Source organism: Dictyobacter alpinus (assembly GCF_003967575.1).
Classification (GTDB): domain Bacteria; phylum Chloroflexota; class Ktedonobacteria; order Ktedonobacterales; family Ktedonobacteraceae; genus Dictyobacter; species Dictyobacter alpinus.
This window is the reverse complement of record NZ_BIFT01000001.1, coordinates 1,614,798-1,672,468: the sequence shown is the minus strand read 5'-3', so window position 1 is coordinate 1,672,468 and position 57,671 is coordinate 1,614,798. Positions and strand designations below refer to the sequence as shown.

General features: G+C 48.3%; 48 protein-coding genes, 4 tRNA genes and 2 rRNA genes (1 of these 54 only partly in view). 24 read left to right on the top strand and 30 right to left on the bottom strand.

The window, feature by feature from the left end:
- A protein-coding gene (locus EL633_RS06570) for a S1 family peptidase (protein WP_126626415.1) crosses the window boundary here: on the bottom strand, positions 1-1,319 show its 5' portion. Its footprint begins 790 nt before the window's first position; 1,319 of the gene's 2,109 nt are visible here — the first part of the coding sequence; its start codon is at positions 1,317-1,319; its stop codon lies off the left edge, out of view.
- Positions 1,320-1,954: 635 nt separating this feature from the next.
- Between EL633_RS06570 and EL633_RS06565 the strand changes: the two genes are divergently transcribed.
- From EL633_RS06565 to EL633_RS06540, 6 genes are all read left to right on the top strand, one after another.
- Positions 1,955-2,995: a hypothetical protein gene (locus EL633_RS06565; RefSeq protein ID WP_126626414.1), complete on the top strand. Its 1,041-nt coding sequence runs from the start codon at positions 1,955-1,957 to the stop codon at positions 2,993-2,995.
- Complete coding sequence (locus EL633_RS06560) at positions 2,961-4,244, top strand: DUF2851 family protein (RefSeq protein ID WP_161981997.1); 1,284 nt, start codon at positions 2,961-2,963, stop codon at positions 4,242-4,244. The genes EL633_RS06565 and EL633_RS06560 overlap by 35 nt, the downstream gene beginning before the upstream one ends.
- A gap of 87 nt (positions 4,245-4,331) precedes the next feature.
- Positions 4,332-4,547 carry a hypothetical protein gene (locus EL633_RS06555; protein ID WP_126626412.1) on the top strand — a complete coding sequence of 72 codons (216 nt, stop codon included), beginning with the start codon at positions 4,332-4,334 and terminating at the stop codon, positions 4,545-4,547.
- A 182-nt stretch (positions 4,548-4,729) separates the two neighbouring features.
- Entirely contained in the window at positions 4,730-5,527 is a 798-nt protein-coding gene (locus EL633_RS06550) for a pseudouridine synthase (protein WP_126626411.1), read from the top strand.
- A 170-nt stretch (positions 5,528-5,697) separates the two neighbouring features.
- Complete coding sequence (gene cmk / locus EL633_RS06545; RefSeq protein WP_126626410.1) at positions 5,698-6,384, top strand: (d)CMP kinase; 687 nt, start codon at positions 5,698-5,700, stop codon at positions 6,382-6,384.
- Positions 6,381-7,148, top strand: a complete 768-nt coding sequence (locus EL633_RS06540) for a lysophospholipid acyltransferase family protein (RefSeq protein ID WP_126626409.1) — start codon at positions 6,381-6,383, stop codon at positions 7,146-7,148. Before cmk ends, EL633_RS06540 begins: the two co-directional genes overlap by 4 nt.
- An 87-nt stretch (positions 7,149-7,235) precedes the next feature.
- Here the strand turns inward: EL633_RS06540 and EL633_RS06535 are convergent, their stop codons facing one another.
- The 8 genes from EL633_RS06535 to EL633_RS06500 form a co-directional block, all read right to left on the bottom strand.
- Positions 7,236-7,745 (bottom strand): cupin domain-containing protein, encoded by a 510-nt coding sequence (locus EL633_RS06535; protein WP_161981996.1) that lies wholly within the window; start codon positions 7,743-7,745, stop codon positions 7,236-7,238.
- Between the two features lie 122 nt (positions 7,746-7,867).
- Complete coding sequence (locus EL633_RS06530; RefSeq protein WP_126626407.1) at positions 7,868-8,251, bottom strand: VOC family protein; 384 nt, start codon at positions 8,249-8,251, stop codon at positions 7,868-7,870.
- Positions 8,252-8,410: 159 nt separating this feature from the next.
- A complete protein-coding gene (locus EL633_RS38095) occupies positions 8,411-8,647 on the bottom strand; it encodes a helix-turn-helix domain-containing protein (protein WP_126626406.1) in 237 nt (78 codons plus the stop codon).
- Positions 8,610-9,290 carry a transposase gene (locus EL633_RS06520; protein WP_246039092.1) on the bottom strand — a complete coding sequence of 227 codons (681 nt, stop codon included), beginning with the start codon at positions 9,288-9,290 and terminating at the stop codon, positions 8,610-8,612. The genes EL633_RS38095 and EL633_RS06520 overlap by 38 nt, the downstream gene beginning before the upstream one ends.
- Positions 9,230-9,754 carry a helix-turn-helix domain-containing protein gene (locus EL633_RS06515; RefSeq protein WP_126626405.1) on the bottom strand — a complete coding sequence of 175 codons (525 nt, stop codon included), beginning with the start codon at positions 9,752-9,754 and terminating at the stop codon, positions 9,230-9,232. Before EL633_RS06515 ends, EL633_RS06520 begins: the two co-directional genes overlap by 61 nt.
- 31 nt (positions 9,755-9,785) lie before the next feature.
- Entirely contained in the window at positions 9,786-10,448 is a 663-nt protein-coding gene (locus EL633_RS06510) for an AraC family ligand binding domain-containing protein (RefSeq protein WP_126626404.1), read from the bottom strand.
- 177 nt (positions 10,449-10,625) lie between these two features.
- The gene (locus tag EL633_RS06505) at positions 10,626-10,868 is read right to left on the bottom strand and encodes a DUF2630 family protein (protein ID WP_126626403.1); all 243 of its coding nucleotides are present in this window, start codon (positions 10,866-10,868) and stop codon (positions 10,626-10,628) included.
- A gap of 84 nt (positions 10,869-10,952) precedes the next feature.
- Positions 10,953-14,639 carry a UvrD-helicase domain-containing protein gene (locus EL633_RS06500; RefSeq protein WP_126626402.1) on the bottom strand — a complete coding sequence of 1,229 codons (3,687 nt, stop codon included), beginning with the start codon at positions 14,637-14,639 and terminating at the stop codon, positions 10,953-10,955.
- A gap of 361 nt (positions 14,640-15,000) precedes the next feature.
- Here EL633_RS06500 and EL633_RS06495 point away from each other — a divergent pair, with 361 nt between their 5' ends.
- Together EL633_RS06495 and EL633_RS06490 are read left to right on the top strand one after the other, a co-directional pair.
- On the top strand, positions 15,001-15,696 hold the full coding sequence (locus EL633_RS06495) for a hypothetical protein (RefSeq protein WP_126626401.1): 696 nt from the start codon (positions 15,001-15,003) through the stop codon (positions 15,694-15,696).
- Between the two features lie 33 nt (positions 15,697-15,729).
- Positions 15,730-16,530 (top strand): type III pantothenate kinase, encoded by an 801-nt coding sequence (locus EL633_RS06490; protein ID WP_126626400.1) that lies wholly within the window; start codon positions 15,730-15,732, stop codon positions 16,528-16,530.
- A gap of 202 nt (positions 16,531-16,732) precedes the next feature.
- Here the strand turns inward: EL633_RS06490 and EL633_RS06485 are convergent.
- From EL633_RS06485 to EL633_RS06460, 6 genes are all read right to left on the bottom strand, one after another.
- Positions 16,733-16,806 (bottom strand) — tRNA-Ile (locus tag EL633_RS06485).
- A gap of 33 nt (positions 16,807-16,839) precedes the next feature.
- Positions 16,840-16,956: ribosomal RNA gene (gene rrf, locus EL633_RS06480) — 5S ribosomal RNA — on the bottom strand.
- A 38-nt stretch (positions 16,957-16,994) separates the two neighbouring features.
- Positions 16,995-17,067, bottom strand: a tRNA-Ala gene (locus tag EL633_RS06475).
- 3 nt (positions 17,068-17,070) lie between these two features.
- Positions 17,071-17,144, bottom strand: a tRNA-Ile gene (locus EL633_RS06470).
- Between the two features lie 203 nt (positions 17,145-17,347).
- Positions 17,348-18,834, bottom strand: a 16S ribosomal RNA gene (locus tag EL633_RS06465).
- A gap of 241 nt (positions 18,835-19,075) precedes the next feature.
- Positions 19,076-19,531: a DUF6249 domain-containing protein gene (locus EL633_RS06460; RefSeq protein ID WP_126626399.1), complete on the bottom strand. Its 456-nt coding sequence runs from the start codon at positions 19,529-19,531 to the stop codon at positions 19,076-19,078.
- A 132-nt stretch (positions 19,532-19,663) separates the two neighbouring features.
- On the opposite strand from EL633_RS06460, the gene EL633_RS06455 reads away from it, so the two are divergent.
- The 4 genes from EL633_RS06455 to EL633_RS06440 all read left to right on the top strand — a co-directional run bounded on the left by EL633_RS06455 (position 19,664) and on the right by EL633_RS06440 (position 22,963).
- Positions 19,664-20,281, top strand: a complete 618-nt coding sequence (locus tag EL633_RS06455; protein WP_161981995.1) for an RNA polymerase sigma factor — start codon at positions 19,664-19,666, stop codon at positions 20,279-20,281.
- A 3-nt stretch (positions 20,282-20,284) separates the two neighbouring features.
- Positions 20,285-20,845, top strand: a complete 561-nt coding sequence (locus EL633_RS06450; RefSeq protein WP_126626397.1) for an anti-sigma factor family protein — start codon at positions 20,285-20,287, stop codon at positions 20,843-20,845.
- A 48-nt stretch (positions 20,846-20,893) separates the two neighbouring features.
- Positions 20,894-21,772 (top strand): UbiA family prenyltransferase, encoded by an 879-nt coding sequence (locus EL633_RS06445; protein WP_126626396.1) that lies wholly within the window; start codon positions 20,894-20,896, stop codon positions 21,770-21,772.
- A gap of 120 nt (positions 21,773-21,892) precedes the next feature.
- On the top strand, positions 21,893-22,963 hold the full coding sequence (locus tag EL633_RS06440) for a class I SAM-dependent methyltransferase (protein WP_126626395.1): 1,071 nt from the start codon (positions 21,893-21,895) through the stop codon (positions 22,961-22,963).
- A 692-nt stretch (positions 22,964-23,655) separates the two neighbouring features.
- Here the strand turns inward: EL633_RS06440 and EL633_RS06435 are convergent.
- The 6 genes from EL633_RS06435 to EL633_RS06410 all read right to left on the bottom strand — a co-directional run bounded on the left by EL633_RS06435 (position 23,656) and on the right by EL633_RS06410 (position 28,264).
- Positions 23,656-24,513: an alpha/beta fold hydrolase gene (locus EL633_RS06435; RefSeq protein WP_126626394.1), complete on the bottom strand. Its 858-nt coding sequence runs from the start codon at positions 24,511-24,513 to the stop codon at positions 23,656-23,658.
- An 824-nt stretch (positions 24,514-25,337) separates the two neighbouring features.
- Complete coding sequence (locus EL633_RS38090; protein ID WP_126629360.1) at positions 25,338-25,496, bottom strand: type II toxin-antitoxin system HicB family antitoxin; 159 nt, start codon at positions 25,494-25,496, stop codon at positions 25,338-25,340.
- A gap of 153 nt (positions 25,497-25,649) precedes the next feature.
- Positions 25,650-25,940 carry a hypothetical protein gene (locus EL633_RS06425; protein ID WP_126626393.1) on the bottom strand — a complete coding sequence of 97 codons (291 nt, stop codon included), beginning with the start codon at positions 25,938-25,940 and terminating at the stop codon, positions 25,650-25,652.
- 21 nt (positions 25,941-25,961) lie between these two features.
- Positions 25,962-26,876 carry a restriction endonuclease gene (locus EL633_RS06420; RefSeq protein ID WP_126626392.1) on the bottom strand — a complete coding sequence of 305 codons (915 nt, stop codon included), beginning with the start codon at positions 26,874-26,876 and terminating at the stop codon, positions 25,962-25,964.
- Positions 26,877-27,370: 494 nt separating this feature from the next.
- Positions 27,371-27,976, bottom strand: coding sequence for a hypothetical protein (locus tag EL633_RS06415; RefSeq protein ID WP_126626391.1), 606 nt, complete (start codon positions 27,974-27,976; stop codon positions 27,371-27,373).
- Positions 27,977-28,187: 211 nt separating this feature from the next.
- Positions 28,188-28,264, bottom strand: a tRNA-Pro gene (locus EL633_RS06410).
- A gap of 35 nt (positions 28,265-28,299) precedes the next feature.
- On the opposite strand from EL633_RS06410, the gene EL633_RS06405 reads away from it, so the two are divergent.
- From EL633_RS06405 to EL633_RS06380, 6 genes are all read left to right on the top strand, one after another.
- Positions 28,300-29,703 (top strand): ISNCY family transposase, encoded by a 1,404-nt coding sequence (locus EL633_RS06405; protein ID WP_126626390.1) that lies wholly within the window; start codon positions 28,300-28,302, stop codon positions 29,701-29,703.
- A gap of 489 nt (positions 29,704-30,192) precedes the next feature.
- On the top strand, positions 30,193-31,239 hold the full coding sequence (pheS, locus tag EL633_RS06400; RefSeq protein WP_126626389.1) for a phenylalanine--tRNA ligase subunit alpha: 1,047 nt from the start codon (positions 30,193-30,195) through the stop codon (positions 31,237-31,239).
- A gap of 65 nt (positions 31,240-31,304) precedes the next feature.
- Positions 31,305-33,839: a phenylalanine--tRNA ligase subunit beta gene (gene pheT / locus EL633_RS06395; RefSeq protein WP_126626388.1), complete on the top strand. Its 2,535-nt coding sequence runs from the start codon at positions 31,305-31,307 to the stop codon at positions 33,837-33,839.
- 625 nt (positions 33,840-34,464) lie between these two features.
- The gene (locus EL633_RS06390) at positions 34,465-37,905 is read left to right on the top strand and encodes a BACON domain-containing protein (protein ID WP_126626387.1); all 3,441 of its coding nucleotides are present in this window, start codon (positions 34,465-34,467) and stop codon (positions 37,903-37,905) included.
- A gap of 419 nt (positions 37,906-38,324) precedes the next feature.
- Positions 38,325-40,436 (top strand): BACON domain-containing protein, encoded by a 2,112-nt coding sequence (locus tag EL633_RS06385; RefSeq protein WP_126626386.1) that lies wholly within the window; start codon positions 38,325-38,327, stop codon positions 40,434-40,436.
- Between the two features lie 114 nt (positions 40,437-40,550).
- Complete coding sequence (locus tag EL633_RS06380; protein WP_161981994.1) at positions 40,551-40,856, top strand: 2Fe-2S iron-sulfur cluster-binding protein; 306 nt, start codon at positions 40,551-40,553, stop codon at positions 40,854-40,856.
- Positions 40,857-41,273: 417 nt separating this feature from the next.
- Here EL633_RS06380 and EL633_RS06375 read toward each other — a convergent pair whose 3' ends face one another.
- Entirely contained in the window at positions 41,274-42,362 is a 1,089-nt protein-coding gene (locus EL633_RS06375; protein WP_126626384.1) for a hypothetical protein, read from the bottom strand.
- Between the two features lie 993 nt (positions 42,363-43,355).
- Between EL633_RS06375 and EL633_RS06370 the strand changes: the two genes are divergently transcribed.
- From EL633_RS06370 to EL633_RS06355, 4 genes are all read left to right on the top strand, one after another.
- Positions 43,356-43,589 carry a hypothetical protein gene (locus tag EL633_RS06370; protein ID WP_126626383.1) on the top strand — a complete coding sequence of 78 codons (234 nt, stop codon included), beginning with the start codon at positions 43,356-43,358 and terminating at the stop codon, positions 43,587-43,589.
- Positions 43,586-44,464: an SDR family NAD(P)-dependent oxidoreductase gene (locus EL633_RS06365; RefSeq protein WP_161981993.1), complete on the top strand. Its 879-nt coding sequence runs from the start codon at positions 43,586-43,588 to the stop codon at positions 44,462-44,464. The genes EL633_RS06370 and EL633_RS06365 overlap by 4 nt, the downstream gene beginning before the upstream one ends.
- Before the next feature lie 141 nt (positions 44,465-44,605).
- Positions 44,606-45,517, top strand: coding sequence for a proline dehydrogenase family protein (locus tag EL633_RS06360; protein ID WP_246039091.1), 912 nt, complete (start codon positions 44,606-44,608; stop codon positions 45,515-45,517).
- 29 nt (positions 45,518-45,546) lie between these two features.
- A complete protein-coding gene (locus tag EL633_RS06355; RefSeq protein ID WP_126626381.1) occupies positions 45,547-46,062 on the top strand; it encodes a gamma carbonic anhydrase family protein in 516 nt (171 codons plus the stop codon).
- A 63-nt stretch (positions 46,063-46,125) separates the two neighbouring features.
- Here the strand turns inward: EL633_RS06355 and EL633_RS06350 are convergent, their stop codons facing one another.
- Positions 46,126-48,108 (bottom strand): copper resistance CopC/CopD family protein, encoded by a 1,983-nt coding sequence (locus EL633_RS06350; protein WP_126626380.1) that lies wholly within the window; start codon positions 48,106-48,108, stop codon positions 46,126-46,128.
- 289 nt (positions 48,109-48,397) lie between these two features.
- Here EL633_RS06350 and EL633_RS06345 point away from each other — a divergent pair, with 289 nt between their 5' ends.
- Positions 48,398-49,690, top strand: coding sequence for a glycosyltransferase (locus tag EL633_RS06345; RefSeq protein WP_161981992.1), 1,293 nt, complete (start codon positions 48,398-48,400; stop codon positions 49,688-49,690).
- Between the two features lie 332 nt (positions 49,691-50,022).
- Here the strand turns inward: EL633_RS06345 and EL633_RS06340 are convergent, their stop codons facing one another.
- From EL633_RS06340 to EL633_RS06315, 6 genes are all read right to left on the bottom strand, one after another.
- Positions 50,023-50,484 carry a nuclear transport factor 2 family protein gene (locus tag EL633_RS06340; protein WP_126626378.1) on the bottom strand — a complete coding sequence of 154 codons (462 nt, stop codon included), beginning with the start codon at positions 50,482-50,484 and terminating at the stop codon, positions 50,023-50,025.
- 103 nt (positions 50,485-50,587) lie between these two features.
- Complete coding sequence (locus tag EL633_RS06335) at positions 50,588-51,082, bottom strand: DUF427 domain-containing protein (RefSeq protein ID WP_126626377.1); 495 nt, start codon at positions 51,080-51,082, stop codon at positions 50,588-50,590.
- A gap of 135 nt (positions 51,083-51,217) precedes the next feature.
- Positions 51,218-52,330, bottom strand: a complete 1,113-nt coding sequence (locus tag EL633_RS06330) for a class I SAM-dependent methyltransferase (RefSeq protein WP_126626376.1) — start codon at positions 52,328-52,330, stop codon at positions 51,218-51,220.
- A gap of 134 nt (positions 52,331-52,464) precedes the next feature.
- Positions 52,465-53,487, bottom strand: a complete 1,023-nt coding sequence (holA, locus tag EL633_RS06325; protein WP_126626375.1) for a DNA polymerase III subunit delta — start codon at positions 53,485-53,487, stop codon at positions 52,465-52,467.
- A 12-nt stretch (positions 53,488-53,499) separates the two neighbouring features.
- A complete protein-coding gene (locus EL633_RS06320; RefSeq protein ID WP_126626374.1) occupies positions 53,500-53,850 on the bottom strand; it encodes a PTS sucrose transporter subunit IIBC in 351 nt (116 codons plus the stop codon).
- A 372-nt stretch (positions 53,851-54,222) separates the two neighbouring features.
- A complete protein-coding gene (locus EL633_RS06315) occupies positions 54,223-55,956 on the bottom strand; it encodes a bifunctional lysylphosphatidylglycerol flippase/synthetase MprF (protein WP_161981991.1) in 1,734 nt (577 codons plus the stop codon).
- A gap of 633 nt (positions 55,957-56,589) precedes the next feature.
- Here EL633_RS06315 and EL633_RS06310 point away from each other — a divergent pair.
- Positions 56,590-56,958 (top strand): DUF4870 domain-containing protein, encoded by a 369-nt coding sequence (locus tag EL633_RS06310; protein ID WP_136624404.1) that lies wholly within the window; start codon positions 56,590-56,592, stop codon positions 56,956-56,958.
- A 73-nt stretch (positions 56,959-57,031) separates the two neighbouring features.
- Here the strand turns inward: EL633_RS06310 and EL633_RS06305 are convergent, their stop codons facing one another.
- On the bottom strand, positions 57,032-57,511 hold the full coding sequence (locus EL633_RS06305; protein WP_126626371.1) for a DUF6789 family protein: 480 nt from the start codon (positions 57,509-57,511) through the stop codon (positions 57,032-57,034).
- Positions 57,512-57,671: the final 160 nt, after the last annotated feature.

Genomic DNA, 57,671 nt, shown 5'->3' with positions numbered 1-57,671 from the left:
TCATGTAAGGATTGGCTGGAGGTATAATCCATAAATGGAGAAACTGCCTGGAAGTCAGGATAAGCCTGTTGTAGCTTACGGAAATCGGCATAGGCGCGATGCCAGTGATTGCTTCCAGTTGCAGTATAGCTTTTGAAGGCCTCTTCCCATGATTGCTGGAATTTGCCTGGTTTGAGATCCAGGTTAAGACCTGTCAACAACTGATTGGCACTATTGCTGGCCTGTAAGAAACTGGTGCCAATCGGTGCCTGCGCGAATTGATTATAAAAGCTCACCACACCAACAATATTTCCCTGGCCATCGAGGGCAGGACCACCGCTATCACCATGTTCTACATTGCCACCTACCTGAATAACCTGGCCACCGCCAGAGGCAGTTTTGATCGAGCTAACATAGATCTTGTTCACTGAAGAGGTCAGATAGGCATTGGGATCAGGTGTGAGTGGATCTCCCAGATCGCCATTGCCGGGAAAGCCAATGACGGTCAATTCGTCCTGCTGTGATACATTCGAGGAATCACCAAGGTGAACTGAGGGGGTATCCTCCATGTCAACATGAATGATCGCCACATCCCGCTCATCAACCCCGCTCTCCTTCTTGATTTGATTCACAGGAGCATGGAAGTTCTGTGGAACCTCAGAGAGTTTTGTGGCGTTGATGACACCAGCATAGTCTTTACTGAGATAAACCTCGCTAGCTGGCTTATTATAAGTTGATGTTGTGCGGAAGACGCCATAATACATATTTGTATACGCGTCCTCTTCAGTGTAGGGGGTATCCGGATGGAATGTCTGATTGATATAGTTGGCAACATCCTTGGCCGCGGTCATCTGTAGAACGTCATCCATCGATTTATCGTGCGGAGGCTGGATGACATGGTCGGCAGTCAGAATATCGCCATGTGAGCTAATAAATGTGCCACTTCCGGAAAGCTTTAGATCATAATAGCCACCATTGAGAGGGAAGGTTGCACTTTGATCATTGGTGAAATTAACGTTTAAGCGTCCACCGAGCGTGGTAATAATGCGTACAACCGCTGGTTTCGCGATATCTACCGCACGCACCACTGGATTTGTGATATTGCCACCAGGCGTCGCCTCCGCGAAGGCCTGACCTGGAGCTACAAAAATGCTAAAAATCGAAAGAAGTACTAACGCAGAGAAAAGAAACAGCTTTTTGCTCTTTGCAGAAAGAAATAGTGCTATAAAACGGGTGTTACACATTATGACCTCTTGCTCTCCATTGATATAGAGAAGGCGTAGCATACCAATTTGCACATACATTTCAATAAATAAGATGATTAGTTTGTAACGTTGCACAATCCTGAATATGCTTCTCTGGAAGATGTGGAAATAGCTACTCGTGTAATTCTTTATTTTATCTATTCTTCATGGATTGTGCCTGTTTGTCTGCAAGTTATCATACCGTACTTTATCTCGCTTGTCTATATTTAAGACCGAATTTCTCAGTGCGTGGTTGACTTCTATCCTAATGGGAATAGTGAGCCTCACGCCAGCCTGGGGAGCGCAGGCGCCCCAATCTCTTTTTAGTTTGGTGCAACAGGCGCGCAATGCGCGCCTGTTGCACCAAACTAAAAGGTTGTGCTTTGGCCGCATGTCAGCTTCCATTCATGTTTTATTGGTTGGTGCAGCCATGGCGCGAAAGCGCCATGGCTGCACCAACCAATAAAACATGAATGGGGGCGCCTGCGCTCCCCAGGCTGGCTTAAAACTCACCACTCCCATTGGGATGGAAGTCTAACACTATTTCAGTCTTTATAGGAAATAAGGGGCAGCGTTTTTAGGGGTATGTTAACAGGATTCAGAATAAGTATGATATGCTGGAATGCGTCTACTTTCTGGTGGTTTTTATGTGGTAATGAGTGAGGATGATGGCTAGCGCATTGGTCTGTATGATGTAGAGTTTGTACACATCGCCTGGAGGATGCCCTATTATGAGCAGTTCCCACTCCCCACAAGATAAGTTAATCCTCAGTAAGAAGAAATTTAATAAGCGCAAGCATCGCCTGGAAGAGCGCTTGCAGAAGGCCCGTGAAGCGCAGCAAAGAAGCGAGGAGCGTTTACGTCTGGCCCAGGAGCGGCTACAGATTAAGTCTGCGCGTGTGCAGCTGTTGGAGCGTCGCTTGCTGGCATTACAAGCTAGCCGGACCAGAGATTCTTCTGCCATTGATGAAAGCGACTCGGCTGGATCTTCTGTATTTGACGACGAGGAGGAGGTGGTGGTCGCGGTCGAACTGGAGAGTTCGCCTGAGCATGATTTACTGGTACAGAAACATAATGAGCGGGCATCCCGCGTCATGGAGGAAGCCCACGCGCTGGCACGGGATGCACGTGAGATTGCGCTGGTGGCGGAAGAAGCTGCTCGTGTAGCTGTTGAGCGTGCTGAATATGCCGATTTGCGCCTCGAACAATCCAGTATGGGACGCCATCTAGAGGGTGAATATGAGCGCATGCAAGTTGAGGTCGAACGCGCGCAAATCCTGGCTACTGAGATGGCCCAGGCCGCAGATGAGGCGGAGCACCTGCTTTTAACATTTGTACCCGAAGAAGATAATACTTTTGTAGACGTTGAAGTCGAAGACCTGGCTATTGCCACGGATATTATCGATGATGAAGCATTGGAGACCAACAGTATGTTTGATGAGATTGATAAAGATGAAGATGCCTTTGCCGCTGTCGCTTCATTGATCCTTGCGGATGCCGCTGCTGATCAGGCTGCGGAGTCTGAGGCTTTGATCGAGGCCAGTAGCGAGCATACGCAGGATATCCATGAACTGCTCAAGCAGGCACAGCATACATTAGCCCTGGTTCGCCAGGCGGTGGAGGAAGGGACGCTAAGCGGACAGGATGCGATACGAGCCCTGTGCGCGGCCGAGTTGGAGGTAACGCACACGCGTGCCTTGCTTAAGGATGTGGAAGAGGGGTTGGAGGAAGATCAACATGCTACCAGTGAAAGAGGGCCAGAGGCTCGATAATTGTCCTGTTGCGCGACACAATACCACATGGATTACGCTGGCCCACGAGCAGATCTGTGAACGCACAACTCCATATGAGCGCGAGGTAGTTGAGCGTTGGTGGGCCCTCCCACGTTTTGTCTGCCTGCCACTCGTGCAAGGTGGTTGGTGCCAGCTCCTCTTTGCTGGCCGTCCCGGTGGATCAGCGGGACCTGATGTGCGCGATGCTATCTTGCGCTTCCTGCCACATCGCTGTAGTCCTGCCGACGTAAAAAACTTTGGTTCTGCCGCTAGTGAGCAGGTCGTTGGGGACGTAGAGTTTCATGTCCATATCAGTGATTGGCGCGTCCACCAACACGAGCATGATGCCCGCTATAACAGTGTCTTGCTCCATGTGGTCCTGTTATGTGATGATACCAGACCTACACGTCGCCAGGATGGGGGAGTTGTTCCAGTCTGTTCGCTGGCCGATGTCGCGACAGGTCGCCACAAACGGCGTGATCTCCCGGCCATTACTATCCAGGCCAACACCTGGCCCTGCCAGCGTCAATTAAGCGGCTTGAATATTCAAGCGCAAGAGCGGTTGCTACAGCGGGCAGGACTGTTGCGTTTTGAGGAAAAAAGCCATAAATTCCTTGAAGACCTGCATCAGGGACAACCAGTGCCTCCGGACATAGATGCCTATGATGTCTGTCTTTTTTTGGCCCTGGCTGAAGGGCTGGGTTATGGTCGTGATCGGGAGATCTTTCGAGCATTGGGTGCCCATCTACTATGGAAGCAAGTCGCATTGCCTGAGCCGCTCGGACACAAGCCTCTGCCCGCCCCGCTGGACCGTGCGCGCCTGCAGGTCCTGTCCAGGCTATTCGCACGCTGGCGCATTCCTGGTATCTGGCACACCCTGCGTGCTTGTTTGCTACCAGTGGTAGCTAAAAGTGATAAACAACTATTGGCCGATCTGCGTACATGTTTTGGTGAGTTAGGCCTGAGTATAGCGCGTACCGACATTGTACTGTGCAATGTCGTCCTGCCATTTGCCTATGCCATTGCCCTGCTAGAGCAGCACACCCTCCTCGCCGAGCGTGCGCAATCCCTCTACCTTCAACATCCTGGACTCCCCTCCAACCGTATTACTCGTAGCATGTGTCTCCAACTAGGATTAGACAGGGAGCCACATGGAAGCTGTCTCCAACAGGGGTTGCACTATATCTATCAGCACACCTGCCGCGAGAAGCTCTGTAGCAACTGTATGCTGGGTATTCAGCGCATCTAGCCCACTTTATCTATAGCATTCTTATGCGTATATCTATATTGTTATTGTAAAAACTACTTCAGGTTGAATTGGAGATAAAAACAACGTATGAACGATCAAAAGCTGCCATTGCCACCCTGTCCTTTATGTAGTGTAGATGGCCGTTATCGACAATGGCGAAATCTCTATGGTCATGGTTCCCACCATTTAAAAGTGGTCAGCGATGCACATACTATGTTCGGCTCAGAGGTTATGACTCTGGTTTGTACTAATTGTGGCAATATCCAATTTTTTGTTGATCCGAATGACTTTAATCGGGGATAGTTAATGTTTATAGACAAATAGTGGCTCACTTGCCGAATCTTCTGAGATGGTGTAGTTTAAAGAGCGCTCCATCGCTGACTATGGTTGTGCGTTGGAATGTGTGTCGTATCTATCTTTAAGCTATCAACAGATCTACCGTGAACAGCGCGGTGTGCACCTGCATGATAGGGAAAGCGGAGTCTATGAGCGAACAGAAATCAGAGCGAAAAACCGAGTCCGAAAGTACCTTGGAGGGTGAACGGCTATCCCGTTTTTTAGCCCATGCGGGGGTCGCATCGCGCCGGCATGCGGAAGAATTAATTACTGCCGGCCGTGTACAGGTCAATGGACAGACAATTACCACCCAGGGCGTACGTATCGATCCTGAGCGGGACCAGATCAGTGTCGATGGCAAAGCCATTCAGGCGGCCACACAGAAAGTCTATCTTCTGGTCCATAAGCCAGCCGGTTATGTAAGTACGGCCCATGATCCTCAACATCGTCCAACCGTGCTGGCCCTGGTAACTCCTGAGATCCGTCGCTTACGTGTCTATCCAGTGGGACGCCTGGATATTGATACCAGTGGCCTCCTGTTACTGACCAATGATGGCGACTTCGCCTTACAACTGACCCATCCCCGCTATTCAACCGAGAAGCACTATGAGGCGCTGGTCCAGGGTAATCCCTCGCCCGAGGCATTGGACGCTTTACGCCAGGGAGTCACAATCTACGAAGACGATGGCAGCCCCTATCAGACATCTTCTGCGCAGGTGCGCGTATTGCGACAGAGTGCAGCCGGCACCAGCCTGGTTTTAACCCTGCACGAAGGCCATAAACGCCAGGTACGGCGCATGTTACGGGCCATAGGACATCCAGTACGTCAATTAACGCGCATCGGTGTAGGAAATCTCACCCTTAAAGGTTTGGCAGCAGGACAATGGCGCCACCTCACCGATGCAGAAATCCGCCAGCTAACCAAAGACCATACCACCGGCTCTTAAATCCAATCAGCAACGCGCTTCAGGCTATTTTTGTTAGCACCATAAACTGAAGCGTCAGCAGTCAAATTTTTTGTGCTGCGCCAATCTTTTCTCGATTTTGAACCGTCCCAACAGGTCCACATATGATATAATCGGTTCAGTTATGAATATCATCAATACGCGGAGGATTCATGTCTGGGCCACAATGTATAGCAATAGACGGACCGGCAGGCTCGGGAAAAAGTACTGTAGGTGAACAACTCGCCCGGCAATTGGGCTATCTTTATGTTGATACAGGGGCTATGTATCGTGCAGTGGCCTGGTTAGCACTTCATGAGGATGTAGATATTAATGATGGGCCCGCTCTGGGAGAACTGGTACAGCGGGCCGATATTGTGATTAACCATCCACATGTCGAAGATGGACGCCAGTATACCGTGCTGGTGAATGGACGCGACGTTACATGGGATATCCGCGAGGCGGATGTTACACGTTCCGTTTCAGCGGTCTCTTCCCATCCTGAAGTGCGCAAAGTGCTGATTGCTCAGCAGCAAGAAATGGCCAGGCAGGGAAAGGTGGTCATGGTCGGCCGAGATATCGGGGCCGTTGTTCTACCTGATGCTGAACTCAAAATTTATTTAACCGCCAGCCTGGCTGAACGGGCACGACGCCGTCATGCGGAGTTAGTTGAGCGGGCAGGTGGCAATGAGAAGAATGTATCCTCTGTTGAAGAGTTAACATCTGATATTGAGCGTCGGGATGCCATTGATCACGATAACATGCAGCCTGCGATCGATGCTATTGTGATTGAGACCGATTATTTGACTGTGCCGCAGGTATTATCTACCATTGCCCCATATGTGGAGGATACAGTATGAAGCAGGATATAAATGCTGCCGATTCTTCAAAAAACGCAGCCGCTACTGCCAAAAGCCAGCCAACGAAGAAGCCAGAAAAAAACTTATATGAGCCTTACTCGACCCCACGTGTACTGTATGAAGTGATTCGCTTCATCGCCAAAGCCGCCTTCTTTCTCTTTGCGCGTGTCCATTTGCGTGGACGCTACAATGTACCGAAAAAAGGTCCCTATATCATTGCCTCGAACCACATTTCCTGGACAGATGTACCGCTGGTGCCTTCCTATATTCCTGGCAAAGTGGTTTATATGGCCAAGGAAGAGTCATTCCATAGCAAAGTGGGCTGGTTGGTGCGTTTTCTAGGAGCCTTTCCGGTTAAGCGTGGTGAGGGCGATCGCCAGGCCATTCGCGCCGCACAGGAACAACTGAAGCAGAAAAAGGTGTTCATTATTTTCCCCGAGGGAACGCGTAGCAAAACCCACACGTTGGGCAAAGCACATGCGGGCCTGGGTATGATTGCCCTGCGTTCAGGTGTACCAGTGATCCCTGTCGCCATCTGGGGTAGTGAGAACGCCCTGAAAAAATTTGGTGCCCACGTGACCATCTCCTATGGAGAGCCCATGCTGCTAAAACCCAAAGGTAGCAAGATCACCCGTGAGGATATTGCTGAGGCGACCGACGAAGTCATGAAACGTATCGCTGAGATGTTGCCCGAGCGCTATCGCGGTGTGTATGGTGATAATGCGACAACGCCTCCAGCCGTCGATACGACATCGGTGAACTAAGTCAATTCAATTCTATCTGATACGTATCTATGATAAATCCCAATATTCTGCATATAGAATATTGGGATTTATCATGAACTGCCAATCTTATGAGTGCTGCCGCAGGACATCCGGTTCTTGTGTGCTGTGCATCCCATATTGTTGGAACAGTTGCATCATGGTGGGGCCATCAAGTGGCGGTTCTTTGAACTCCTCTGGTGGGATGGTGCGTGTTTGTGCGGGCACACCCTGGCGCATCACGATCTGTTCAAATCCCGCCGGCGTATAGAAATTCAGAATATGAGCCGTGTCGCTATCAACACGAAAGCTATGCACAGTTCCGCCGGGAATAAAGACAAAGGCTCCTGTAGATGCTTGCATTGTCTGCCCATTGGTCAGAAACGTAATGGTGCCATCAATCAGATAGAAGGCCTCATCCTGATCGTGATAATGTGGCGGTGGTCCTGAATCTTTAGGACACCATTCTTCCATCAGCGAGAAATGCCCTCCTGTTTGGTCTCCGGTCGCCAGCATTGCCCAGAGAATCCCTACATGCCAGTAAGCAGGTGCGTCGCTATTCTGTGCAATATAGGGTTGATTGTTGGTGGGTGCACTCATCCTCATCTCCTTTTTCATTGCTTATAGAGTATCCGATGTATAACCCCTGGATGATGACTAACTCTATGAGTGGGTAAAGGAACCGACAGGTGGTCAGTTCCTTTACATTGGGCATTGTTTAGCTATTCGCTGTCAGGAACATTGTGTCCGCGCCGGCCCTGGGCGATTTCGAGGTGGTAACCATCAGGATCGGAGGTCGCCATCGCTCGTTCCCATGGCTCATCGTGAGGAGGTTCGAGAAATACGACTCCTTTTTGTTTCAGTTCCTTATATAATTCATCCAGGTTATCCGTACTCAGTTCAATGTGGATGCGTTTACGCAACGTGTGCGTCTCTTCTGTGATCTTTGACTTTAGCAGGCCCAGTGTTCCTTCGCCCAGGCGCAACAATGCAAACTGAGGCCCGGACTGTTCGACCTGAAATCCAAATTGCTGATAAAATGCGACCGAGCGCGCGACATCACTAACAGGTACACTCAGTCCTTCAAATCGGATTGTCTGTGTCATCTCTTTACCTTGTTTCCTATTTGATTATGCGATAGAAGTTGATGTGAGCAAGGTTATACCTCTATGCTGGAGCGTGTTACTCAGCACTTGAACCTTGCCTCTATCTACTTTATAGCGTGCGGAGGATATGCGTCTATCAAGTTCTTGCTCTTCAATTATCTATGAGCGACAGTCCAGCGCATACTCGCCGGGGGTGATGCCAACAAGACGTTTAAAGTGCCATCCGAGGTGACTCTGACTATGAAAGCCTGTGCGCAACGCAACTTCTGTCAGGGGGAGATTATCTGCGAGCAGCTTTTTAGCATGGATGATGCGTATCTGTGTCTGATAGGCGTGTGGAGGGAAGCCTAGTGCATTCTCAAGAGACCTTTGCCGGGAGTGATAAATGAGCTTCATACGAGCAGTGATAATAGGCGCAAATGCGCTCAGCCAGTTGCTTGGCCGAGAGCAGCCCGTTGGGTTCCACAACGGCACGCTTGCCATGGACCCATTTGGGTTCAATGGGATTGAGCCAGGGACTCTGTTTGGGCAGAAACAGTGGCAGGATACGCACGCCCTGGCCCTTGCTCTTGACTTTCTGGTTCTGCTCTCTGATCCATGTGCGCACGATCTTACTGGAGTGCCAGGGAGCATTATCCCAGATCAACAACCACGCCGTTTTGCCCAGGCGCTCCAATTCAGTGCAGCAAGAGGCCAAAAACTGCGTCGTGATGTCACTGACTGGACGTCCATCGACGAAGCGCAAGGACATCTGGTCGCGGATGGGGGCTTGGGCAGGACCTCGTTGCCACAGGACCCCATAACAGGCCAGAGCTTTGGCATCGGAATCGGCCTTTTGCCAGGTTTGTTCCACCAGGTGAACAGGGTCATCGCTCGTCTGCCAGGCACGAGTGCGAGGCAACGCAAAACGAGACCACCACACCTCGTCCAAAAAACCGATGGCCCAGTTGGCGGCTTGTTTCTCTTGCGAGACCCAGCTCAACAATCGGTCGCGAGCCGTTTTTTTTCCTGGTACAACGGATCGGGGCTGGTGATCCAATGCTTCGCTCGCTTCCAGTTGATGCCCAGACGCAAGAGCGTTTGGCGCATCGTCTCGATGGAGACTTCCCGTGCCATCCAGCCAAGGCGCACACCCTGCTGGACGAGCAAATCGAGCGTCCATAGGCTCGTCTCGAAGCCAAAATCGCGAGGCGGACGATGCAACACCGTTTTGAACATCTCGGCCGTGACATCTTCTCGCAGAACAGTTGGCAAATGGTGGGGACGACTCGATCCAGCTTGCAGGGAGGAACGCCCCTGCTGATTGAACGCGTGGATAGCACGGCGAACTGTTTGTTCGTCGCAGGAGAGCGCCTTTGCGATGCCGGGAGCGGTTTCCCCACGAGCTGAGGCCAACAAGACCTGGCTGCGACGAAGCACAAAGGCATCCGAGGAACGCAGCCCGCTGGTGAGCGACCTCTGTTCCTGTTCGGACAGATCACGGACAAAAATGTGTGCTTTCATGGCTCTGAGTATACCATATCCCGGATCACCTTTATTGAGAATGCACTAGTGCAGCGTGAAAGATGCGGCTAAAGTAGAACGGGCTCAGATTGACCTGCTGCGCTAATTGCTGGAGTGAAATGTTTTCCTGGTAATGCTCCTGTATATACATCTTCGCAATTTTAATGGCTCCTGGTTCCTGTCCAGAAGAGTGCAAGAAGATGTGACTGGAACTTACTCGAATAAGATGGAGCATAATATGCTGTAGCAATGCATCCTGTTCTAAGCGCGAGTTCTGCCCTGTCTCTAGCATACTATGCAAAGCTAAAAGATGCTGCGAGAATATTGTCTCATTAATAAGCAATTCAGGAAAGAACAGCATTGTTTGTGGACGCTCTGTCATCTCTGAAAGCATATCGGTAAGAGAAGCGGGATGAATACGCAGTCCAAGATAATATGTGGAGCCCTGTTCGGGAGAGAATGCTATATGTGGCTCTTCTGGTGGCGTGAGTAGAATAGCATTGGGTGATATATGGTGTGTTTTTCCACGGCAGACCGTGTGCCAGATTCGGCCAGGATTAAGAGAGATTTCTAGCTCTTCATGCAGATGGCGTGCACTTCTATATGGCGATGGCGGGCCAACGATACGTTGCAGGAAAGGGTAATTTTTCGCCTGGTGTATGTGCATGCGTTGAGATGAAGTGCTGATGTTCATAGACCAAATCTCCGGTAACCGTTCTTGTAAAAACAAACAAGAAACTGGCCAGAATCTCACAATGGCCCTGTGGATAAGCTATTTCCACAGGAATCGTCGCGATTCCAGCCGTCTCATATTAGTTTGAAGATCCAGTTCAGGTTCGAGGCAGCATATGTTTTAGTTGCAGGCCTTTTTTTATTGCTTATAGTTCTCTACAATGCTGGCATCGCGTACTTTGGCCTCATCGGGATTCTGGCCGGCGTTGCGGCGGGCGCGTCTCTGCCTGAGGAGATCCCAGCACTGGTCGAGGCCCACTTCTAACTCTTTGGCGCGTTCACGCTGATCCCCCTGGATTTTTCCCTCTTCTTCTAGTTTGAGTAGATGATGCTCTTCGTCGACGAGCTTTTGAATCTGTTGCATAATTTCTTGATCGTTCATGGTACTCCCCTATATTTGGAATGTCTATGTGCTGTACAGTATACACACGCCTGTACAACATAAATAGTTACGCTTTCAACACGGTTAAGCTGGACAAATAAAGAAAAATGGACACCTGGGACAGCCCTGTGGATCTTCAGGCCTGGCCGGATATTCATTGTTCTCAAGTCCTTTGACGGCCTGCTCTATCTTCTGATAGAGGTTTTTTTCTTTCCGACTACCTATGGTGATCGGGAGACTTTCGCCGGTACTCATGTTATGACTGTGTAGCTCTACATTCTGGCCCGGATACTGCTGGCGATAGGCCAGGGCATAGAAAAGATCTTTCATCCTGGCATCAGGCTTCTTCTTCGAGCTGCCATAGCTGGTGCGGACAAATCTGGCTGGCTGTGCAGATTGTTCGTTTGCCGACTCCACACGATCTACTCGTACATGGATATTGGTACCAGCGACTTCTACATTATAGCCCGGACGTAGATTCCAATCTAGTTCTTCTAGCGTGGTAAGTTTCTTTCGTAGCGATTCTACGACCTCATGGCCATGTTCTTCATACATGGTCGCGAAAGGCTCCGTATCTCCACCCAATTCTTGCCAGTGTTGGGTATAGAGTTCCTGGATCTCTTGCTGGGTGGGAAGCTGGGTGAGATCTTGCGCGCCACCTAGCTGCCGGTGTAATATCTCTTCAGTTTTCTGGGTGGCCTGGCGAAAAAGCCGATAGCCGTTTGGTTCATCCGCAAAATGATAGATCGAGCCATAGGCGTATTGTCTGGGACAGCGTGTATAGTTTTCGACGGCGCTGGCACTCAGGACTGGTGAGCGCATGGAGGCAATAAAATCCTGGCCTGGTTGTGATCCCGCTATGGCCACCGTATCCTGCTCATCTTCAGCTTCAATGCTGTTATGGGTCTGCCAGGAACGTTGAATAATGCGCTCCGCTGGTAGGCCGGCCTCCAATGCATCCAGATATAACGAGCGTTTATAGGCCTGGGTCTTGTAGCGTTCACTGTAGCTTAAGATCAATTGATCGCGTGCACGGGTGACGCCAACATAGAATAAGCAGGACTCGGCAACTTCATGGCTATTTACATCGGCTGCCAGCATACCTTCTGGCGGGGTTACCGGTGAGAACTGGCGTTGCGCTGGAAAGCGGCGCTGCATCAATTCTGGCATATAGACGACTGGAAACTCAAGTCCTTTGCTGGCATGGATCGTCATCACACTTATGATATCGATCGGCTCTTCGTCGCTTTCCGTATTCTCCTGACGATTGCCACTATCCTGACGCAAAAGGGCAAGCAAGCGAATATATTGTAGGAAGCCTCTAGCTTGCTCTTCAATTGAGGTGACGCCGTTGTCCTTTTCTTTATCCGCTGTTTCCTCGTTAGCTTCTTCATCCCGTTGAGCAAGCTGTTGATGACGTAGTTGTTGTTGGTCATAGTGGCGGGCTAATTGAAGCAACTGCTGATAATCTGCTAGCTGGACACTATTTTGTTTATGTTCGGGATATGCCAGCAGATCGCGGATCAGCGGGGTCTCAATGAGCAAATATTGTGCCAGGAGCGACCAGATGTTTGTGGTTCTGAGCAAGGATTGCAGGATCTGTGAAAGATGCAGCAAGGCGCGGCGTCCCTCGACACTCATCGTCAATGGTGCCTCGCCCGTCATGAGAAGGAGGCGCGCGCTACTATCGGGCTTGCGAGCAGCCAGCAACAGCGCTTCTATATCAGACTGGCTAAGAGCATATTTTGATTGACGCGTGGCCCTCATGAGTCCCATGCCGCTAGGATCAATTATTAAGAGTAGCACGGCCAGCACATCTTTAACATAATCGCGATCCAGCATGCCGCCCTGTTCAATGACCGGAATATTTGCCTGACTGAGAGCATTGGTAATCTTCTTGACCAGGTTACGCCGGCGACAGAGAATTGCCATATCTTTATAAGCATAACCCTGTGCATGCTTGTGATGGATGTCCGCGATCAAGCCCGCGATCTCACTGGCACCATCGGGCGCGCTGGCAATCGTGACATAGCTATCCTCATGATCTGGCCGTACCGGTTCATTTTTGCCTGCCTCTTGTCCCTGCTCTAAATGTTGATAGCGAAAAGCCTCTGCCAGAGCCACCAGATCAGGACGTGAACGATAATTACGGCTCAATGGCAGCACACGGGCTCCTGGAAAATCATGCTCGAACTGACTGATATTGGCGGGTGAGGCGCCACGAAAGCCATAGATAGCCTGATTGGCATCGCCAACCACCCATACCCGGCGCTCCTCCCCTGCCAGTACCCGTAGCAGGACACCGCTGGCGCGATTGACATCCTGGAACTCATCGACCAGAACCTGCTCAAACGTCTGCTGTAAATCCTGTAGGACCTCCTCATGTTCCTGGAGGAGTTTGATCGCTGCGATCAATAAGCCGCCAAAATCACTATCACCGCGCCGTTGCAATTCGTGTTGGTAGAGAGCATAGGCTTGAGCCACCTCCATATCCTGCTGGGCTTTAAGCAAGGACTCTTCGTCGGTGGCCTGCGCCAGCGCATTTTGTGCCAGGCGCGCATAGTCCTCTGGCGTGGTCAGTTCATCTTTAGCTCGTGATATCGCCCTGAGTATATCGGGAAAATAAAGGGTTGGTGCGCTTAATGGACCATAATGGCGTAGGCGTAGGGCGTTAGCCTGACGTAATAAGATGTCGTAGCCCTCAGCATCATCAATCAAGGTAAAATCTGAGCGCAATCCAACCAGAGAACCATGGCGGCGCAGGAGTTCCGCGCAGAACGCATGGAATGTGCTGACCTTTGGCATTGCATACTGACTATTAGAGAGTAACTGTTGTAGCCGCTCCTCCATTTCGGTTGTGGCTTTACGCGAAAAAGTTAAGGCCAGGATATGTTCAGGAGCAATGTTTTGGACGCGAACAAGATAATCCACCCGTCCAATCAACGTACTCGTCTTGCCACTGCCGGGTCCTGCCACAATTAAAGCAGGCGTAGACGTCTCGATAGCGGCCTGTTGAAACTCATCATACGCTTTTTTGGCTGGTGTTGCTGTCGGTTGTTCAGCCACCTTTCCAGTCATCTCCTCCTCAACGGCAACTTTTGCTATCGTAGGCGGTAACTCTAAAAAGCTGGCCAGCCGATTTAGCAAGGCGGTAGAGGAGACCGCGAAACGTGTTGCTAGTAGATGGGCGGGTACACCTTCATGTACATAGAGGGTATAAAGACGTTCCCCCGGCATCAACAACTCTGCCGCAAAGATATTGGCCGCCAATTCACGTTCACTGCGCGGATCATAGCCATGCGTCCCGCCAAGCTTTTCCTGCACCTGTTCCTGCTCAAGCAGACTGGCCATATCCTCCTGAATATCATCATCATGACAGGGATGGGTAGGGGAGGGAGCAGGAACAGAAGCATAATAAATATCTTGAAAGGCGGGCAGTGGCTCCTGCTGTGCGGTTAGTGCATGGAAGCGGCTACCACCACGGCAATGCAATAAGGCATGTCCTATTTCATGAGCCAGCGTAAAACGGCGAAACGTCTCCGCCAGGCGCCGACAGATCCAAACCAGATCTTCTTCCTCATCGGGATCCATAAAACCATATGTGCCGTGTGCATAATCTTTTACATCAAAGGTAGCGATATTAAGACCGAGCCAGGAGGCTAGATCATCGATAGGAGTCTCATCATCAGTCCATAAGGGATGAGCCTGACGATATTTGGAAAGAACAAGGCGTGCGGCCGCCTCAACGGTCAGGCGTAGTGCGTTATCCACATTGCGCTCCCGGGGTCTAGAGCGAAGACGAGGCGATTTCAGCTCATCTGCTTACATATTTACAACATGTCTTACTCTATTATACCGCATCGAACGTCTGTTTGCGACTTGAAGACCGGCAGCACAAGGCTTTTTAATGCGCGGGAAGCGATGAGATAGACAATGTTTCAGACGTGATGTATGTAGATGTGCGATCGCACATCTACATACATCACACCTCACACCTGGCGGCGCAAGCGCCAAATCGGTAGTAAATTTCTGATAGCCGTGATTTTGCTGGCCTTTTTTCAAATAGACCAATGTCTGGTATAATAAGCCGAATGTGAGATGGTGTCATATATTTTTACGAGGAAATACAAAAATGGACGCAGAAGAGATCCTTGCACAAGCAAACACGGGCGCTAAACTTCCCGAGGGCTGGACCACTTTCCCTTTATTGAAAGGCAAAGTAATCTGGGGCATAATCGGCTGGATTTTTGGCGTAGTGATGGGACTGGGTTTACTTGTCTTGATCGTGCCAATTGTTATCCCTTTTAATTATCAACGTGGAACGTTTTCAATCGTCTTAACCACCCTCCTGTTAGCTGTGCTGGCCTTTATTCTGGTTGGCAGTATTTGTATGGGCATAATCGATATCTTGCGCTTAAGCCAGTCCAGGCGACATATGATTGTGTTAACCCGCACTGATTTTTTGAAGGCTGATGGTGCAAAAATCACACAGGTACCCCTGGCAAATATCCGCCATGTGACACCGCGTGGACGAGCACCAATAGATCGAAATCCATCTTCAGATGAGGCAAATATAAGCAATATGCAAGGGACCAGTGAAAACGTCATGGGCTTTATCTTTGGGCGTGGTGTTACAGAATCCGGTCAGAAGCAGAGACGCAAACGTGTACGCACCCCAACATCATTGGCCTTTATCGATGACCGTACGGATACAGAAGTTACTGTCGTTAATGACAATGCATTTGGAGATCCTTTTACCATTGCAGCCGTCCTCAAGCAGTATGTCGCTTCGGCCCGCGCCCAGACCCAGGCATCCGTACAAAAGTAACGTTTATTGTAGAGCATTGAAGGGATATTGTTTATGCTTCTTGCACTTGATATCAGCAATACAAACATCAAATTTGGTCTGTATGAGCAGGAGGTGATGAAGCACCGCTGGGTTGTCTCGACGGTGAGACAGCGCACCACTGATGAGTACGCCATGGTATTAAGTGATCTGCTGCGCCATGCTGGCTATACTTTCGCGGATATTGATGACATCATCATGTCAAGCGTAGTACCGCCATTGACGCCTGTGTTTCAGGATTTAGCGACCCGCTATTGTAATCGCGAGGCATTGGTCGTCAATTACACGCTTGATCTGGGTATTAAATTGCTGGTGGATAATCCCTGGGAAGTTGGTTCAGATCGCATCATGACGATTATCGCAGCCCATCATCTCTATGGAGGGCCAGCCATCGTTATTGCCTTTAGCACGGCCACCACCTTTGATGTAGTTTCAGCCGACGGTGATTTCCTTGGTGGCTCTATTGCCCCCGGCCTGGCTATCTCCGCCGAGGCCTTGAGTAGTTCCGCCTCACAACTCTATCGCGTAAATATGACGCCCCCACGGTCAGCGCTAGGCAAAAATACTATCGAAAACATGCAATCCGGCATCATCTATGGACATGTCGGCCTTGTTCAAGGACTTATCTCTCGCCTCTGTAAAGAGATACCGGATGTGTCCGACGAAAAGGAGATCAAAATCATTGCTCATGGTGGTATGGCCCAGCAAATGGCCCCGATCATTCCAGAAATTCAATACGTCAACCAGTATCTTCCCCTTGAAGGTCTACGCATCATCTACAATCGCCTTCGCCGCTCTCACAATGAAAGAGCATAGAAAAAAGTGGAGGGAAAACAGTAGGTACAAGGCTTCCATCCCCCAAACTTTGTGAGGGAAAAATAGGGAGGCGGTCGCGACCGCCTCCCTATTTTTCCCTCACAAACAAGCGAGCGCCGTAGGCGCGAGGTGTCAGGCTACCACTGCCAACAAATAATAAAAAAAAGAGGAAACAGCCACATTGCTGTCACCTCTTTTAAAGTGGGCCTTCCTGGACTCGAACCAGGGACCTCAGTCTTATCAGGACTGCGCTCTAACCACCTGAGCTAAAAGCCCGCATATTACTCGTTTGGTTTATACAAGCGGGTGGAATGGCGACGTCTTATTTTCCCACGCAGTTGCCCACGTAGTATCATCAGGGCTGAAAGGCTTAACTTCCGTGTTCGAGATGGGAACGGGTGTTTCCCTTTCGCTAAAGTCACCATGCCACCCGCGTGTACAAACGCGGATGAGATAATCCTGAGTGGAGACGAGGAGATTCGAACTCCTGACCTCCGCCGTGCAAAGGCGGCGCTCTACCAACTAAGCTACGTCCCCAAATGGGCCTTCCTGGACTCGAACCAGGGACCTCAGTCTTATCAGGACTGCGCTCTAACCACCTGAGCTAAAAGCCCGCATGTTGCGGTATGTATCAATTTTTACATAGTTGTTACTGGTTGAACCCGAACAACTAAAGAGTGGTAAGGCGAGCAGTCAAATAACCAGTCTTTGACAAGCTCGTTATAGATCTCTTACTTGTTAAAGTAAGACCGACCTGGAAGTGTGATGAGCATAAACGTCTTTCTTTGAAAGAAAGACACCCATCAAAGCTCCCTAGAAAGGAGGTGATCCAGCCGCACCTTCCGGTACGGCTACCTTGTTACGACTTCACCCCAATCACTGACCCCACCCTCGACGCTTGCCCCTCTTGCGAGTTAGCCCAGCGGCTTCAAGTGTTGCCAACTTTCGTGGTGTGACGGGCGGTGTGTACAAGACCCGGGAACGTATTCACCGTAGTGTGCTGACCTACGGTTACTAGCAACTCCAACTTCATGGAGGCGGGTTGCAGCCTCCAATCTGAACTGAGGCCAGGTTTGACGAGATTGGCTCCCTCTTGCGAGTTCGCGACTCTTTGTCCTGACCATTGTAGCGTGTGTGTCGCCCAAAGCGTAAGGGCCGTGCTGACTTGACGTCATCCCCGCCTTCCTCCATTTTAAAATGGCAGTTTCGCTAGAGAAATTCAACTAACGACAGGGGTTGCGCTCGTTGCGGGACTTAACCCAACATCTCACGACACGAGCTGACGACAGCCATGCAGCACCTGTGGATCCGCCCCGAAGGGACAGCCAATTACGGCTGGTGCAAATCCATGTCAAGCCTTGGTAAGGTTCTTCGCGTTGCATCGAATTAAACCACACGCTCCGCTGCTTGTGCGGGTCCCCGTCAATTCCTTTGAGTTTTAATCTTGCGACCGTACTCCCCAGGCGGACCACTTACTGTGTTAACTGCGACACTGAAGGGGTCGATACCCCCAACGTCTAGTGGTCATCGTTTACGGCTAGGACTACCAGGGTATCTAATCCTGTTCGCTCCCCTAGCTTTCGCACCTGAGCGTCAGGTACTTCCCAGGACACTGCCTTCGCCATCGGTGTTCCTCCGGATATCTACGCATTTCACCACTCCACCCGGAATTCCGTGTCCCTCTGAAGCCCTCAAGTCAGACAGTATCCGAAGTACTTCGTCGGTTGAGCCGACGACTGTCACCCCAGACTGATCTGACCGCCTGCGTGCGCTTTACGCCCAATAAATCCGGACAACGCTTGCCCCCTACGTATTACCGCGGCTGCTGGCACGTAGTTAGCCGGGGCTGATTCCTCTGGTACCGTCCGTTCTCGTCCCAGAGAAAAGCAGTTTACGATCCGAAAACCTTCATCCTGCACGCGGCGTTGCTCGTTCAGGGTTGCCCCCATTGACGAAAATTCCTCACTGCTGCCCCCCGTAGGAGTCTGGGCCGTTCTCAATCCCAGTGTGGCTGATCGTCCTCTCAGACCAGCTATCGATCGCAGTCTTGGTAAGCCATTACCTCACCAACAAACTAATCGAGCGCAGGCTCATCCTCAGGCGCCCTTACGAGCTTTGCTCTTCCTCGCGAAAGAGCGTATGCGGTATTGTCGGCGATTTCTCGCCGGTATTCCTCACCTGATGGTAGATTGCCCACGTGTTACTCACCCGTCCGCCACTCCCTGCTTGCGCAGAGCGTTCGACTTGCATGTGTTAGGCACGCCGCCAGCGTTTATCCTGAGCCAGGATCAAACTCGCCATCCAATTTTTATATATGCAAATCCCTCTACAGAGATTTACTATTCTTGTTCAAGCAAGCTTATCAAAGCAATTGACTGGCTTTATATCTTACTGTTTCCTTACCACTCTTCAGTTGTTCATGTTCTTACAGTTGCTTGCGCTATGTAAGCGCCTCGCAATCTCTTGTCGGGCGCAAGAGAGATATTAACACTGACTGGCTCTTCTGTCAAGCGTTTTTACACGAATTTTGGAAAATCCCAAAAAATCAAGAAAGGGGCCCTTCTTTGCGCTCATTTAATGGAATGATATTGCTTTCCTCGTTATTTTGAGTATCACGATCGTTTTGTGCTTCTGGTTCTCCCTGTGCGTTTTGTTCCAAATAATAGCTACCCGTTAATGCTAAGCCAACACCAAATGGAATAAGGCCTGGAAGGAGCCAGGGTCCGATGTGGAGGGGGGTAGAGGTAAATTCGGTTGGGAGTAAGAAGCCAAGGGGATATAAACCGATCAGCAAGGTTACTCCAACCATCATTGTAATCAAGCCAGCGCGCAGAATACCGCGACTGCGACGTTGTCGACGCGACATGTCTGGACGAATGCCGTGACTGAGCATGGCCATGCGTTCCCGATACTGAATATAGCGGAGCAGGATGATAAATCCCAGGAAGATGGCCATGGCGACGAGCCATCCGATCAAAAGTGCTAAAACATTGTAAGACATTTCGGGCTACCTCTTTATACAGAAAACTTTCTGTATGATAAGATACCATGAATAGCAAAATAAGTTTCGCCGAATTGGTGAAACTTATCGATTTAATCGTGTCTCTAATATAGTATGATGAGTGAGTATCTATTGCAGCCACCACACAGTATTGGAATACCGCTTCCAAATATAAATTCTGCACCTGCTGAACGGGATGATGCTGCGCTTGTTACTGCAAGCCAGACAGGGGATCAAGAAGCCTTTGCGATTCTTGTCCAGCGGCATCAGCGACGGGTGTTTAATCTTGTTTATCGCATGCTTCAGCAGTATGAAGAAGCGAACGAGGTAACGCAAGATACATTTCTTGCTGCGTGGCAGGGCTTGCCTTCTTTTCGTGGCGATGCCAGATTTTCAACCTGGCTGCATCGAATTGCTTATAATTGTGCCTTAAAACAACTAGAACAACGCAAACGGGATACGGCATTGCAGGCTGCGATCCAGGCAGAAACGGTTGATAGCGATGAGCGTATCGGTGCCGAAATCGAAGCACATGATCGGCAGGAGGTTGTGCGTGAGCATATCTCAACCCTGCCTGCCAAGTATCGCATTGTTCTGGTGTTGAGACATTTGCAAGAAATGACTTATGAAGAAATGGCCGAAATATTGACTATGCCTGTTGGAACAATAAAAACGCATCTTTTCCGTGCGCGTAACTTGCTGAAAGCACGTCTTGAAGCGTTTGATCAAGAGTGGAAAGCGAAAGGATAGTCAATGCATTGTGCAAAAGCAACCCATCAATTACAACTATATCTTGATAAGCAGTTAACTCTGGCACAAACACGTGCCTTGGAAACGCATCTTTCGACATGCCGCTCTTGCTGCCGAGAATATTTTCTGCTAGAGGAGATTGAGCAGTCGCTGCAACATATGGAAATGGTGGCGGAACCGGCTAACCTGACCGTAAATATCATGCAAAAAGTGGCCATTAGCTCTCAGCAGGTGAGAACCCAGAAACGGGAAGTGCATCCGTTGCGCCTTTCACTCTCCGAGATGATTGTTGCGATTATACTAGCTACTATTACCATGTTTGTAATCATCTTAAATCAGCCAGCCACTCGGGCGGGATTGCCCATTGGTAATGGACATGATCCTATATCTCTGTTCCTGTTCTCTATCTGGAATACCCTTGTGACCACGAATCTGAATACTTTGATGGCCTGTCTATGGGTATTTGGAACCCTGCTGGGCGTCTGGATTACGCTGGCCGTAGCTGGATCTGATATGCGTGATCAATGGTATCGAGCCGTGGTTGATCGTTTACCCGTCTGGTAGATTACACCAGTACTACATAAAGCATGCTTTATAAGGGAGGCAGGTAAGATGGGAGCCCTTAAGCAGCAGCAGCCTGGCAGTAAAATACCAGGCTTTTTTTTCCTGTGTCATCCTGGTCCTGTACTATTCCATACTCTGGCCGTCTCAATATTTGCCTTATTGGCGGCCTGGCCTCATCTTGTATGGGGAACACTATTTCTGATTATCGCGGCTCATCTTGCTATGCAATGCTCTATTGCGGTCCTCAATGATTACTGTGATCGGGAACTGGATAGTGTCAGTAAGCGCGATAAACCGCTTGCCCGTGGCATCGTCTCTCCGCGTGAAGCCCTGATCTTTGGCTGGGCGTGGATCGTCCTCATGTATCTTCTCCTTCTACCCCTCAACTGGCTAGCTATTTTGATCTCAACCCTCTACTTGCTGCTGGGTCAGAGCTACAACCTGGGACTCAAATCAACGCCGTGGAGCGGCATTGTCTTTGCCGTGGCAATCCCGCTCATTCCTGTCTATGCCTATGTGGCGGTCGGGAATATGACACCCTTCATCTTTTGCCTGATTCCTGTAGCGGCCTTGCTAGGAGTTGCTTTAAATCTAGCCAACTCATTGCCCGATATTGCCGAAGATGCCGCCAACCATGCTCGTACGCTCGCTGTAGTGCTGGGCGAAAGGCGTACACGCTTTATCTGTCCTCTCTTGATATTGTTAGCAGCCTTGCTGGTGGCTTGCTTTGCCTTGACCAATATCGTTCATGTGCAATCAATACTCTTATGGGCCACTTTAGGCCTGGTGATCATTGGCAGCGGACTAATCATTTTTCAGTCCACAAGCTTAAATACGCCCGGTGGGGGCAAACGCTATTTTCTGCTAGTCGTAGGCACATGCCTGGTACTGGCGAGCGGCTGGCTGGCAAGTACCTTACTTGTCTGATAGATTTTTGAAGCAGCAAGAGAAAGATCAAGCCTGTTCCTTGTGGTCTTCTTGATACGTATGATATCTGTGGCCTCTAAATAAAATGGATCATGTGTGTTTGACGAAAGGTCTTTTTTTATGCCGTTACGTTTGTCCCTGCTCGACACTGTCTTGTCCCGTTTTAATTTCTTACCAATCCCTTTATTTGATACACCACTGGTACCTGGTATCGCCCAGGTGGTTGTGACCTCCTGCGAACTGGGCCTGTTTGATGTGCTGGCTACCAAGAAAGCTCTCTCCCTGAACGCTTTAGCTGAGCACCTGGAATGCCATCCACAAGCATTAGAGCTTTTATTAAATATACTGGTAAGTGCTGGCTATGTGCGTCAACGAAAAGGACTCTACCGCAATTCCCGTATGGCAAAGCGCTGGCTCACCTCGAAATCCTCTGTTTCAGTGGCGCCCTATATTATTCACAGTCCAGATATCGTAGATATTTGGAAACATCTACCGGAAACTATCCGTACCAACAAGCAATCCATGCGTATGCCCTATGATGAAGATGCCAGTGATCCCGAGATGCAGCGTGCATTAGCCAGGCACTATGCAGGCTTAGCCGCGCTAGCCATCACCCTGGGAGGCGAAGTGATCCGCAAGATCAAGCTTCCACATGGTCCTACTACTCTATTGGATGTAGGAGGCTCACACGCAGCTTATAGTGCTCTGCTCTGTCGTAAATATCCTAAATTGCAGGCCACCATCCTGGATATCCAACCAGGCATCGAAGCTGGATTACGCACCGCTAAACAGCAGCACCTGGAGGCGCGCATGAATTTTGTCTGCGGGGACATCATCAAGGACGACTTTGACCAGCAGTTTGGTGCATCCTTTGATGCAGCCTTCTACTTCCAAATCGCCCATCTACTACAGCCAGAGCAGAATCTGCAATTATTAAAGAAAGTTGCCCGCAGCCTCAAGCCCGGCGGACAAATCTTTTATGTCGACCAGGTCACCGAGCAGAGCTCCTACTCACGCCTCGCCAACCAGATGGTCCAACTGATGGCTCTGACCATGGCCATTGTCGGCGGTACCTGCTATCCCTTCTCCGAAGTCCGCTCATGGCTCGAAGAGTGCGGCATGGAGAACATACGCGAGCATCGCCTGCTCACCCCCGGCGCCACCCTGATCAGCGCCGTCAAGAAACGCTGATTACACCCATATTACCAGAGAAGCGAGGGAAAAATCGACCCTCGCTTCTTTTCTATGAGCGTTTAAACTTTGAGAGATTTAAATAAAGGATGTAACCATATATTATGAGGGCGCAGACCAATGGGATAAGTGGCATGAACAAAAATACGTCATTATCCGATATTACTTTATTTCTTGCTAAAAAACCAACCAGGTCGCTGGCTATTGGAGACGCAATAGAAAAGAGCAATCCTATGCTCATTAAAATTGTAGAGTGTTGATACCAGTGTATGTGTATGCCTTGAGAGCGCTGTTTGCGTAAGTCTCTGAGTCCATAAGTGAATAACCCGCAACAAATAACAACAACTATCAGGCTCAGTATGAACATCACTATATCAAAAATAGTACGCATAATTTGATTTCCTTTTTTGAGGTAGGAACTTATGAACGGTTTAGCTTCTTCGAAGAGAGAAAATAGATAGCTATACCCACGGTGACGAGCCCCAATATGCCCATTGGAATGACTGTCCATAACCAGAAGAAGTTTCTGTTTATAATAAGGTTAATCACAATAATAGCCCAAAGAATAGTGTTGGATATACTACCTATAGTTAAAATTATCCCTAGAGTTTTAGTAGACCGAATCATAGAAAAGCTCCTGATTAAATATTAAAAGCAAGTATTACTGCTTTTTAGGCTGTCCTATTGAACCATTAGAGTGCACTATTTGGAATTGTTTGCAGAAATTCATGTACACAACAATTAAAATCTGTAGGATTTTCAATATTGATCAGCATATGACCATTTGGAATAGTCTTTTTCGTATAGTTGGGAAGGGTTTGCTCAAGGTCTCGACATGTAGCACGAATTATGTCAGGAGCATATTCACCTTCAATTATCAGCGTTGGGACATGAATCATTGTATTCCATTGCAATTGGTGTGTTAATGCCTTAAGGTTTGTCAACCCTCTTTTTGGGGGATGCTTCATCGAAGGGATGGCTTCCTCCATTAAAGCAGCCAGCCATTGATAGGTTTCGGTAGATAACGTAGATGGATTAATTTTCAGCATTTTGAGGAATAACTCGCCAGCCTCACGGTAATTTTCTTGCTTCATTGGCTGTATCAATGGTTGAAATTCTTGCAAAATAGTAGGAAGCCCTTTAAAGGCATCTGCAAAAGATTTGGCGGTTCGAAACATAGGTGATGCAAGTACGAGGGCATCAACTGCTTTGGGATACTCATGAATAAATGCTAACGATGAACGTGCACCTACATCTAAGACATAGGCAGATTGCATATCAAGGTTTTGAAGAAGAGCAAACAGATCAACCGTTCTCTTATATGGCTGAGTGGATGCTGGAGATTTGCCATATCCACGAGGATCAAAACGAAGTACGCGATAGTGCTGAGCGAAGTAGGAGAACTGCAACTCCCAGAAATGATGATCGAGAGGATCATGTCCATGCAGAAGCACTAATGGATGACCACTACCCGCTACTTCATAATAAATCTGCGTACCATCAATAGCTGCGAACGCTGCCGTATAGTGAGGCACTGCTTCCTTGCCCATGATAAAACCTCGATTCTTATAAGCCTATAATCACACAAAACAAGAAGGAGACGTTATTTGTGGTTAGAGCGAAATATTAGAAAGACTACACAGATGATGAGGCAAGCAATAGCTAGTATTGTTGTTGTTATCACATAGATCAAACTGAGTGAAGGTATATAAAACATGTCGCTCCTTCAAATATACGTTTTTTAGTTTTTAATGAAAACCTGTTTTTAGCACGTATCAAAAAGTAATAGAGTTGAGGCTTATGGGGAAGGCGATTGCAATCAAAGCAGATAAGAGGCGTTTTTGGGGGCTGGCTTGTATACAGCAGATGGATAGGGGTTCCCGCCTGAACGACGTGCAAGCCTCCTGTGCCTTCCCTTGACCCTTATAAGCACATATCACACAAGTAAAAGATTAGCGCTTTTTAAGGCTGAGATAGAGATTGTACCCTATTGTAATACTAGCCAAGAGTGAAAACACTATTCCTGCATAACGCCAGTAGAGCCCTTCAGGATAGAAAAAGGCTAGCACATAAAAAATCAAAGCGAGCAATAAAAACAGGACTGTAATTACTGATAATTTCTTATTCAACATGGATTTTGCCGTGCTCCTTCACAGAAAAATGAGCGGAAAGCTCTGTTAGGTATACGGTTCAGTAGTCAAAGGAGGTGACGCCTATGGGAAAGCGATTGCAAACAAAGCAGAAAAGAGGCGCTGGGAGAAGAGGAATTATATATATAGGTTCTGCTTCCAGTTTTGTAGATGGGTTGCATTCCATAGAAGCCTTAATGAGTGTGGTTGCTTTCCGCTTTTTCTAATAGCTTCTTGAGTTTTTCCTATGCTGCTATAATTTGAGGTTTGGGAATATTCCAGCCTAACGCTTTGGCAGTTTCTAGCCATAATTCAATGACTTCATAAGCGTTTTTGAGGGCTTCTTCCTGTGTTTTATCGTGTGTTTTTGCTCCTGGGAGTTCAGGCACAGTGACGACATAGATTTTGCCTTATTCATCCCATTGAATAAGGAGTGAATAATGTTGTGGATTCATAGCTCTTCACCTACCTTTTTGAGGGCGTCTCGTACATCTTTGATTTGATATTTCTGTGCATCATCCCCGTTTAACCTCGTAGGGAGATTGGCTATACTTTTTCTATGAGTCATGAGAACTCTCTTTTGCTTCCATTGCTAACTCCTCTTCTACTTCCTCGATAAAGGCCGCAAGAATTGGATCCCAACTCTGGACGAAGGATGCCCAAGCAGGATGAGCTCTCACAATGCGCTTAGCATCGATAAGTGGAATATGGTACAATTCTCTGATAATTTTCATGGACTCGATAATGTTTACGCCTTGTGTATACAAGTTTGCAATAATCTTCTCTTGAGAAGCTCCCTGGGCAACTTGCTTCTGGCAATCTTCAAGAATATTCTCAAACAGTTCCATTACTCGTTGTTTCCTTTATTGCTATTCCTCACTAAAGTAGTCCAAATCTATTTTCTTGAGAATGTATCTTGACTCTTCTGCCACACCAACGTTATGATCAATCATTAATTGAGCTAGTTGTTCTCCATCAATAAGGATAATTTTTAAGTTATCAATTCCATTTGCATAATCAATGGCTTGCTGTGAAAAGTTTGAGGTGGTTATAAAAACGCCTTTTCTTGCTTTCCGTCCTATGAGCGCTCCGGCAAATCCTTGGACAATGGGCCTGGTCACTGTATTTTCCCATCTTTTTGCCTGAAGGTAGATTGCATCAAGCCCTAATTTATCTTCTTTAATGATGCCATCTATACCACCATCTCCTGCTTGACCAATCGCTTGACCCGCATCTTTTCTTGAACCTCCATATCCCATTGCAATAAGCAAGTCGACAACAAGGCTTTCAAAAAACTTTGCTGGATTGTTCTTGATGCGTTCAAGCAATTCTTGAGCTAGCGCTTTCCTGAGGCTCTGATAACTTGCTTCTAAGATTTCTTGAGGAGTTTGGGTTGTCCTTTCAATGATTTCTTGTTGCGTATCGCTTTCTCCATTTGTTTTATTATCTCTAAAAGCGACAAATTCAGGGAACTGAGCAAGAAATTTTACATTGATTTGAGGCGGATTTCCATTGAGTACACTCAGGCCCCTTTCTGTTACACAGAATCTGGATCTTCCTGTACTTTGAAGGAGGAGGGCTTTTACTAAGTAAGTTCGGGCCCAATGAACACGATTGTCGAACTTTCTCTGTTTGCCGCTCGGCAAGAGTTCTTTTCGATCTTGTTCATTAAGTTGTAGTTGTTGTGATAAAAGCTCAATTGCCTCACTGAGAGTGTGCTCATTTCCATCAGAAGCAACCTTTAGTAGAGGAAGCATAAGACTTTGATAATCGGGAACTGCCATATGTACTCCTACGATTTTTATATACAATTATACATTTATAGGTTTTGTTCCTTATAATAACATGAAGAGAGTCTAGGAGTCTATTGCTTATTGGCTTGCCATTTAATTGTATAGAGATCCTTATCTAGAAGTGAGCAATCATTAAGGAAGGCTAAGCCATTGAGCGTTCTTCTGATTGATAGTTGGCTGCCTGGTCTTTTCTTTTACCTGTAATTACTTGAATGTGAACTGGACAAACAGTAAGGCCGTTATATTGCCAATATGCTGTGTTGGGGCAATGCACACCAGAAGAATTTTTTACTTTGCACTGTGAGGTGTTTATTTTCTGTAGCTTTAAGGCTTCATGGTAGTAGGAGGTAAAAAATTGGCTCAAGGCCATACGAAGTAGTTTGATATGGTTGAATGCTAGCCTTGGAAGATCATGTAATTTTTTAATTGAATACCACTGCATATGAGAAGGGTAATTTTTGTTAATTAGAGTAAAGGCATTTGAGCTACTCACACAGTTGTTCGTGACATAGTTGTATAGCTTGTAACCATTGTGAAAAGTAACGTTCACTCTCTACCTTAAACCACACCTCATATCCCACAGTGCCAATCTTGTCATCATCACCTTCCAAAATGTAAACAAAACCATCATCTTCAGCGATTAACAATGCAAATCCTTGATCAAATTCATAGTAAGGTTGAGCAAAATTCCCCCAAGGAATACAAAAATGGTCTCTTAGTAAGGGCTCTGAGTAATATGATTCGGGCCAACCACCTTCAACTCCAGCAAGAGCACCTAAAGAGTCACTTAAGAATGCAGCTCGAAAGCGTAAATCAGGTTCAGGATGCGAAAAATCCCCCACGTCGACAGTGACTTTAACTTTAAAATCAGTAATCAAAGGAAATGCTTCTGGCTTAAATGTCGCCAGGTCGATTGCATTGGATCTTAAAATTTCATTTAGTTTAGCAGGATGAGCCAATAGATAAGGACTTGGAAATTGCAGGACACCATGAAACAAATGTCCACGCAAATACGGATGCGGAGAAGAATTGATCCAAGTTTTGATATCTTCGAAAGCTTCCCATTCGCCCATTATTGGTTTATCCTCCATGATCAGCCTCCTTAAGAACATGTAACTGAACTATAATTACTTGACTTTTGTGAGTACGTATCATACAAGTAGAAATTTAAATTCTTGATATGAGGTGTTTTGCCCCCAGTTTTGCTCCCACGTGTGGTTTTTTGAGAAGTTGTGATTTTTGTCAGGTGGCATAAAACAAGGCCAGAAGCTCGTTTAGATGAAAGCTTCTGGCCTTATAGATTGGTCGGGGTGAGAGGATTTGAACCTCCGACCTCTACAACCCCATTGTAGTGCGCTACCGGGCTGCGCTACACCCCGCCGTTCTTATTGGAACAGGCACAAGTATAGCAGAAATGAAAATTCAAGTCAAGCACTTTGGGGCGCGAATGTTACGGATCAGTGATATTGTCAGGAGAGACGAGTTCAGCGAAAATGTCAGTATGGAAAAAAAGACAGTGACACTGAACTCACAAGAACAACAACGAATCAAACGACTCAATGAGCACATGGCCGGACTCTTGAGCATCAAACAGGTGGCCGAACTGATGCAGGTTTCTGAACGACAAGTCTACCGATGGAAAGCCAGCTATCGAGAAAAAGGAGTCGAAGCTATGGCTCATAAAAATCGTGGGAAAGCAAACCCTCGGCGCATTCCTGACCCAATGCGTGAACACATTGTGCAGCAAGCGAAAGGGGTCTATGCCGGGTGCAACCAACATCATCTCCGTGACTTACTTGAAGAACGTGAAGGAGTGATGATTTCACGCAGCAGCCTCAGGCGCATCTTGGAGGAGGCCAGCATCCTCACACCGATTCCAGCCCCCAAGCTCAAGCATCGACTGCGGCGTCCGAGATATCGGCAGGAGGGACAGTTGGTCCAGATTGATGCGAGCCCTCATGCGTGGCTGCAGGAACGTGGTCCACGTTTGAGCTTAGTTGGCGGTATCGATGATGCAACGGGCAAAGTCGTCGGAGCCATCTTTCGTGAACATGAAGATCAACACGGCTATTTTCAGGTTATTCAACAAATGGTTGAACGCTACGGTCGTCCATTGGCCCTCTATCATGATCGTCATACCATGTTTCCCGCTTCTGATCACCATGCGAGCCAGCACGAGAGCGTTGAGGAGCAATTACGTGGAACGAAAACGCCAACGCAGTTGGGACGATTATTTACGCAATTACGGATGACGTCCATTGCTGCCCGTTCTCCTCAGGCGAAGGGACGTATTGAACGGCTCTGGGGAACGTTTCAAAATCGTCTCGTGAGCGAGTTGCGCCTGGCCAAGGCCTGCACGCTGGAAGAAGCCAATGCGGTCCTGCAAGAGTATCTTCCACGCTTCAATGCCCGCTTCGCGATCGCCGCAGCAGAGTCAACCGTCGCGTGGCAAGCCTGGCCGGATGAGCTTTCATCCCAGGACTGCTTCTGTTTGCAAGAGCAACGCTCAGTCAGCAATGACAACACCATTTCCTACAAAGGACAGCGTATCCAACTCTTGCCAGATGAGCAACGAATCAGTTGGGCACGCTGTAAAGTCATGGTTCACGAACAGTTTGATGGCTCAATACGTATTGTCTACCAAGGACAGTCGGTGCCCTCACGTCAAGCGCCTCCTGATCCGATTCATCATCGCCATCAGGAGCCACCACAACCATCTGCAGCCGTCGAGAAGACAAAGGCACAACCGAAAAAAGGACACACACCTCCAGCGAATCATCCCTGGAGAAAGCGTGCCGTTGTCTCATCTCGTCAGTGACATTTTGAGTGAACAGAAAGGATGACATTTTCAATGGACCTTGACAGCACTTTGGGGCGCGAATATCTGGCATTTTATTGGATAGACTTTTACCCGTTCATCTGTTACAATGTATTACGTAAAATATTGTGCTGCTGAGGCAGCGAAAGGCGATGATGGGGAGAGTAGGCATTTAGATGCGTTCAGGGAGAGAGGGCCACCGACTGGAAGCCCTTTTGCGTGTCGTTTCGCTGAAGTTCACCCCAGAGCTGGCTATTGAACTCCTGGTGTAAAGTAGATAGCCCCGGACGATCACCGTTATTGGATCAAACCGAGTGGAATGTTATGAGATTATCCGCCATGTGTATTACCACGATTAGCTGATCGTGGAAGACCAGATATTGGTGTGACCTCTCTCTGCATTCAATACGGGTGGTACCACGGAGCTTGCTATACCGACAACTTCGTCCCTGTTGACGAATGTCGGTTTTTGTTTTTTTGGGAGGTTGCATGATTGGACAACTCGAGCAGTTGCTCGGACAACTTGATGCGCTACGCGAGCGGGCGCTCGCGGAATTGGGGCCGATCAATTCATCTGCTGAGCTGGATGATTGGGATACGCGCTACCTGGGGCGTAATCGCGGTGAATTGAAGAGTCTTTCATCTGTGATGCCAAAACTGTCAAAGGAAGAGCGTCCTATCGTTGGGCAGAAGATGAATGCTGTGAAGTCGGAGTTAGAGCGCCGCTTAAATGAGAAACGTGAAGAGTTAAAGCAGCGTGAGTTGCTGCTGGCACTGGAAAAAGAACGTATCGATGTGACTCTGCCAGGTCGTATGCTGCCCGCGGGTACTATGCATCCTCTTTCACGTACGATTCAGGAAGTTACGGATATCTTTGTGCGCATGGGCTTCAGCGTATTGCAGGGATTGGAAGTTGAGACCGATTATCATAATTTCCAGGCTCTGAATATTCCCACGGATCATCCTGCCCGTGATATGCAGGATACCTTCTGGGTCTCTCCAGGAGAGATACTACTGCGTACCCAGACCTCTCCTATGCAGATCCGTACGATGGAGCAGCTACAGCCTCCTGTACGTGTTGTGGTACCTGGTAAGGTCTATCGTAATGAAGATGTCGATGCGACCCATGAGGCTATGTTCCATCAGATTGAGGGTTTGCTGGTCGACGAAGTATGTACCATGGCTGATCTTAAGGGTTGCCTGGAGCGTTTCGCCCATGAGATGTTCGGCCCTGAGCGTCGCTTGCGCTTCCGTGGTAGCTACTTCCCGTTCACTGAGCCGAGCGCTGAAGTAGATATTAGTTGCGGTTTGTGTGATGGTAAAGGCTGTCGTGCCTGTAAGTATAGCGGCTGGCTGGAAGTCTTAGGCTCGGGCATGGTCCATCCCAATGTATTACGTAATGTAGGTTATGATCCTAAGAAGTATCGTGGCTTCGCCTTCGGGATGGGTGTAGAGCGCATCGCCATGCTGAAATATGGTATCGGAGAGATACGCCTCTTCTCCGGCAATGATCTGCGCTTCCTGCGCCAGTTGTAGTGGCTTGCTCTTGATAGGAGCATAAAGTGGAGAATAAGCGGCGCTTTTAAGAAGGAGAAGACGCAATGAGAGTTCCTTTGAGCTGGCTCAAGGATTATGTTGAGATTACGTTGTCGCCCGAAGAACTGGCCCATACGCTGACTATGGCTGGTTTAGAGGTTGAGTCGATTGAATATATCGGTAAAAGCTGGGGCGACAAAATTATTACGGCCCAGATTGATCATCTGGAAAAAGTTGAGGGTTCCGACCACCTTAGCTATACCAAAATTAATACTGGTAGTAGCCAGATTAATGTGATTTGTGGCGCGCCCAATATTAAGCTGGGTGATAAGGTGCCACTGGCCTTGCCGGGTGCCCAGGTGGGGGATATCACCATTGGCGAGACGCGCAAGTTTGGCTATGTCTCGCAAGGCATGCTCTGCTCACCACGCGAATTAGGCATGGGCATGGACCATTCTGGTATCTATATTCTGGAGCCTGATACCGCTCTGGGACAGCCACTGGTTGATCTGCTGGGTGAGGTCGTGCTGGATTTCTCGATCAAGGCGCATCGGGGTGATCTATCTTCGATCATCGGTATCGCGCGTGAGGTTGCGGCTTTGACGAAGAAGCCTTTGCATCTTCCTGAGCCACACTTTCAGGAGCAGGGGACGCCTGTGGCCGAACTGGTCAAGGTTACGGTTGAGGATAATGAACTGTGTCCGCGCTATACCGCTCGCGTGATTGGTAATATTAAGGTTGGCCCTTCGCCCGCATGGATGGGTAGACGTTTGCTGGCAGCTGGCTTACGGCCAATCAGTAATGTGGTAGATGTGACTAACTATGTGTTATTAGAGTACGGCCAGCCGTTACACAGTTTCGACAACGATCTGGTACCTGAGCATCATATCATAGTACGCCATGCCCGTCAGGGTGAAGAAATCACTACCCTGGACGATGTGAAGCGTAAGCTGACAGCAGAGATGCTGGTCATTGCCGATCCAACTGGTCCTACCGCCATCGCTGGTGTGATGGGTGGTGCGAGCAGTGAAGTCAGCGATGCAACTACAAGCGTCCTGCTGGAATCGGCAAACTTTAAAGCCAGCAGTGTCCGTCGCACTTCGAGCACGCTCGGCCTGCGTACCGATGCTTCCAGTCACTTCGAGAAAGGCTTAGATCCGGATCTGGCGCTGGCTGGTGCTAACCGTGCCGTACAACTACTAACAGAGTTGGCTGGTGGTACCGTACATCCAGGTGTGGTTGATATCTATCCCAATCCAGTTCAGCCGCGTGTCCTGGTTTTCTCGACAGATGATATTGAATGGCTGACCTCGATGCAAGTAACCCAGAGTGAAGCTATTGAGGCATTACAGGCGTTGAATTTCACTGTGACTGCCGGTGAGGATGGGAAAAGTATGCAGGTCACTGTTCCAACCTATCGTAACGATGTGACCCAGTCCGCTGATCTGGTCGAAGAAGTAATTCGCCTGATCGGCTACGAGCATATTCCCAGCACTATTCCTGATGGTCCTTTACCGGAACAGACCATCGATCGCTGGTTTGAGCGTGAGCAACAGGTTCGTTCACTCTTGATTGGTGCGGGCCTGAATGAGATTGTGACTTATACGTTAACCAGTCGAACACGTATGCTGAAATTGCTCGCTCAGGTGGATACGGCATCGGCAAGCGTTCTTTTGAGGGCACCTAATAGATCGGCTTCCCAGGAAGAAGCTCGTCTACTGGCGTCCAATGAAGCGTCTGACGTGGCCAGCTTTGATCCACGTACACTGCCGGCGGTCGCCCTGGTTAATCCACTGAGTGCCGATCAGGAAGTATTGCGCCTCACTTTGATGAGCAGTTTGCTGGAGATCATTCAGGAAAACAGTAAGCATAATAAATCTGGCTTACGTTTCTTCGAAGTTGGGCGCCGCTACCTGCCTGCGGAAACGAAGTCCCAGCAACCAGATGAGCGTCGTACAGTAGCCTTTGGCCTCTGTGGTCCAGCCGAAAATACCTGGCTGCCAGAGCTAGCGCGGCCAGCGGATTTCTATGATCTCAAAGGTATTGCCGAAGCCTTACTTTCCGGCTTAAAGATTCGTCACTACCACTTCACGCCCACGCAGCATCCAACATTCCATCCAGGCCGCTGCGCCCTGTTGGAATTGGCCTACGAGACCGAGAGTGGCGAACATGCATTCAGCCCGGTTGGCGTCTTAGGAGAAGTACACCCACTGGTCCAGCAACGTTATGACCTACCATATCGCGCTTATATGTGTGAATTAGACCTGGAACGCCTCTACTCGGCAGTACCGCAGCAGATCACTTACCAACCCATCTCGCGGCATCAAGAGTTGACCCGTGACCTGGCTCTCGTCGTGGATCAGCATATTGCGGCCCAGGAAATTCAAGATAACATCGTGCGTCATGGAGGCAAGCTACTGCGTTCAGTCGACTTATTCGATGTCTACACCGGTGATCCCATTCCAGCAGGCAAGAAGAATTTGACCTATACCCTTGTCTATCAAGCCCCGGATCGCACTTTAAAAGACACCGAAGCTAACGAACTGCAAGAGCGTATCATCCGTCTCCTCAACGAAGATTTTGGAGCAGTCCTGCGCTAACCACCATCCCTCAAAATGATAAAGAGCGCTATCCGCAGACCCCAAATGTCTACAGCTAGCGCTCATACTCACAATCCAGCCCCCTATCATACTCACAATCACCCCCCATTTTATGAGAGGGAAACATGAATGGCGGCCGCAGCCGCCATTCATGTTTCCCTCTCATAAAACAAGCGAGCGCCGCAGGCGCGAGGTGTCATAAAAAGAAACCACTCAACTGCCATCACTTAGGCGTTTATGGCTATCAAAAAAAATATACTGAGCTTGCACTATTGAAAATATCATCGATACATTTTATAGTATGTATGTTCGTCAAAAACAACTTACTTCCCATTATAATCTTGCCTTGCCGCTATTTCCATCTGAGATACTTTTTGTAACTCGAAATAACGCGATAATTAGAGGCCAGAAAAATAAAACAGTAAAGTACCAAATTTGTCACACAAAGTGACAAATGTGCTACCCTATCGTTTAATCAGTGTAAGTTTATTTACACTTAAACGTAAAATTTTATGAGAAATGTGGAGAGTTGTGGTTACCAGCAAGCTTTGTTTATATACCCGTATATAGTGAATAATTGGCATGTATGGTTGTGGTCTTATTTTTGCAAGAAGAGCTTTAAAGAATGAATCAATGTTTGCGTTGTAACCAGCCTTGTAGTGCTTCGGCTATGTTATGTGACCAGTGCCGTGCACAGCTACAGCAGCCAGGTCAGCGAGGTAGAGTAGAGGTGGTGGAGGCTCAATCGCCCGTGGAGCGTGTTCCTGCCGGGCACTCTGAGCAAGTCCATGAAAAAGATCATGGTGGCCATGTATCTAATGCGACCGTTCCTATGGACACTATGGACGCTGAAGCAGATATCCCCTTTCAAGCGAGTGAAGATGAGCCTTCCTCGGTACCTTATGTTGATGCATCCAGTCATTCCTTACAATTACTGAATCATGCTGCTCGGATGATTGCTGATGTAGATGAGGATGAGGTTGCCGCTCAGAATGGTGGGCGTGGGCCACGGGCGTCCCGGCTGGCCCCATTGCGTGATATTTCAGCGGACATTCGGCGTGATAGCACGCCCTTGCCAAACACGGCCTTCAGTACAGAACTTGGCACCCGTAATGCTCTGGATGAGAAGATGCCCGATCTCTGGCCCTGGTTACATACAGCAGAGATTGACGAAGAAAAAGATGATTGGGTTGATCGTACAGATCCCCTACTGGCCCGTAAACTGCCTTCCAGCCCTAGATTGAGGCGTCTGTTAACCGGAGAAGGATTGGCCCGCATGTTCAAGGATGCGCGCCAATCGCCGCGTCAACGCTGGCGCTTGATCTTTATTGGCCTCTGTCTGTTGACGATGTTTGCGCTGGTAGTTGACGCTGTGTTAGTCACATTTGTCGGACATGCTGGTCCCCAATCTTCATCTGGTTTGCCTCCAACTATGAACCTGTCAACGCGCGTAGCTAATCAGGGAGAACAGGTCACAATTCACCTCAGAGATTTTGGTCCATTCGCATCTATCGTGCTTTCACATGATATTCAAGAGCCTTTAACGATGCTCAATGAAAAAGGTATTGTACATGTAGATGCTAAAGGATCGAAAGATGTTGTTATGGTCATTGACAGTAGCTGGCAAGGCGGCTCGCATACCATTGCGGCCGAGGATATGGCGACGCGTTACACTGCCAGTGCTATGTTGATGATTGGCAATGATCCAAGCCGACCGGCGCATTTACAACTGGGAACCACAAAGGTTGACTTTGGCACCTCTTTTGAGGGGGCGAATTCTTTAAAAACTATCACGCTTAACAATAATGGTGGCGGTATTATCTCCTGGGCGGCCAGTAGTAGTGATTCATGGTTGATGGTCACGCCTGATCATGGTATGTTTAGCGATCACCAGGTTATTCAGATCGCGGTTGATCGTAACAAACTAAAGCCTGGCGACTATAATGGGAAAGTTACTTTTTCTTCTAATGTAAGTGCTCCACAAGATGTAGCTGTGCATATGAAAGTAGAACCATTGCCACCTGATGCTGGCGCTGTTTTGAATGTCTCGCCAGCGCTGCTCTCCTTTACAGCTATTGATGGCATGGCTGATCCAGCCGCGCAATCTTTGACTATCACTAATCCTGGCAAAAAGGTATTAAACTGGACCATCAAGAGCCAGTTGGCCCTTGAGGAGGCGAACACCAACCGCCTGTACAATCTCGTTGGTATGAACCCACAATGGTTAAAACCAGATGTAACCTCTGGCCAGGTCGTACCCGGTGAAACTGCTTCTGTCAAGATTAATGTACATAGTTTTAATTTACTGCCGGGTACCTATAATCAGGTGCTAACATTTACCGCTGGCAATGGAGCCTTGAACAGTCCTCAAAATGTGGGCATTTCTCTGACGGTACAGCCGCGTTGTAGTCTGGCGCTGAATACTGGTAGCCTGGCCTTTACCGCTGTTGCAGGCCAGAGTAGCGCCAGTAGTCAGGCATTAAATTTACTAGGCAATACTAGTTGTAATAGCGGTGCAAGCTGGCAAGCAACCTCTTCTGTACACTGGCTAACTCTGGCGCCAGCCAGTGGTCAATTGCAGGATGCGGCGACCGGTTCCACAACTGCCACCGTTAGCGCGGTTGGTTTGCAGCCTGGTACTTATAGCGGCACCATTACGATAACGCTGGGACAAAGTACCCAGACTGTGGCGGTTCAATTAACGGTGCAGGCGCCGCCGCCGCCGTCGGCACCCATTCTTGGGGCTTCCCCGCTAAGCCTTAATTTTAGTATGACCAAAGGGAAGCCAAATCCACCGGCACAAAGTATTACCGTTGCGAACACAGGTAAAAGTCCGCTTACCTGGCGAGTTCTTTCTAGACCATTAGCTAGCTGGCTAAATGTGACGCAAGGTCAGAGCACCTTGAATGCAGGAGATACAAATAGTGTCCTGGTCAATGTGGATGCCAGTGGTCTGACTCCAGGTAGTTATACCAGTCAGATTACATTAAATGGAATTGATAACAGTGGCAATCTAGCGGGTGGAAGTCCACAAACGGTGGGCGTGACCTTTACGGTCTCCGCTCCCTGTACATTGGCGTTACCTTCAGCCACTTCGTTGGCCTTTAATACAACCCAGGGTGCCCCTGATCCTGTGGCGCAACAATTTACGTTTAGCGCTTCGGGTAACTGTAACTGGCCATTGTCAGTAAAGCTTGACCATAATGCGTCAGCCAGCTGGATGAAGTATACAGGGTCAGATAAAACGAATAATACCTTTACGCTTGCCACCAGTGGTCAATCAGCAACGATTATGGTCGGCCCCAGTAATGCTGGTCTGGCGGCTGGAGACTTCCGAGACTCGATTACCATTTCAGCGACTGACAGCAGTGCTCAGTCAGTGCCTGGAAGTCCTCAATCCCTTGACATTGATATGGTGGTCCTGAAACCCTGTACGTTACAGGCTAATTCAGCAGGACTAAATTTTTCGGCGCCGCAAGGAGGACAATCCACTGCCAGTCAAAGTATTCCATTAAGCTTATCTGGAAGTTGTGTTCTGCCCGTAGGCTGGACTGTCTCAGCAGATAGTATCTGGATACAACCCAAATCATCTTCAGGGATTGATAATGGGCAGGGGAGTTCACTTGATGTCTCGATCAATACCAGTGGCTTAGGGGTTGGCACTTACAATGGTATTATTACGATTACCCCTACTGGTAATAATGGTGCTTCGGTCGATGGGAAGCCACAAATTCCAGTAACGCTCACCATTACAGGTGCCACAGTTAACGTCACCATTAACTCCTGTCCGACCTCGGATTGCGCGTTACCAGCACCTTTACCCGGTGCGCAAGTCGCGCTTTATGATGGATCGGGTAATCAGATTAGCAGTAAAACAGCTGATAGTAGTGGTGTGGCTGTCTTTAACAATATTCCGATTGGCACCTACCGGGTTACGGCCAATGGTACTGATATTGGGCAGGTTAATTATACAGGTGATAGCTCAGTTTCAGTAACGGGTACGATTGTGACATTGAATATGAATGTCTTCCCGCCGGCGACCCCTACTCCGGATCCAACGCCTTAATACATAGTAGTATGTTTTCATGCTAGCCAGGGGAGCGAAGGCGCCCCTATCGTGTAATATCAGTTCGAGCAAAAAAGTGCGCCGCGGCGCACTTTTTTGCTCGAACTGATATTACACGATATTCCCGTCAGGGAACGAGTGTGGCACGCGCTAATCTGGTATTGCAGACACATAAATTAAGCCCAAACTTATTCATGCTAAGAACGTATAGATAGATAGAAGAAAATATTTGATGTATGGATATTTTGTACGTCTAAGTGAGGTAGTGAGCCTGCTGTAAATCTTCTGCTTCTCAAATTGTTTATCGGTTGATCGCAGGTACATAGTGGGTGAGCAGTGATGATGTCGTTCCGTATTGCTAGAAGGGGGAGATAGGGTCAACTATCCTTGTTGCGTAGCCTTATCTCAATGAATGTGTTATGGATACCAGACGTTGTATGTATTGTGAGGCTTTGCAGCGTGCTGATGCACAGATATGTAGTCGCTGTGGACACAATTTAACAGCTCCAGCTCCACGTACTGCTGAGCCAAAATTACAAACCCAGGCTTCTACCCACCGTGCCGGGCATACTTTTGGCTTGCATCCTGAGGATCAACCATATCAATCTAGCATGATGACGGCCCAACCACGACCCCTGGCTGACGAAAAGGAGCCTCTGTATCGTGGTAAGCCGACGCCCGAACGTATACTCTTTCCTTCTACCAAAGAGGCGCCAGCCCTTAAGGCTCAACGAGCGGCCCTCTGGCGCCAGCAGCAGAACAAGAGGGTAGTCTTAGAGCAGGTCCAACCACGCTGGCCAGTTCAGATTCAGCCAAAGGCTGGATTTTCCAGGCGCACTATCTCATCAATACTCACCGTGTCCTGTATCTTTTTATTGTTGGCGGCGAGTATTATTGCATTTGCCTTTATCGGTCAACGCTCGACTGTAGCCGTCGCTATTATTCAAGCTACGCCCAACACGTTGCGGGTACATGATACCTTCACTTTATCCGGTCGAGGATTTTCCCTACATAGCAAGCTTTCTTTCTTTCATGATGGGCATAAGGTTTTCCCGGATGATAAAGGTCAGCCATTAGCGGTAGAAACCGATGCTCATGGTGCATTTACTCTTTCCGCTCAGGTGCCAGACGATTGGGCAGTAGGCCCGCACCAGATAAATGCGGTGGATAATACTCGTGGTAGTAATGCTATCACACAGATCACGATACAAGCTCCACCTGACCAGAAACCGGCCTTGCAACTCTCGCAGCCAGAATGTCTTTTTCCTGGTGCGGCTCCAGGGATTGTTTCCAGTCAGTCTATCATCCTGTCAAATACGGGAGGGGGGAAGATTAGCTGGAGCGTGGCCAGTGATCAAACCTGGTTAAGTACTACTCCCGCGAGCGGTACGTTCTCTGGCAGCCAGAATATTCAAGTAACAGTGAATAGAGGAGATCTGGCGCCGCAGCCATATAGTGGCCACTTAACTTTTACCCAGAAAGGCGCTGGTGGCGCTACTTTAACTTTACATGTGGCGATGGAGGTCACACCCGCACCGGCCGCTCTTAATCTTTCTGTGACTGAACTGAATTATACTGCCAGCAATAGCCAGGATCCTAATGATCAGTATATTACTTTACATAATAGTGGTACGCGCGCCGCTAGCTGGTCTAGCACATCTGATACTGGTGATAAGGCAGCCTGGTTTACGGTGAGTCCCGATCATGGGGAAATCGCGCCAGATGCAAGTGAGACTATTGCCGTTTCCGCGCATTCGTATCACCTGGCTACCGGTGAATACCAGGGAAGCATTCAATTTGCTGGTGGCTCTAAAGCTCAGGTTAATCTGATCATGAATGTAGCAGAAACAGGGAACCTGGTTGTATCTCCACCTGCCTTGAACTTTACTGCTCTCGCTGGCAAAGCAGCGTCAGATCAGAAGGTCACGCTGCAAAATAGTGGAGGCTTTGCCCTGAATTGGGAAGGGAAGATAAGTACAGCCGATCAGGGCGCGTGGCTACAGGTGTCGCCTGCGCATGGCACACTGGTTGGAGGCGAGCAGCTTGCCGTAACCGTGAGTGCGGATGCCAGTCAGCTACATCCCGGTTCGTATCAAGGCACGATTACCTTTTCCTCTTCCAGCGGTAATAGCAGACAGATAGCTATCTCGCTGGTAGTTTCGGCACCACCAACGCCTGCTATCAAAGTGCAACCGACCAGCCTTAGCTTTATAGTGCAGAATAACCAGGCCGTGCCTGCACAAATAGTGTCTTTACAGAATGCTGGTAATACTACACTCCAATGGTCAGCCACTGTAAGCGGTAGCGAAAATGGTATCCTGACCGTGAATACGGCCACTGGAACACTCAAGCCAGGTGAGAGTGCTACTATAACAGTAGGGGTGCAGGTACCCAAAGACGGATTAAAGAGCTCTACGGCTACTATCCTTATCTCAGCGACCTCGCCTGATGCAAAAACATTGCAGCAGAACGTCCAGGTGACTATTGTAAGTAATAATACGCCAACGCCTGGTGCGGTAAAAAGTAAGTAAGGTCAGCGTCCTGCTTATTTTATTGACGCTCTTTCCTGTCTGTGCTATAGTCTGAAAAGGCATAATCACGCTATGCTATATAAATAAGCTATTATTTTTGCGGAGGATAGAGTCGTGCCAACCATTACATATGTGCGCGAAAATGTACGGGTGGAGGTACCCGAAGGAGATACAGTCCGGTATCCAGCGTTAGAGAATGACGTACCTGTCTACTGTGGAATCTACAAGTTTGCTAATTGTCACGGCAATGGCTTCTGTGGCACAGACCGTGTTGCTGTCTCCCCATCTACCGGCACCAACGAACTGACATTCATGGAGAAGTTCTGGTTGCGCAATGACCTTAAGAAGAATCCCAATATGCGTCTTGCTTGCCAGGTACAAGTCTTCGATGATATTACAGTCGAGACCCAGTGCAAATAGTGCACTCTTTTAGAGTGAACATATAAAGAACCCCGGCTCAAAGATTTTCTAGTATACATTCTACTAGTGCTTTATAACCGGGGTTCTTTATTATTTTTGGCGTATGTATGTATGTATGAGTCATCCCAGATTTTTGAAAAATCTAAAAATGGGTTCCACTCTTCTCATGCGGAAGGTGCAGGAGGGCGGCTAGCCCTTCTGCCGGGGTGCGGGGCAGGCATGCTGGGGGCATGACGTCCCCGCAAAACCTCTTTTTTCTTTTTGCACGCTGCCGCAGGCGGCGCGAGAGGGAGAAAGAATGAGCGGGGACACCCTGTACCCCGGCAGGGAGGACCCTGCACCCCGGTTTAGGAACTTTTTCAAAAGTCCGAGATGACTCATTCGTCACATGCAAATGTGTCTGCTCACTACCAGTTTTTAGCGAATGGCAAAATAGAGTCGTTGCGCAAATTGGTTATTCCAATAGATCTCAACATAACCTGACAGCTTGTTAGGAAATTGCATCTGTATGGAAGAGTTTTGTATATTGGTAGCATTATACTTAATGGGACCTGGTAGTGTTATTGGCATATAAGACTTACCATTAGTAAACCATTTAGCCGTTACCTTTCCTTCCTGTCCCTTTGGTGGCTGTACACTCAATGTCAAATAAAACTTCTGACCGGGTTGAAAGATCGTTTGTGCTTGTATAGGTTGATAGTTTTTATCAATATTGGCAGCCAGTGAGGCCGAAGGAATAATCATCTGAGCTGGACCAGAGTCTTTGTCTGTTCGAGCGGGTGGATCTGGAATCTTCACATCATCTGGTGGGACACTCTTAACTGGTGATGTTCCAGTATAGAGACTAACCATCCTATCCCAGGTACCACTGGCCTTGGCATAGTAACTCGCGCCCGTACAGAGTAGCAACGTGACAATAATCACACTCAGTAGTCCACTGATGACCCGATACTTAGGGACGATTGGCCGTGGCTTCGTAAACATTGGTGGCACATGTACCACATCGGGGGAGAGTGGTTCGGCCGGTAACAGGTGCTCAACTGCCTGTTGTGGTACCAGTTGCAAAGAGATCGTCGACTGGCGGCCGCCGGGCTGCAAATCCGTTCCTCCCTGATAGGGAACTGGAAGCATTGATTGCTGATCTGGTTGAGCTGCGCCATTTTGGGCGCCAAGTTGGCCGGAAGGTTGTTGCTGCCAGGAAGGCATAGGATTGTATTGTCCTGATGGCTGTTGCCAGGAGGGCATAGGATTAGGATCAGCCTGCCATGAATGTGTAGCCGCTGAATTCGCCAATGCATCCGATTGCCAGGGAGCGGCGGCTGTATTAAAAGGCATTTGAGGAACCTGTGGTTGTTCCCATTGTCCTCCATATGGTGTGCCGCCTTGCATTTCGGGGCCACCCCAGGACGCTGAACTCTGAGCTCCTGTTCCCCAGCCTGCTTGTTGAGGTTTTTCCAATAGTGGAGATGGGGCCCCGCAATTAGGGCATGGTGCCTCATTTGCCACACGAGCTGCTTTACAAAAGGTACAGAACATTTTCCTCGCCTACCTTATAGAAGTTTTTGCCGTAGAAGTTTTTGCAAATACACTTCTATCTATTAATGCTAACACAATTTTACACTACATCACAGTAACATTTAACTCCCGTTATGATCAAGTTTTGCGGCTTTCTTTAGGGCAAAATGGCTATATATAGTCCGCATCTCTCCAATATGCATCAATATATGTCAAAAATTGTCGCGTGAATCTTCTGTACTTGCGCCTGATCTTTTCTTGGTGTTACCATGGATGAATAGCAGATTTATTTTTATGTCGTGTTTGTTTCTCACTCTCAATGTCTGTTTTGCTCTTTCGAGCGAAACCTCGCGCCTGCGGCGCTCGCATGTTTTATGGTATGCTGGTAAATGATGTGCTATAGCACATCATTTACCAGCATACCATAAAACAATCATTACCTGCGAGAAGCTAGGAGGTGCAGGAGAGTCAGCAAGGCCTTCCTGCCTGGGGTGTGGGAGTGTCTCCCACAACCTCTCTTTCTCTTCGCACCTGGAAGGAGCTAGGAGGTGCAGGAGAGCTGGCGAGGCCTTCCTGCCGGGGGCGTGGGAGTATCTCCCACAACCTCTCCTCTCCCCCCTCGCATCTAGAAGAAGCTAGGAGGTGCAGGAGAGCTGGCGAGGCCTTCCTGCCGGGGGCGTGGGAGTATCTCCCACAACCTCTCCTCTCCCCCCTCGCATCTAGAAGAAGCTAGGAGGTGCAGGAGAGCTGGCGAGGCCTTCCTGCTGGGGGTGTGGGAGTGTCCCCCCCAAACACTCTCCACTCTCCTCGCGTCTGGAAGAAGTAGGGAGGTGCAGGAGGGCCGGCGAGGCCTTCCTGCCGGGGGCGTGGGGGTGTCCCCCACAACCTCTCCTCTCCTCCCTCCCGCCGCAGGCGGGAGAGAGTTTTGTATACTCTTTATAAAGCACCATTTAAATACAACTGAAAGGACACCACTTTTATTTTATGGCTGAGACGCAGGAACAATGGTATAACAGGCAAGCTATTGAACAGTTAGCACAGCACATACCTTTTGAGCGGGACGTGGCTTGTAAATCTGAGCTAATTGAGATGCTCCGAGGATTGGTAATTCGCCATGGTCGGGAGATGGATCCTGAGTTGTTCGGCTTTGAGGCACGTAATGAACTTGTTCGCCTGGGATTATGGAATCGTATTGGGCAAGAAGGGACACAATCATGACGCAAAAGACGATTGTGATTACAGGCTGTTCCAGTGGCTTTGGCCGTTGTACAGCTTTAGATCTGGCTCGCCGTAACTGGCATGTTTTCGCCACAGTGCGTAAAGACGCTGATAAAGAATCTTTGTTACAGGAAGCAGAGCAGCAAAAGTGTCAGGCACATATTACCCCGTTACTCTGCGACATTACGCAGAGCGAGCAGGTAGCTAAACTGGTTAGTGATGTAGAACAGATCTTGCGTACGGAGGCAGGTGAGACACAGCCGCTACGCCTGGATGCTCTATTGAACAACGCCGGCACGGCTTATGGTGGTCCGATCGAGTTAATGCCATTAGAAGATATTCGCTCACAGTTTGAACTCAATGTGATCGCCCACGTAGGTGTGACACAGGCCTTTTTGCCACTCTTAAAAGCGGCCCGTGGCACAATCATCAATGTCAGTAGTATCTCTGGTCGCATCTCCGTACCTGTTACAGGTGTGTATTCAGCCAGCAAATATGCGTTAGAAGCATTGAGTGATGCATGGCGGCTAGAGCTAGCCCCATTTGGTGTGCGTATGGTTTTGATCGAGCCTGCCTCCAGTCCGACTGATATCTGGAAGACCAGCCTGCAACGGTCAAGCGAGCATATTGGTGCTGCGGGCGAAAAGAGTCCTTATGCTCGTCTGGTTAAGATGGCAGAGTCTTCAGCCATGCAGTCAATGACCAAAGGTTTTCCCGTCCAAAAGTTTGCTGATACCGTCGTGCGGGTCCTGGAAAGCCCACATCCCCGGGCTCGCTATGGGGTGCCTGGCTCGGCTACCGTATTAATGACACTCAGACGCTTTCTGCCTGACAACCTATGGGATCGTCTTATTCGTCTGGCGATGCACTGGTAATTATTGCCTCTACAACAATGGCGCTTGCTTGTGCTATGATAATTACAGTAAATATTTTTGCAACTGGTGCCAGGAATGATGTTGTCTATCACAGAGACTGTTAATCATTCATTCTTTGCTTCCCTCGCTGAAAGGATGTCAATGATGCTCAAAGATACATTATTATACCTTGCTCAGAATCCACGTTTACGTGACTTTGTTGTCCAGAACAAGATTACACGCACCGCCTCCCGCCGCTTTGTTGCCGGTGAGGTTCTAGAGGACGCCGTACGTGCTACACGTACCCTTAACGAGCGTGGTATTCAGGTCGCGTTGGATTTGCTGGGTGAGAATGTAGCTCTCAAAGAAGAGGCCGCCGAAGCGACTAAAGCATATATGAATGCAATTGAACTAATCGGCAAGACGCAGATGGATGCGAATGTTTCGATCAAACTAACCGCATTGGGATTGGATATTTCTCCCGACATCTGCGAACAAAATCTTTTAACTATTTTAGAGTGCGGTCGTCAATGCAATGTGTTTGTGTGTATCGACATGGAAGGTTCAGATTACACCGAGCATACCGTTGCTATGACAATGCGCGCTTATGAGCAATACAAGCAAGTAGGAACGGTAATCCAGTCCTATTTGTATCGTAGCCATGCTGATGTCAATAAACTGGTAGACCAGGGTGTACGCATACGTCTGGTAAAGGGTGCTTATAAAGAGCCTCAGAGCGTGGCGTATCAAGAGAAGTCTGATGTCGATCAAAACTATGTGCAGTTAATGAAAATCTTGCTGGCTCGCGGCAATTTTCCTGCCATCGCTTCGCATGATGAAAGTATCATCGACGAGGCCTGCAAATTTGTACGGGATCATGGCATCAGCAAAACATCCTTTGAGTTCCAGATGCTCTATGGTATACGCCGAGATCTACAGGAAAAACTGGTCAAACAAGGGTATAATGTCCGTGTCTATGTTCCCTATGGCTCACATTGGTATCCTTACTTAATGCGGCGTATGGCTGAACGTCCCGCGAACCTGATGTTTGTGGTCGCTAACAGCTGGCGTTAATATTCCATATATCCTGATAAGGAGCGTATATGCCTGTTTTGCCATATAAAGGAATCTGGCCAAAGCTAGGAAAAAATGTATTTATTGCTCCTGGTGCTATGGTCATAGGCAATGTTGTTCTTGAGGATGAGGTCAGTATCTGGTATAACGCAGTGCTGCGTGCGGATAGTGGCTCGATTGTGGTTGGACGCCGCAGTAATATCCAGGATAACTGTACTTTGCATGTGGACGCTGATGCTCCCCTGGTTATTGGGGAAGAGTGCACGATTGGACATAATGCTGTGGTCCATGGCGCAACTCTGGGTTCCCGTGTGCTGATTGGTATGAATGCTGTCGTGCTTTCACACGCTAGCATTGGGGATGAGAGCGTTATTGGGGCTAGTGCTCTGGTAGGGGAGCATAAACACATTGCTGAACATGTGCTGGCCGTTGGTATGCCTGCCCGTACCGTGCGCAGCCTGAATGAAGATGAGCGGGCCGTTTTAGCTCTCAGTGCCCAACACTATGTTGACGAGGCCCGTGAGCACCAGGCAAGCCAGGAGTAAATTTCAACAACAAAAAAGGATCTTCGCCCGACAGTGAAGATCCTTTTTTGTTGTTGAAATTTTTCAGGCGGTTAACGTGATTTTAAATGTATCGGTCAGAACCTTTTGATTCGGGCGCTGAATTTCTACTTTGATATTCCATAGTCCTGCCATACTGAAGGCTGAGCGTTTATCGAAGGTGGCAATGTAGACAGGATTTCCTTCCTTTATGCTGGCCTGCCCTTCTCCCATATCCATTAACTGCATGTTGACTGTGAGATTGACGTTTGCAGTGGTAACGGGCCGGCCCTTGTTGTCATTGATCAGGATGATGATCGTATGCTCATAGCCAATACGACCAGGTAACAACTGCAGTGTGACTGATAGATCTCCCATTTGTCGTGTCTGGGAAGTTACAGGGCTATTTGGACGCGTTACTCCCGGCTTTGGGTATTGTACATTAGGAAAATCAATAGGTGGTGCGAAAAATTGTTGTAGCGCGGTACATAGTAATATAATAGCGCCGCAAACGACCAGTGATCGTGTTGTGAGTTTCAGTAACCGTCTTGTGCTGTTCAACTCTGATTGACGCGTACGTCGGGCTGGTAGATCGGCTTTGACAACGGGCAAAAGCATGGCCTGATGGGTCAACCTGGGACGAATCCAGCATACCGCGTAGATGCTTAAGCAGGTTGTAAGGAACGTCACAACAATTTGTATCAGCAGGGTACGTCCAAAAGGATCTGTGATTAATTGTTGCGCGTCGCTGATGCTTGCTTCTCCCAGGAAAAGTCCGGTGATCAGTTGAATGCCCATGCCTGCTAATAGGATCGGCGTCAGGCGGCGTAGTAAGAAGGTCAAGGTTTCGGTATTGTACTCAAGTTCAGCACCACTCAGTAGGGGCAGAAGCACGTAGGCAAGGTATGCGAAGCCTCCCAGCCAGATACCTTGCGCAATAAGGTACAGCCATGCGAACACAACTGCACTGATATGTGGACTGAGCACCTGTGCGACTGAACTGGTAAAGACGAATGTAAGTGTAATCAAACTGACCAGTATCAGCCAGACCAGGTTGTGGCGTTGCGGGTGGGTTGGCTCGTTTGTCGGCGTTTCCAGGAGTTGACGCGTTTTTCTAGGACCAACTGCTTTCATTTCCTGCGTTGAGAGTCGCTCAAAGTTGGTTATAGGTTCCGGATCGGATTCCGGTATCTGGGCCAGTTTACGATGCTGTGTCAGGTAGAGAAAGATCATGGTGGTTGCGATCAGTAGCAAGCGCAATAGCCAGACAGAACCATAGGTCGTCTCTGGTATCAGCCGAAAGAGCACCGTGACATCCAACGGTTGCATCGTGCTGGCCAGGCGAACCATCCTCAGGATCAAAGAAAGAATTTCCCCACAGAGCAGGACCGAGAGACAGAGCCATTCTAATGCATACGTTTTCTTTCTGGCCTGCGCGAAGATACCTGATCCTCGACCAGCGGTAAGAACCAGTTGCTCGACAACCAGTAGTCCGATCCAAAATGTTAGCGCCCCGAGAGTTAGCCATTCCCAGGCGATAGAGAGTAGAGCAGTAGTATCTATTTTGTGGATGCTATCTAGATTATTACTACTACCAGGACCTAATGTTGCTGTTCCATCGACCCCTGTACCCGAATAACCAACATCAAAGCCAATGATGCCATAGGTTGTATTCCCATCATTATTGGCTACTGCGGTCCAGATCACTTCATAACTACCTTCTGGCTGGGTATCGGGCGTCTTAATAGACGTAATAAGTTCCTGGGCATTGGTTGGCGAGACATGGCTGGCTGCCGCATTAACCTCGTTCAGCTTTCCATTCTGGATTGAGTAAATATGTGCACTGCTGATAGAGCTGATTGGTGCGTTAAAAAATATATGTACTTCGCTCGGCACTTTGCCAACAGTAGATCCATCGACTGGACTGGAGCCGATAACGTATGCATGGGCCTGAGCGGCTGGTGATGGCATGAACAGTGCCATGCAGAAATATCCTAGCAGGCTCAGAAACAGTGCTATTGGAATAATTGGCAATCGTCTTTGTTGCATATGTTTTCTTCAGATATGGCACGCCTGTATAAAAAAGAGTTGCTTTTTCTTAATAATGGCAAAGTTAGCGTGCGTCATGTGGAGCGTTCCCAAACGATCCCATACGTGGGCTGTGGTGGCGGCCTTTTCCATAGCATGTATGCCACTTAATGACGCATTATGAATAACTCTGATTGTACACCAGCATTCTAGTTGCTCGCAACATAAGGTCTATACGATTTGTCGCGACCTGTCCTTTTGATTATAATAGATGGAAACATATCTTTCCTATAAAAAAAAGAGTTGTAGTATGAAAAAAAAGTATTGGTGGCAGAGTTGGTCTCGCTTTGTGTTATGGTCACATGTGATTGGGGTGGTGGGTTTTTATAGTATCCTCTGGTGGCGAACCTCTCCTCGAAAAGAGGATCGTCTATCTGTGCTTCCCCCGCTTACGAAGAATGCGACTGGTGGCTCGGCACATAATGGCGAGCAAAAACATGATCCTTTTGTGTCGGTTATTGTACCGGCTCGTAATGAGGAGAGCAATATTCGCCGGTGTGTACAATCATTGCTTGAACAAGATTATGCAAACTATGAAGTAATTGTGGTTGATGATGGTTCGACGGACCAGACCGGGGCGATTTTGGATGAGTTGGCCCAGACACATGCCCACGGCAAGCGTTTATGGGTGTTGCGTCTACGTGATGAATTACCGGCTGGCTGGGCGGGAAAACCGCATGCGCTTCATAGTGGTGTACAAGAGGCCGGTGGCGATTGGTTTCTTTTTACGGATGCTGATACCTGGCATGCTCCAAATAGTTTGCGCTCAGCTATTACCCAGGCTGTCGCTGAGCGGGCGGACCTTTTCACACTGGGTGCTGAGCAGGAACTCCCTACTTTTTGGGATCGTGCCTTGATGCCAATGGCCTACCTCGGTATTAGCATGCTTTATCCTCCACGCCTCGTCAATGATCCCAGCAGTCCGCTGGCGGTCGCGAATGGACAATATATCCTGATTCGGCGTAGCGTCTATGAAGAGCTAGGTGGATATGGACGTCCAGGTATGCGTGATACATTGCTTGATGATCGAGATCTGGCGCACCTGGTAAAATCGCATCATTATCGCCTGCGCTTCATCGATGGGGCTGGCCTGATCCATGTGCATATGTATCGTAGCCTGTCGGATATCTGGCGTGGCTGGCGAAAAAATGCCTATCTCGGCAATCGCGGTGGTGTGCTGTTTGTGCTGACCCAGTTGTTTGGTCTGCCAATGATCTCTATCATCCCATTTCTCTTGCCATTGCTGGCTCGCTTAACCCGTAGCAAACGCTCTGCTGGCATTTCATCTCGTGAAGCCGCCCTGGCAACTGGACTCGAATTAGGCCCTTTGCTGGCATATCGAGCCTGGCTTAATAATCAGTTACAAGTGCCATGGTATTATGCTTTTACCCATCCTCTCGCCGGAGCTATCTTCACAGGTATCCTGGGGCAATCTACCTGGCGCGTCCTGACCAAACGTGGCGTAGACTGGCGTGGCAGGCAGTATCATGACCAGAATGCCAGAGGATCGCATGACTCGCGTGTGTCAGACCTGTCTCATTAAATTCGAGTAGTTCCAAAGAATATGGTGTACCTCTTGTGGCTTCTAGTAGCAACTCACAAGCCCTGTGGCAAGACTCGGCAAGAGGTACACCGTATTCTTTATCCTATTTTTATCGCTTCTTCAACTTCTGTCGTATTTTCAGGACTATTGGAGCGGAAATTTTTGTCTGCCCCCCGTGATGGCTGCTTGTACTCTCGCTGAGCTTTGACAGCGTGTTAGCTTACATCCCCTTTTATGAGTTGATACAAAAAGGGTGCACAGCACCCTTTTTGTATCAACTCATAACGAGTGGGGGCACCTGCGCTCCCCAGGCAAGCTTGAAACTTATTCCTTTACTGCACGAGTGGCAGATCAATTCCCAATTGTCTCAGTAAGCCTGAGATACCGCCGCCTGCTACATGCTGTATATTCATCGCAGTAATCAAACCATCACGTAACTGATACGTCACATTTTCAGTTGGCAGTGAGACGCTACTGGCTGTTTGCGGTATTGGTGGCGTACCCAGGATAGGAATGATAAAGCTATCAGTCTGATACCCCTGGACCTGTACGGTGCCGGTAATCGTGGATGCTTGCTCAAGTATATTATGGATATTAAAAGACAATCCAGGGATACCTTCTTTAATGTTTGAGAGCAAGGTCAAAAAGCCCTGTTTATCGAGCGAGCGTGGTGTCCAGCCGCTAAACTCAAAGTCATCTGCCAGGTAGTTGGCTGCGTTATCAAGCTCATTGCTATCTAATGCAGTCATGAAGTTTCGTACAATATCTTCACGTCTGGTCTCATCTAAATTCATATATTCACTCCTTCTTTTATAGTTATCTAGGTCAGATAGTTTTTGTCACCCTTTAGATACACGATAGAGTGAGGGGATGAGGAGACGCCTGTCCAGAAATCAACTACCAACCAAATGTTCCTCGGCCACCTTTGAACGGACCCACAATATCTTTGGTAATCCAACCACCATAGAAATCCCCTTCTTGCGGCTGCACCTTTTCTCTATTGACATAGCAGGCTTCCATGAGAGAAGGGTAGACCGCTATATAGTTGGCAATGGACTCATAACCCCGGGTGGGTTGTGGATAATACCAGGCGCCGTCTGGGACTGATTTTCCATCCACGGTAATGGTGTAATAGGATGCCTGCCCCTTCCATTCGCAGTAAGAATGTTTTGGTGTGGGTATAAAATACTCCATTTTCACATCTTCAGGTGGAATATAATAGGCTGGCGGATGGCTGGTCTCCAGGATGCGTTTGGCGCGCCGGGTATTGGCGATGATAATCCCATTAAAAACAACCTGAATCAATTTCTGACTATCTTCCAGGCGCGGAGGACGTGGATAATCCCAGACCGATTCCTGTCCTGGTCCTGGTTCAATCCGTTTGCGTAACATGAAGCCTCCTTTTATGTGTGTAAGCTACCTTTTCGTCCAGAGAGCTAAAAACAGGACTATCTAAAGACATGAAGCGGGTAATGATATGCTGCGGAAAGGTTCAGCGTGTTTTGCCTATCCTGAGTTGCCAGCTCGCTAACGTTTCATAATCAAGACTTTAAAATTTCCCATGCCCATTGGACTTGTGAGAGTGGAGACACGTTGGCGTAGATTGTACCATTGTAGTAGCGCTATCTGTCCCTGATCACTGGCACGGTCAGTGTCAATCTTGCTAAACTGTTGTTGGTGAATGTGTTCAAGTTCCTCATAAATGCCATTATCCATGAGCCATTTTCTTTGGGTAGTCAATGCATGCAGGCGTAATCCTTGTTCCCGTGCTACACGGATCAGGGCTGTGAAATTGACGTGGGCGGTAATATCTTGCTCGCCTGGACGTGCCAGTGGCCGATCGCTCATCTGGTGGTTGTAGTAGCAGGTAAGCGTACCATAGTGTCGATCATCCGTGTAAAGCTGACGAGCTGTATCTCCATAATCAATGGCCAGTATAAAGCCTCGGCGTTTGCGTTTAGGATTGGTTCCTAACAATAGCTGGCTGGTGCGTTCCATCCATGTCAGCGCGTCCAGATTAATCTCAGCGCGCCAACCATCGGCAAAGCTACGCCATGGAACCTTAAAGCTATCCAGATAATCGATAAGTGCAGCGTTTTCGAACTCTCCCAATATTTCCTGCAAGCGACCATTATGGCTGGTCACATAGATCTCATAGAGGTGTTCACCCTGTTTTTCGACCACATGTACCGGGAAGGCATCAACCAGTTCATTGGATAGGATCACCGCAGGTTCAAAATCACCAGCCAGAGATGCAAGGGCATCATTTCCCGTATTGATATCGGCTGTCTGGTACAAAAGGGCGTCTGCGAACTCAGGCGCATCCTGGCTGGCCCACTGCTGAATCTGCCGGCCCAGATCACCCCGACCTGCCCCCTGCTCAAGCACTCCAAAGCGCGCGGGCTCTCCCAGTTGCTTCCACATCTGCTGTAACTGACGGCCCATACTATGGGCGAAAAAGCTAGCCACATCGGTACTGGTATAATAATCGCCTTCCCAGCCCATCTTCGCGGCTCCAGTGACATAGTAGCCATAATCAGGCTCATAGAGTGCCATGCGCATATACGTCGCGAAAGAGATTGGGCCCTCGTCTTGAATGCGTCCAAGGATACGTTGCTGTAATGATGAAGATACTTGCATACTGAAAAAATTCACTCCCCAATGTCCAACGGCGTTGGATGTTTATGTCGTGGTCATTTACCTTACTTATTGTGGGCAAGTGTGAGGGAGAGTGTCAAGTGGAACGTGGACCTGGAAAAGGTCCGCGCCATAGCTTAGATGCCAAAGTTGACGACGAGTAGATCAAGGGCCAGTTCAGGGGTTAAACGGCTCCGCTTGAGTGCGGCATCGGTCGCCAGTAGTTGGCGATAGGTGCCTTCTAATTGTGCGGCATTAAAATTTCCTACCTGGCGCAAAGCTTTATCCGCGATAAAAGGCGCGATACCCAGTGTCGAGGCGATCTGTCCGCCCCGCATGCCCTTTTGGGCCAGCTCTTTGACCAGGAGTAATGAGCGTACCTGTGATGTAATGGTACTGATGAGTTTCAGTGGTGGCTCACCATCGGCCAGAAGATCATGCAGAATATTCAATGCCTGCTTACGATTACGCTGTGCTAACGCATCCGTGAGGTCAAAGATACGCGCCTCCTGGACCTGCGCTGAAAGCTTACGAATATCATCGACATTGATAGTGTTACCAACGCCGACATACATCGCAAGCTTATCCAACTCATTCGCCAGGAGACGCAAGTTATTACCGATGAAGTTGCCTAACAGGCTTACCGCCTCTGGTGCAATCTTGACACCGATCGCTTTAGCACGGTTGGTGATCCATTTATCTAAGGCTGCACCCTTGGGGAGCATACTTTGTATCACCTTGCCATGCTTTTCGGCCGCCTTCAGAAGGGCACTACTACTTTCAAGCGCCTCTTCTACCAGCACAATGAGAATAGTCGTATCTGGCATCGTGGTAATATGTTCCGCTAACTCTTTTTCAAAGCCAGCCCGGCCGATCGCACCTTTAGCACTTTTCCGACCTTTCTTTGCCTTACCACCTTTGCTCTTATCTTCTACTGAGGACGCACTTTCTCCGCGCTTCTTTTTGGGTAAGCCATCGATCACTACCAGACGTTGCTCACTTAAGAAGGGGAGGGTATTGCTGGTCATAATGACCGATTTTATATCGACATCCGCTCCCATATAAACTTCCTGGTTGAAACCAAAGTCACCCTGGGAACGCAGCTTTTTTAGCTGTTCACGGCTTGTGAACTCGTCTTCACCATGTAAAAGATAGAACATTGCCAGTTACCATTATTCGTGTGAGACCTGTCGGCGATAGTCGCGGTTATTGCGACGTGCGACGATCAGATCAGCGATAATGCCGCCAATCAGGCCTGCGGCAGAGCAGAGTAGAAGTCCACCAAAAAATGCTGACGCACCATTTGCTCCATTGATCGGGTTGGGGAAGATAAGAGTTCCCGCCCAGGCTAGAATGACCAGGAACGCGATGATTGCGCCGGCCAGGCCTCCTAGTATCACTGCTGTGCGATTTTTTACGGCACTTAACCAGTATACCAGGAAGAGGGCGATTGGCAATGAGATTAGGAGTCCAAAAAAGGCTCCGATAGTGACTTGATCTAGTGAGAGCGCGCTAAGAACCATAGTAAAAGATGCCTCCTGAGGATAAAATCGTTGAAATAAGGTGTATATATCGTTTTAATTATACGGCAGTTTTGACTTTTCTGACAACATTCCTACCTTTGGTTGTAGGGGGTTTAGTCTCTCTTGACCTCACTCGTTCCCTGACGGGAACGTACATAATTTATTCCATGGTACAAAAAATGCGCAGTGCGCATTTTTTGTACCATGGAATAAATTGTTTTAAGCGTAATACCATGGAATAAATTGTTTTAAGCGTAATACCATGGAATAAATTGTTTTAAGCGTAATACCATGGAATAAATTGTTTTAAGCGTAATACCATGGAATAAATTGTTTTAAGCGTAATAAAGATTTAAGACTAAAATTGATCTTTTAGACTTTGGCTGTTTCTGGTACGTTGACGTTATTCTTTGCATTGATGTGGCGGGTTTGTTGCCATTCTGAGACTGTTTGGATCAGGGTGCCAAACAGAGATGCATCGGTTTGGTGGGCGTTGTAGAGGGCCCAGCCGATTTTGGGCAGGCTTAAGGCATCCGAGTAGACCAGATAGCGGCTTTCCCAGGTTGGCTGGAATTTCTTTTTGAAGTTGAAGAGAGATTGATTCTTGCTGGGATTTCCAAAGCGATCGGTCAGGAAATCGATGCTGGTACCCAGGAAGGTATCGTCTTCTTGATTGGCATTGCTCAAAGGTGCAAGGCCAAGGCTGATCATAGCGCTACCACTATTTTTGAGATGCTCAATGGTGCGAGCTAATAAAAGTTCCATTGTACCTGGGGCACATTGTTCAGCACGGCGCATCAAGTCCAATCCCCAGCCGCGACGGCCATAAATGGGGATAAATGATACAAAGGCATGGACCTTATTTTGTGTATCAACTGCGAGTGCATAGATCTGTCTGGAATCTCCCTGAGGATCAAAATGTCCCAGGCTGAAACCCATCTCAGAGCCGCCTTTTTCAGCCAGCCAGTGATGGGAAATCTGCTCCATCTGTTTTAATTGTTCAGCATCAGTAACATGGCCATTATAGAAGATGACGCGTAGCCCATCTTTTTCTGCTCGTTTGGCGCTAGAGCGTACATTAGCCATTGCTCCACCTTTGAGGGTAAAGTTCTGAGCGTCGAGGACCGCGTCCTCTCCAATCTTGAGCAGTCGGAAACCTGCCGCTCGATAGAGGGCCGCAGCCTTATCGCGAATCTGCCAGAAGACAATTGACCAGTCCTGTTCATGGCAGAAATCGACAAATTGTTTGATAACCAATGGCATCTCAGATTCCGGACCAATGGGATCGCCCGCCACGACGGCGGTGCTGCCCCGCAAGACATAGCTGATGACTGATTTGCCCGAGGCTGAAAAGTAGTAGGATTTTTCTTCAGTGAGCGCAAAGTAGCTGATGGAGTTGGTCCCATACAGTTGTACGATCTCGTTTACTTTGTCCCTGGTGCTGGTATCAGGTATCAAGACTGCAGCTACCGGTCGGAATATCTGGACCATACCATAAAGGATGGCGCTAATGCAGAGCATGGGTAGTGCATGCTGAAAGAAAAATGGCTCTGTATCATGAGGAATTCTCAAGTTGCCATGGGCGAACATATGCAAAATGACGCCATGAATACCAATACGATCAATCCATGGCTTGAAATCATCATAGAGCGCAATGAAGCCACCTATGGCATAGAAGACAACAATGCCCAATCCCAGGCTCAGTGCAATGTAGCCACGTCGTGCCGAAGGTGGATCACTTTTCGCTCGGAAGTAACTGCCTAAGGAGTAAAGAGCAATGGCCAGTGCCAGAGCGATAACTGTTGCTAATACGGAACCACTACGCCGGATATGTAGTAAGGCTGATAGTACTAAGAGAATAACGGTTATACTCCACGCATGCTTTTTACCACGTGCCAGACCATATGAAAGAACGATCATAAAGAAGCCAACTACAACCGTAAATGTTTGTGCTGGTACGCGATGATTCAGAATTGGCCAGGCCCCAAGGAAAAAGCTCCAGCTAAATCTAGGAACAATGGCTGATAACATATCCGATAAACCAACCAGTACAGTAATAAGACTGGTCAGATAACGGATTATATGTCGTATGCGATCAGATTTCATTGTTTGATGTTTTATTTCTATCTGCATAAAGCCCTTCGTTCATCACATCTGTGCTCAAGTTACGAGGTGGAAGATGTGAATACCTGCATTGGTGCCACGTGCGTTCTAACATAACTCATTTATGCCACAGTATTACTTTTCCTGCATTTTTTTGGATTGATAAACACATTTTTATACCACACTACAAAGCATTGCCCGCTTCTTAAATAGTATCATTGATCTTATTGTACCTTGTTTCAATGCGTGGCACATTCGATATAGTACCGATTTCCTTACTCTGCCTTCCGATAGGATAAACGTAGAACGGCACAAATTTTTAAGCATTCTCATTATCTTCTTATGCTATTCTAATATTTATCCATGTAATCAGACGTATATCTATTTCAAAAGGTTGCAGTGACAGTACTTCTTTATCTTAGTTATAGCAAAATTTTTTTACTTTGTCTGTTAAATTGGAAACAAAAAACTTGTGTCTCATGCCCCCTTTTTCTGGACTATTACCCTGTATGCCAGCTATTGATAAACTGCAACACCATCTGGCCTTATACGTATATATAGCTGTAGAGATAATGGGCAGTGAGCTCTGGGCCTGGTGATAGTGGCTCATATTTTGCAGAACTGAGAGGCATTGGAATGATGCGTAGAATGACGACACTTGGACTGAATGAGCGCGTTGAGCGTGTTTTGGCATATTCGTTATTCTGGGTTTCGGGATTTGTGCTTTTGCTGGTTGAAAAAAATGAAAATGTGCGTTGGCATGCAAAACAATCTTTAATCACATTTGGCACACTCTCTTTACTCATGTTTGGCGTGACGATGTTAAATACGACCTTGTCATGGATCCCTTTGCTGGGAGTTTTAACCTCGTTTGGCCTGGGACTCTTGTTGCGCATCCTGATATGGACGTGGTTTATTCTCTGGATCTGGTTGATGATTATGGCGTGGGTACGTCCAGATTACCGTTTACCTTTTGTGAGTAAGTGGGTTCGGAACATCCTTTAGCTGACCTATGGTTGTTTTAAGCGCGACTGGTAAGTGACTTTGATTACTTATTCGCCGCGCTTAAATATTCGTGCTATTGCTTATCTTTGTAGAGTAGACCCAGGGTTAGCCCAAATACGAGGTGGCGAACGATATTCTGCCAGAACGAGGTCCAGTTGGCGAGTTCAGGCAACTCTTTATTTTTGATCAAGGGATGATATTTGTCTGCCAGTGGAGTCAGCCACCAGGCACTGATAATAAAGATCTCACCAAAGATAGATCCTTTCAGCCAATTTGGGCCTGGTAGAAAGCGTTTCAGGACAGCTGCATAGATTTCAGCCAGGGCTGCTCCATTGAGAAAATGAATGATCCATGAAAGTATCGTGATTTTCCTGGTCTTTTTTTCGCCTCCCAGCAATCCCTGAATGAAACGGACATCGCTGAAGCGATTGCCGATCAGAAACTTATCTCCTTCCATGGCAATGCTATAAGCGGCGGTGGCTACTATGCCGATCAGGGCCGCTTTACCGGGACGCCATGTTGGTGTGATAATTTTTTGTATGCTATTCATCATAACTGTTCCTTTTAATATTCAATGCCGATTAAGTAATTATTCAGATCTTATTGAAACCTCTGGCATTAACCAGATTTCTTTTGTGCCGTTGCGGAAAATGCTCGGCGGCGCCGAGCATTTTCCGCAACGGCACAAAAAGTTTTTTTGCTCTGCGAAGCAG

What these genes read in the sequence shown, in the direction of transcription:
- cmk (WP_126626410.1), top strand. Translation starts at nt 5,698, where the DNA reads ATGTCTGGGCCACAATGTATAGCAATAGACGGACCGGCAGGCTCGGGA.
- EL633_RS06385 (WP_126626386.1), top strand. Translation starts at nt 38,325, where the DNA reads ATGGATACCAGACGTTGTATGTATTGTGAGGCTTTGCAGCGTGCTGAT.
- EL633_RS06515 (WP_126626405.1), bottom strand. Translation starts at nt 9,754, where the DNA reads ATGAAAGCACACATTTTTGTCCGTGATCTGTCCGAACAGGAACAGAGG.
- EL633_RS06550 (WP_126626411.1), top strand. Translation starts at nt 4,730, where the DNA reads ATGAGCGAACAGAAATCAGAGCGAAAAACCGAGTCCGAAAGTACCTTG.
- EL633_RS06555 (WP_126626412.1), top strand. Translation starts at nt 4,332, where the DNA reads ATGAACGATCAAAAGCTGCCATTGCCACCCTGTCCTTTATGTAGTGTA.
- EL633_RS06565 (WP_126626414.1), top strand. Translation starts at nt 1,955, where the DNA reads ATGAGCAGTTCCCACTCCCCACAAGATAAGTTAATCCTCAGTAAGAAG.
- EL633_RS06335 (WP_126626377.1), bottom strand. Translation starts at nt 51,082, where the DNA reads ATGTTACGCAAACGGATTGAACCAGGACCAGGACAGGAATCGGTCTGG.
- EL633_RS06315 (WP_161981991.1), bottom strand. Translation starts at nt 55,956, where the DNA reads ATGAAATCTGATCGCATACGACATATAATCCGTTATCTGACCAGTCTT.
- holA (WP_126626375.1), bottom strand. Translation starts at nt 53,487, where the DNA reads ATGTTCTATCTTTTACATGGTGAAGACGAGTTCACAAGCCGTGAACAG.
- EL633_RS06440 (WP_126626395.1), top strand. Translation starts at nt 21,893, where the DNA reads ATGCCGTTACGTTTGTCCCTGCTCGACACTGTCTTGTCCCGTTTTAAT.
- EL633_RS06370 (WP_126626383.1), top strand. Translation starts at nt 43,356, where the DNA reads ATGGCTGAGACGCAGGAACAATGGTATAACAGGCAAGCTATTGAACAG.
- pheS (WP_126626389.1), top strand. Translation starts at nt 30,193, where the DNA reads ATGATTGGACAACTCGAGCAGTTGCTCGGACAACTTGATGCGCTACGC.
- pheT (WP_126626388.1), top strand. Translation starts at nt 31,305, where the DNA reads ATGAGAGTTCCTTTGAGCTGGCTCAAGGATTATGTTGAGATTACGTTG.
- EL633_RS06390 (WP_126626387.1), top strand. Translation starts at nt 34,465, where the DNA reads ATGAATCAATGTTTGCGTTGTAACCAGCCTTGTAGTGCTTCGGCTATG.
- EL633_RS06365 (WP_161981993.1), top strand. Translation starts at nt 43,586, where the DNA reads ATGACGCAAAAGACGATTGTGATTACAGGCTGTTCCAGTGGCTTTGGC.
- EL633_RS06435 (WP_126626394.1), bottom strand. Translation starts at nt 24,513, where the DNA reads ATGGGCAAGGAAGCAGTGCCTCACTATACGGCAGCGTTCGCAGCTATT.
- EL633_RS06425 (WP_126626393.1), bottom strand. Translation starts at nt 25,940, where the DNA reads ATGGAACTGTTTGAGAATATTCTTGAAGATTGCCAGAAGCAAGTTGCC.
- EL633_RS06540 (WP_126626409.1), top strand. Translation starts at nt 6,381, where the DNA reads ATGAAGCAGGATATAAATGCTGCCGATTCTTCAAAAAACGCAGCCGCT.
- EL633_RS38095 (WP_126626406.1), bottom strand. Translation starts at nt 8,647, where the DNA reads ATGAAGCTCATTTATCACTCCCGGCAAAGGTCTCTTGAGAATGCACTA.
- EL633_RS06490 (WP_126626400.1), top strand. Translation starts at nt 15,730, where the DNA reads ATGCTTCTTGCACTTGATATCAGCAATACAAACATCAAATTTGGTCTG.
- EL633_RS06535 (WP_161981996.1), bottom strand. Translation starts at nt 7,745, where the DNA reads ATGAGTGCACCCACCAACAATCAACCCTATATTGCACAGAATAGCGAC.
- EL633_RS06505 (WP_126626403.1), bottom strand. Translation starts at nt 10,868, where the DNA reads ATGAACGATCAAGAAATTATGCAACAGATTCAAAAGCTCGTCGACGAA.
- EL633_RS06560 (WP_161981997.1), top strand. Translation starts at nt 2,961, where the DNA reads ATGCTACCAGTGAAAGAGGGCCAGAGGCTCGATAATTGTCCTGTTGCG.
- EL633_RS06530 (WP_126626407.1), bottom strand. Translation starts at nt 8,251, where the DNA reads ATGACACAGACAATCCGATTTGAAGGACTGAGTGTACCTGTTAGTGAT.
- EL633_RS06495 (WP_126626401.1), top strand. Translation starts at nt 15,001, where the DNA reads ATGGACGCAGAAGAGATCCTTGCACAAGCAAACACGGGCGCTAAACTT.
- EL633_RS06405 (WP_126626390.1), top strand. Translation starts at nt 28,300, where the DNA reads ATGAAAATTCAAGTCAAGCACTTTGGGGCGCGAATGTTACGGATCAGT.
- EL633_RS06415 (WP_126626391.1), bottom strand. Translation starts at nt 27,976, where the DNA reads ATGGAGGATAAACCAATAATGGGCGAATGGGAAGCTTTCGAAGATATC.
- EL633_RS06510 (WP_126626404.1), bottom strand. Translation starts at nt 10,448, where the DNA reads ATGAACATCAGCACTTCATCTCAACGCATGCACATACACCAGGCGAAA.
- EL633_RS06345 (WP_161981992.1), top strand. Translation starts at nt 48,398, where the DNA reads ATGAAAAAAAAGTATTGGTGGCAGAGTTGGTCTCGCTTTGTGTTATGG.
- EL633_RS06310 (WP_136624404.1), top strand. Translation starts at nt 56,590, where the DNA reads ATGATGCGTAGAATGACGACACTTGGACTGAATGAGCGCGTTGAGCGT.
- EL633_RS06460 (WP_126626399.1), bottom strand. Translation starts at nt 19,531, where the DNA reads ATGTCTTACAATGTTTTAGCACTTTTGATCGGATGGCTCGTCGCCATG.
- EL633_RS06450 (WP_126626397.1), top strand. Translation starts at nt 20,285, where the DNA reads ATGCATTGTGCAAAAGCAACCCATCAATTACAACTATATCTTGATAAG.
- EL633_RS06320 (WP_126626374.1), bottom strand. Translation starts at nt 53,850, where the DNA reads ATGGTTCTTAGCGCGCTCTCACTAGATCAAGTCACTATCGGAGCCTTT.
- EL633_RS06340 (WP_126626378.1), bottom strand. Translation starts at nt 50,484, where the DNA reads ATGAATTTAGATGAGACCAGACGTGAAGATATTGTACGAAACTTCATG.
- EL633_RS06420 (WP_126626392.1), bottom strand. Translation starts at nt 26,876, where the DNA reads ATGGCAGTTCCCGATTATCAAAGTCTTATGCTTCCTCTACTAAAGGTT.
- EL633_RS06445 (WP_126626396.1), top strand. Translation starts at nt 20,894, where the DNA reads ATGGGAGCCCTTAAGCAGCAGCAGCCTGGCAGTAAAATACCAGGCTTT.
- EL633_RS06355 (WP_126626381.1), top strand. Translation starts at nt 45,547, where the DNA reads ATGCCTGTTTTGCCATATAAAGGAATCTGGCCAAAGCTAGGAAAAAAT.
- EL633_RS06350 (WP_126626380.1), bottom strand. Translation starts at nt 48,108, where the DNA reads ATGCAACAAAGACGATTGCCAATTATTCCAATAGCACTGTTTCTGAGC.
- EL633_RS06305 (WP_126626371.1), bottom strand. Translation starts at nt 57,511, where the DNA reads ATGATGAATAGCATACAAAAAATTATCACACCAACATGGCGTCCCGGT.
- EL633_RS06360 (WP_246039091.1), top strand. Translation starts at nt 44,606, where the DNA reads ATGATGCTCAAAGATACATTATTATACCTTGCTCAGAATCCACGTTTA.
- EL633_RS06330 (WP_126626376.1), bottom strand. Translation starts at nt 52,330, where the DNA reads ATGCAAGTATCTTCATCATTACAGCAACGTATCCTTGGACGCATTCAA.